Source organism: Staphylococcus sp. HMSC34G04 (genome assembly GCF_001838765.1).
In the GTDB taxonomy this organism is placed as follows: domain Bacteria; phylum Bacillota; class Bacilli; order Staphylococcales; family Staphylococcaceae; genus Staphylococcus; species Staphylococcus epidermidis.
The window spans coordinates 1-40,432 of sequence record NZ_KV838730.1 but is presented as its reverse complement, the minus strand read 5'-3'; the positions used below and the strand labels follow the sequence as shown (position 1 = coordinate 40,432).

Sequence of the window (40,432 nt, the reverse complement as noted above, 5' to 3'; positions counted from 1 at the left end):
ACAATTTTGAAGTATTTTAGTGCATGAGCTGACGTAACAATTTGTGACGTTAGCTACATAAGTATTCGATAAAGAGAGTAGGGAAACACGACGCCCTTTGTAATGTGGTCTAAGTGGGGAATAAACGAAATGCTTCCTTATTCATGGTGTCGTGAAACGCTACCCCATGTGTAGCAGCTTGCGACGTTAGTAAGTGAATACAGCAAACCGCTTCGATACATAGATACATTACCAATTTAGATATGTGTTATTACACGGGTGTAGTCCTAATTTAGGATTGCAGCATTTATCAGCTTGTTGATTTAGCGATATGGTTAAAGGTTTTGTGTTTTGTTGATCCCTTAAATAAATAGACAGATTACTAAATTGGAGTTTTTTAAATGAGCTCTTTAATGTTTAAAAAAAGAATTAAGTGGTATAGTTAACTAGTAATAACCTTTATATATTTAGCCAATGGCATTGGCTCGAGGTAGTTGCTAGTACTCATTCTGACCTTTTAGCATCTATAATTTTAATTATATTCTTGTTAGGAGTGGTAAAGATGAGCGATAGTGAAACTTTAAGACAAATATGCACGCCAATTTTACAAAACAGTATTAGTGATTGTTTTGAGTGCATAGCCTCTGCCTTTAGCTAAGTATATAAGGGATTAAAAATTCACACACTGCCAAGTTAAATATATCTTTTCAAACGTCACTTACGAGTGGCGTTTTTATTTTAAATAAGTGCTATGTGGCATCGGGAATAAGAAAATGAATATAAATTCGATTGTTAAAATCAATAAAATGCTTATTTAATTTATAGCAACATTATGATATATGTAAGAGTGAACAGAATTTTATTACATATTAAAAAGGTGGTTTTCGTGTGAGCATTAAAGAAATATGGAGATATTTAGTAAACAAGAAATGGAAAGCTGACGATGTATGTTATTTAGTATTTTACATATTCTTAGCAAGCATATTTACAACTCCTTTATTAGGTGTTCCTATAGGCTTATTAGTTTATTTGTACTTTAATGAAGAGCTGTTTAAGTAGTGTTCTTATTAAATAAATAACTTCTATATTAAATTCTACACCACTATAAGTGGCATTTTTGTAATTTAAGACGCTGAGAGACGCATTCTAAAGCATTGAGAGAATCGACTAACAATTTTACAGTTGAGATAGTTTATTAAACAAAAGAGGTAAACTATATTGAATATATACGATGCTATTCTATTAGGTATATTGTTTATAATCATATATTCTGTTATTAATACACTTTTATACAATATGAATTATAGAAGAATGAACCGTAATAAAAACTTGAATAGAAAAATGATAATGATTAATTTAATATTACATGGAGTAATTGCATTGTTCATGGTTAGTGTAGCTATATATTTATCTTACTTTAAATAAGGATAAAAAATAGTATATGTATGAAACATAGGCAAAAGCATTAAATAGTTAGCATACGGGCAAGTTAAATAAATCGTTTTTGTTTTGAATACGTTATTTAAAAATTAATAGCAATCTATAAAAAAGAAGTATCTATAAAACTCTAATATGACAACGTATATAAATAGTAGAAAATACATGTAAAAATTACATATCATCGAGTGGGAATAACAAAATAATCATTTTAAAAGCTAGAAATACTAAAACAAAAGTGTTTCTAGCTTTTTTATGTGATATGGGTTTATGATTGCATATTTTAGTTTCGTTTTGAACATTTTAATAAGAGAATCAAGTTTATTAAGAAACCGATTTGATAATGTTTTGTTCAAGCGCATTAAAGAGAATCAATGTATATAATAGAGATTGATCAATCATCGAACTAAATGACTCACTTGTTACAATGTTTTACTATTTAACTTTATTTAATTTAATGAATATTTTCTATTTATCAAAAAATTCTCCTCAAAGGTATATTTTTTTGGTACTATGTATTTTATAGTTGTTTTCTAAAAAATCTGAAAATTTTAAATAAATGGGGGAATGTTTGATATGGATTTACTTATAGGTACTTTATTTTTAATTTTAGTTTTAGTTATTTTTACTCTATTTACATACAAGGCACCCAGTGGGATGAAAGCGATGGGTGCTTTAGCGAATGCGGCAATTGCTTCGTTTTTAGTTGAAGCTTTCAATAAATATGTGGGTGGACAAGTATTTGGTATTAAATTCTTAGAAGAATTAGGAGATGCTGCTGGAGGTTTAGGTGGTGTGGCTGCGGCTGGATTAACCGCATTAGCGATTGGCGTATCCCCAGTTTATGCACTTGTTATTGGGGCAGCTTGTGGAGGTATGGATTTATTACCGGGATTTTTCGCTGGGTATATTGTAGGTTATATGATGAAGTATACAGAAAAATATGTGCCAGACGGTATTGATTTAATTGGTTCAATTGTTATACTTGCACCTATTGCTCGATTAATTGCTACTGGATTGACGCCAGTGGTTAATAACACGTTAATTAAAATTGGGGATATTATACAAAGTAGTACTGACACTAACCCGTTGATTATGGGAATTGTATTGGGAGGTATTATTACAGTAGTAGGTACTGCTCCATTAAGTTCAATGGCTCTCACTGCATTGCTTGGTTTAACGGGTGCGCCTATGGCCATAGGTGCTATGGCCGCATTTAGTTCCGCGTTTATGAATAGTGCATTGTTCCATCGTTTGAAATTGGGAGACCGTAAATCAACCATTTCAGTCGGAATCGAACCGCTTTCTCAAGCTGATATTGTTTCCGCTAATCCTATTCCTATTTATGTCACTAATTTCTTTGGTGGGGCAATTGCCGGTATTATAATTGCTTGGTCAGGTATGATTAATAATGCAACTGGCACTGCTACACCTATTGCAGGTTTTTTAGTGATGTTTGGTTTTAATAGTTTAACGAAAGTGATTATCTATGGTGTGGTTATGGCGATTATAGGAACTATTGCTGGTATTGTAGGGTCTATTGTTTTCAAAAAGTACCCCATTATTACTAAAAAGCAAATGTTAGAACGGGACACAATGACATAACTGAGTATACAATGATGAGCGCTAAGACTAGGCGATTTGAAAATTGATCAAAGTCATAGATGATTTCACGATTATGTGAATACATAAAATGAACAGAATATTTTCTATTCAAAGTTAGAGAAAATATTTTTGTTAATATGTATGCGTGCAACTCTTAAATATTAGAAGAAATGTAGTTGAACAAAATAATATCACACCATTTATTTGACACTTGAGTATGAAAAATATACAGTTAGGCAAATTTAGTATGTTGAAGCATAAACGTTTTATAATAAAAGTGTTAAAAAAGTATTGAGAGGAGATGTAGATTATGAACGATTCAATTCAATTCGTAATACAATTTCTCAACTTTTTAAATAGTGTGCTAGTCAACGGTGAACCTAAAAAATAGAAAAGTAGCCACTCCATTGAGGAGTGGTTTTATTGTATTAATTTGCAATAATCCCGAAAATGATTAGTTTAAATTGATGAAAGTGTGTCTAAATGTGTTAATAAATAAAAAAAGGAGGAAATTATGAAGAATGTAAGCCCGTTTATTTACGTTAAGGACGTAGATAAATCTTTATGTTATTACAAAGATGTATTTAATGCTCAAACAGAAATACTTATGGGTAAAGATGGTCGAACTTATCATGCCCAACTTATTATTGGTGATGAAACGTTCGTTCATTTCTCCGATACGTTTCATAAGCATCCCGTTTCTAAAAATCCTCATCTTATTATTGAATGTGATTCATTAGAAGAGTTGGAGCGTGTCTATAAAAGGTTAATTGATGATGGTGGTCATGCTAAAGTGAAACTCAATAAAACTTTTTTTAATGCCTATCATGCAGAGGTAAAAGACCATCTCAATGGTATCATTTGGGTATTTAATTACTTTTTAGATGAACATATATAATTGTAATATTTTAATCTTAGTTAGTTGGAAATTTATAATGATTCCAACTAGCTTTTTTTATTTAATAACGTTTATTCAATTTTAAAAAAATTGAGTATTGATAAAAGTAGGAACTTTCTATAGAATGTAAAACGTAATAATTACTATTTACAAAAGAGAGGGTTCTTGAAATGGCGAAAATACCTGTAACTGTATTAAGTGGATATTTAGGGTCGGGCAAAACGACATTACTTAATCATATCTTAAAAAATAGAGAAGGGCGTCGCATTGCTGTTATAGTCAATGATATGAGTGAAGTTAATATTGATAAGGATTTAGTAGCACAAGGTGGCGGCTTATCTAGAACAGATGAGAAATTAGTAGAACTTTCTAATGGATGTATATGTTGTACTTTAAGAGACGATTTGTTACGAGAAGTCGAACGCTTAATTCGCAAAGGGGGTATCGACCAAATTGTAATTGAATCAACTGGAATATCTGAGCCTGTGCCGGTAGCTCAAACGTTCTCATACATAGATGAAGAATTAGGTATTGATTTAACCTCTATATGTCGATTAGATACAATGGTGACGGTTGTAGATGCGAATCGCTTTGTTAACGATATTCGTAGTGAAGATTTATTGGCAGACCGTGATGAAAGTGTTGATAATGAAGATGAGCGTACTATTGCTGACTTACTCATTGATCAAGTAGAATTTTGTGATGTGATGATTATCAATAAAATCGATTTGATTAGCGACGAAGCTTTAGAAAAATTAGAAAATGTATTACGTGCATTGCAACCCGAAGCTAAAATGATTAAAACAGTAAATGCTAAAGTGGAATTATCAGATGTACTTAATACGCAATTATTTGATTTTGAGAAGGCAAGTGAATCAGCTGGATGGATCAAAGAATTAACAGCTGGAGGACATGCGACACATACGCCGGAAACAGAAGAGTATGGGATTACATCATTTGCTTATACTAGACGATTACCATTTCATGCAAAAAGATTTCATCAATGGCTAGAACAAATGCCAGAAAATATTGTAAGAACAAAAGGGATTGTATGGCTAGCGCAGTATAATGATGTAGCGTGTTTGTTATCACAGGCTGGTTCATCTTGTAATATTCACCCCGTTACATACTGGGTGGCAACAATGAGTGAGCGCCAGCAGGAAGCTATTTTGGAAGCACGTCAAGATGTAGCAGAAGATTGGGATATCGAATATGGAGATCGTCAAACGCAATTTGTAATTATTGGTACGGATTTAGATCAAGAAAAAATTTCCCGGGAATTAGATGCATGTTTAATTCGTAGTGATGAGATTGATGAAGATTGGCGATTGCTAGATAGTCCGTATCAGTGGACGTATGATCAAAGAATGTAGTTGATTGATTCATCATTTTAAATGAAAATGTAATACGAATGAATATACTGTGCTGTTTCACGTGAAAAATTAAGTGGACAAGTGCCTTTGAATTCAGAGACGCTTGCCCGCTTAAATATTGAAACCTAAAATATTAATATCGACATATTTTCAAAATCAGTTATTAGTTGCAAAAAATTTCTACGGGCGAAGATGTGATATGACTTGTGCCTAACTATTTTGCAGTTGAAAACAACATTTAAACGATTGCAAATGGTGTGGTAAAGATAAGTAAGGCAAAAAAGTTAATAAAAAATAGGATGATGTTTAACGTCTTATTACCTTTAAACATTGCTATGATATTAATAATAATTGAGATAACAAAGATAATTGCTCCTGGGAAATACCAAAAGTTAAAGTCAGTGTTGTTATAGATGTTCGTAAACATGGTTGTAAAACATATAAAAATACTAATGAGCGTGACAATAATTGATAATAAGCTTGAAATTGAACCCTTCTTCATTTTGTCCTTCCTTTCGATGTCGTTATTTACCAAATGAATCAATAGTCATCGTTGTTTTAATAAACGTGATGCCGTGTTTACCATTATAAGTAAAAATATATTCATTACAATAGTTTATTTTGAAAAGTTATCCAATAATGAAGAGAAGTAAATGTTGGGTGGTTAAAGGTGTTTAAGCGAGCTGAAAATAAATAGACATAAAAAACCACCATCGTAAAAGATGGTGGCTATGTAGAATGTAGACTATTTTTTGAATTTTTTAACGATGTCTACGATAGTTTTAACGACTTCGATGATAGTTGATACGATGCTCATGTTCATGACCTCCTTTCAAAAGGGAAATGTATTTAGAGATGGTTGTTGAATATTCAAAAGCTAACTTATAAAATACTTAACTTTTAAATATTATTTTTGAGTAAATTGATCAATTAAGCCTTTAACAATTTCAACAATTTTAGCGATTACATCTGCCATTTAAATGACCTCCCTTACTAATTTGTTATTTATAGTGTAACTGGAATTTGAATTAAATATGTGCATAGTCCCTAAATTAAAATATCAATGTCTTAAGTGAATGATTCATGTTTTTCACTCAACAGTGAGTTATTCCTAAGTGTTATTTTGTCTTTATACTGTTTACATAAGCTTTACAAAAGGATCTTTGAGTAATTAAGCTTTCAATAATCATTACTATATGATTAATTGAATCTTATTTTGAGAAGCGTAACCATTGACACTCTTGCTCATTTAAAATATATTAATAGTATTATTCGAAAAGGTAATAACTAAGTCTTGCTTTAGCAATTTTAGGTTGAGTAACCTTGATTGATAGAGGGGAAAGAGTTCTTACTTTACTACAAAATGATATAGGCAGTTTATTTAAATAAAGTGTACGATTTATTTATACTCCGTAAGATTTATATACATATTGAGGATAAAAGTGCGAAACACTTGAGTTAAATTGAAGCCTACAATAGTTTAAATTCTTTCATTATGATATATGAAAGGTTGGCTATTGTAGGCTTTTTATTATGTTTTAAATATTTTTTGAGATGGAGGATACGCAATGTTAAGTTCAGAGTTTGTTTTGTTTATGTTTTTTATCACACTTGTCATTGCTATACTGAGTGGATTAATATTTTTGAATCATCAAGTGCCCATTCAATATATTAAATTTCATATATATTTACTTGTTTTACCTATCATTGCGGGATTAAGTGGATTAATATTTTTCGGTGAAAGGGTGAATGTTGGACCTTTTGTAGTTGATCATCTTACTTGGTTGATGATGACATTTATTTTGACTTTAGGCTTTATCATTCAAAAGTTTTCTATGCGTTATTTAATTGGTGACATGCATTACCGTAAATATTTTCCGTTTCTTACACTAATTACTTCATTTGCTTCATTGGCATGGTTAAGTGGAGACTTAAGGTTAATGACCATGTTTTGGGGGGCAACATTATTTGTGTTAACACGTCTCATTAAAGTTAACAAATTATGGAAGGTACCTAGGGAAGCGGCAAGAATTTCAGCTCGGTCATTTACATTGGCATGGTTGTCGCTATTGATTGCTGTCATTTTATTGTATATCGCTACAGGAGATTGGTATATTCATTCGAATATGTCAGATGATAATGCAATCAATTATGGAATGCGTCTCTGTATCAATTTACTTATTGTTCTAGCAGTGATTATTCCGGCGGCACAATTTCCATTTCAAGGCTGGCTTATTGAATCTGTAGCTGCGCCTACGCCAGTTTCAGCTATTATGCACGCAGGTATTGTTAATGCTGGTGGCGTGATTCTTACACGCTTTTCTCCGGTATTTAATGACGAAATAGCTATTTCACTGTTGTTAATTATTGCAAGCATTTCAGTATTGTTAGGTTCTGGAATCAGTCTTGTGCATGTTGATTACAAGAGACAACTTGTAGGTTCTACGATAAGTCAAATGGGTTTTATGTTAGTACAATGTGCGCTTGGAGCATATTCTGCGGCGATAGTACATTTAATATTGCATGGCGTGTTTAAAGCGACATTATTTCTACAATCGGGTTCTGTTGTTAAAAGATTTAACATCCCTACGCCTCCATCTGTTAAAAAGTCATATGGATGGCTTGTATTTGGTCGTCTACTAGCTATTCTTATAGCGATAATATTTTGGTTGAATAGTGATAGACATGCCTATGATATATTAAGCGCTCTTATATTAGCTTGGTCGTTAATGGTGTCATGGAATCAATTAGTTGCTTTTAGTCATGGACTCATCGGAAGAATTATCGGAATATGTATGATTATTGTTGTAGCACTTGTTTATATTATTACGCATCATTACTTCTTCACGACATTAAGTACTGTTGATATTCATATTGTTTCACCACCACTCATAAGTATTATTCTATCGATTGCTATTATAGTTTTCGGCAGTATGTTAAGCATATGGGTAGCACGGCGAAGAGAATCAAAGGCATTTGCGAAGTTATACCTGTGGCTTATTAAAGTAGGAGAGGCTAAAACCCAATCTATAGAAAGTCATCCCTCATATTTAAAAAGATTTTAATAAAGGAGGATAGAAATTATGCTTCAATCAGATATCAATGAATTAGTTAATCAGGCTAAACGTGTGATTACCCCTTTATCACCGATTTCAACATTTGCTGCACGTAATCCGTGGGAGGGGCTAGAAGATGCTTCGTTTGATCAAGTGGCACATTGGTTAAAAAGTATAGGGGATATTGACATTTATCCTAATGCGTCTTCCATTCACAGAGCGATTAGTAATAAAGAAATAGATTTAAAAGTATTTGAAGAACGGTTGGATGAAAATCGTGCGCATTATAATAATAGTTCACTATCTGACAGTGATATCAACACATATATTCACAGAGCGAAAAATTTAAAAACGATTGAAGAAGGTTACTTTGATACAAAAGATAACGAGAAACTGGAAAAATGGGTGCAAACTTATTTTAAGGATTATAAGAAAAAAGATGATGTGATAGCGCAAAGTGCTAGTGTTTTCACAAAGGAAGGTACACGACTTATTGATATTTTAGATGCTCATATGATTAAGTGGTCTAAATTATATGTTGATGACTTTCAATCAAGTTGGACCATGCCAAAAAGAGAAAAAGGGTTCTATCATGCTTGGCAACGTTTAGTTAAACATGATCCGCTATTCACAAAAAAACAACGACTTACTTTAGTACATCTGCCAAATCAAGCAACCGAAGCAATAGAGTACGCCTTTCAAGAATTAGGGGTAAAAGAAGAATATCGACAATCATATATTGAGAGTCATTTATTATCTTTACCAGGTTGGGCTGGAATCATGTATCATCGGTCACAGACACATAGTAATGATGATTACTTATTAACAGACTATGTTGCGATTCGTCTCTCAATTGAGATGGCACTTTTAAAGGACCACCATACAACCTTATTAAAAAAATCTATATATCTTCAAAAAAAGTTAGAGCAAATACGTTATTTGCTATTTAACATACAAATGAATGTTGAGCAGTGGTTAAATCTATCATCTAAAAAGCAACAAGCATACATTGAATTGGGGACACGATTCAGCCCGTTTTATTTTAAAAAGTTATGGTTAGATGCATGGGAAGAAACGCATGAACGTCGCTTGGTTGATGAAGTTTATCGTGTTCCAACCGAAGATACTAATCAAGCAAAAGCAAAAGTACAACTTGCGTTTTGTATTGATGTACGATCCGAACCGTTTAGAAGACATTTAGAAAGTGAAGGGCCTTTTGAAACAATAGGAATTGCTGGGTTCTTTGGTCTGCCAATTCAAAAAGAAGTACTTGATGAGCAATTTGCACATCCATCTTTACCAGTGATGGTAGAACCTGCATATCGTATTAAAGAATATGCTGATCAACATGAAATGAAAATTTATAATCAACAACAACATACACTTACATCTATGTTTTATAACTTTAAATTAATGAAAAACAACGTCTTGCCAAGTTTACTTTTACCAGAATTAAGTGGTCCTTTTTTAAGTATTGCGACTATAGCTAACACAATTTTTCCTAAAAAAGCACAACGTATTGTGCATCGATTCTCACAAAAATGGCTACGTAAACCAACAGGTAAGTTAACTATTCAGCGTGAGCAAGATGCGTATTCAAAACTACCTATCGGCTTTACTTTAGATGAACAGATTCAATTTTCCAAAAAAGCATTACAATTAATGGACTTAACAGATGATTTTGCCCCACTTATTGTTCTATGCGGACACGGTAGTGAATCACATAATAATCCCTATCATGCTTCATTAGAATGCGGTGCTTGCGGCGGTGCCTCGAGTGGATTCAATGCGAAATTATTAGCAGTAATGTGTAATCAAGAAAATGTTAGACGTGGATTAGTGATGGAAGGAATCGATATTCCAAGACATACAGTGTTTATAGCTGCTGAACATCAAACGTCAGTTGATGAGTTAGAGTATATTTATGTTCCACCATTAACTACAGAAGCTCAAAATGCCTTTGACGAACTTAAGTGTGTGATGCCAAAAGTATCTTATAAAGCTAATTTAGAACGTTTGGCATCATTGCCAAATATAAAAAAAACTGACCAAAATCCTAAAGCTGAAGCGCATCGTCACGCTAGCGATTGGAGTGAGGTTCGTCCAGAATGGGGCCTAGCACGAAATGCTGAATTCATTATTGGGAAACGTCAAATCACTCAAAATAGTAACCTAGAGGGACGGGCATTTCTTCATAATTATGATTGGACAAAGGATGAAGACGGTGAGATTTTAAATACAATTATTTCTGGGCCGGCACTAGTAGCACAATGGATTAATTTACAATACTACGCCTCAACTGTGGCACCTCATTATTATGGAAGCGGTAGTAAAACAACGCAAACTGTGACAAGTGGTGTAGGTGTCATGCAAGGAAATGCTAGTGATTTAATGTATGGCTTACCATGGCAGTCAGTAATGCTGAATGATAAAGAGGCGTATCACGCACCTATTAGGCTTTTAATTGTTATTCAAGCGCCAGATGCATATATTCAACGTTTGTTAAAACATCATGATCATTTTAGACAAAAGGTTGATCATCAATGGATAAGACTTGCTAGTATTGATGAAAATAATAGTTGGAAAGACTGGTAGAAAATACTCGGTGAGATTAACAATTAAAGATTCATTAGAAGAAATTAAGTTTTTTGATTATTTCAGTTTAATGTTAAACTATAAGTAATCAAGAAATAGGAGTCGCCCAGTTATGAAAAAGACGAAAGGTATTTATGAATCTGAAATTAGTAAAGCCATTACGCAATGGGAAAAAGATTTTTTAGGGAGAGGTTCTTTGTCTGTAAAAACAGACATTCTTCGTGATATGGTGATTGTTAGTTTACAAGGCATTTTGACACCTGCTGAATATCGCGTGTGTAAAACAAATGAAGGGCTTTTAAATATTAAACGTACACGTTCTGAACTTGTAGAGTCTGGTGAAGAGGACTTGAGTCGCATTATTAAAGATTTGACTGGACTTAATGTGAAAAGTTTTCATAGTGATTTAAGTACTATAACCGGTGAACGCGTAATGATTTTTAAGTTGGAAGATCGTTTTGATAAAGCATTACATGAGTAATAAATTATTTAACGGTACTATCTTTAATAGATAGTGCTGTTTTATTTTAAATGCAAAAAGTCATTAAAGAAGATGAATAGACGATAACCTATACCCATTAAATTTGGAATCATAATCATAGTAGCGATGAGTTTATCTGATTTAAAGCCAATGATACATAAAATAATTGGAATTATGTAAAGAATAAACAACCATACTAACAACGTATCAAAGTCTGGATGTAATGGAATAAAAAAACGAATTAAGGTAATAAGGAGCGCAATATAAATCAATATTTTTTTAGTAAACAATATGTCGCCTCCTCATTAAAATTATATTTTATGTTAAATCACATTATACATTATTGTATATGTAATGAGTATGATATTTTAAAGACATTTAAAGTATTCAAGTAAATGTTTGTTAAGTAAAATTAATGATAAAACACTGATATAGTGTAAAATGAGAAAGAATGATTATGTTTGAGGTGCGAAGACATATTTCGTATTCAAAAGAAGACAAAATAACTTAACTGAACCATATTAAAGAAATAGGTGTTGATATGAATTTTAAATATATGAATATAGCAAAAGGGATAATCCCAATTTTAATATGCATGATTATTCTTTTAAGCTTTATCGCTACTCATGTGCTAGCGCATAATCAGTGGTTGGGAATGGTTGATCTTAGCGTGCAAGAGTGGTTTAGTAAACAATTTGGGGATCCTAATAGAGTGTTTGGACATGGTTTCATCAACAACATAATGACGTTTTGCGCTACCTTTGGTGATGTTAAGACTATATTAATTGTGGCTATCCTTATTGCAGTGCTACTCATGTTTTACAAGAAGGTTCAACAAGCAATATGGCTAATCATAACGATGACTAGTGGCGCATTGATTAATTATTTAATTAAGCAAACGATTGAAAGGTCAAGGCCTGAGAATCATTTAAGTATTGATACAGGATGGTCTTTTCCTAGTGGGCATTCTAATATTAATACGTTATTCTTTTTAATGATTATGATCATTATTATCCCATTAATCCGACAGCGTGCTTTTAAATTTATAATCACAATTTTAAGTATTGTATTTTGGATTAGCGTTTTAATAAGTAGACTGTATTTTCATGCACACTATTTTTCTGACGTTGTAGGAGGCGTAAGTTTAGCGATTATTTGGGTATCGTTATTTATATTAGTGTCACCTTTATTAAATTTTTGGGGGAAAAGTAAGTGAAAGTAGCTTGAAAAATTTTAAAATATCAATTTTTAGACGGTCTTGAGAGTGCAGGGCGTCTATTTTATATCAACATCTACATAAATAGGAGTGAATGTAAAAATGAAAGTTAAATCACCACAATCAATCTACTTAAAAGGACATCGTCAACAAGCTGTATTGTTATTACATTCTTTTACGGGAACTGTACGTGATGTAAAACATTTAGCACAACAGTTAAATGAAGAGGGGTTTACTTGTTACGTTCCTAGTTATCCAGGGCACGGTTTGCCGCTTAAGGAATTTACTAAACACAATATTAATGATTGGTGGGAACAAGTTACTTCAGCATATCAATTTTTAAGAAATGAAGGATATAGCAGAATTAATGTGACAGGCGTATCATTAGGTGGATTATTTACTTTAAGGTTGGCTGAACATTTTAATTTAGAACGTATAGCTGTGATGTCAGCCCCACATAAAAAGCGTGAAAGCGAGATTGCTTGGCGTCTTGAAAGGTATGGGCATCGAATGAATGAAATTTTGAGTTTGAGCGAAGAGGAGCGTCGTCACCAAATGGAAACCATCTTGTCCTATGATAAAGAAATTGAAGTATTTCAAGGTGTAATTGATGAAATTATGGCTTGTCTTGCAAATATTACAGTACCAGTGAATATTATGTATGGCGATGAAGATGACCCATTATATGCTCAAAGTGCGCAATACATTTATGATAATGTAAATAGTCAAGATAAAGAACTTCTCAAATTTGAAAAAAGTGGTCATCTTATGACATACGGTGATTATGCATACAAAGTAGAACAATCTATTATCCAATTTTTCAGTAAATAAAGGAGTGTAGGAATATGAAACGTACATTTTTATTAACTTATACAACTGTATCAGGAAAAACATATACGGAATTTAAAACATTTGAAAATGGTCCTGATTACGATACATGTGTATCGCGAATCATAGATGAATTTGATGAATTGGCATACTTATATATTAAAAAAGATGTTGTACATTATATTAATGTTGATCACATTGAAAGTCTAGACATTGAAGAAGTGACAGAGGGACAACACATTACTTATGATTTTGAATAAAAATACAGCAACAATCCATAAATATCAAAAAATGTGTATTTCATTATTCTGACAATATATAGGTACATTGCACATAAAATAAACTCATGATAGAGTAGGACTTAAGCATTTTAACACTTTAGCGCTTTAAAGGGAGTTGGTAATTTGAGTGGTCATTCACAATGGAAAACGTCTACCGGTTTTATATTAGCTAGCGCAGGTTCTGCAATAGGGTTGGGTGCAATGTGGAAGTTCCCATATATGGCAGGTATATATGGCGGTGGCGCTTTTCTTTTAATGTTTTTAATTTTTACTATATTTGTAGGACTACCACTGTTAATTATGGAATTTACGGTAGGTAAAATGGGGCGTACATATACAACGCAAATATATAAGAAATTAACGGGAAAGAAATGGCTTAATATTATCGGGTGGAATGGTAATTTAGCCGTATTTATATTATTTGGTTTTTATAGTGTTATTGGTGGTTGGATTATTATATATATAGGTTATGTCATAGCACAAATCGCGATTTTTAAATCAAGTACGCTGACAAATATTCAATTTGAAACAATTATTAGTAATCCATGGTTGACTGTTTTAGGTCAAGGCATATTTATTTTGATAACAATGGTAATTGTTATGTTAGGTGTTGAAAAAGGTTTAGAAAAAGCTTCTAAAATAATGATGCCTCTATTATTTATCTTTTTAATTATTGTTGTAGCACAATCTTTAACTTTAGAAGGTGCTTTAGAAGGTGTACGTTATATACTGCAACCTCGAGTTGAAGATATGTCTATTCAAGGGGTACTATTTGCGTTAGGGCAATCGTTTTTTACGCTGTCTCTAGGTACAACCGGAATGATTACTTATGCAAGTTATGCACCTAAAAATATGATGATAAAGTCTTCAGCACTTTCAATTGTCGTAATGAATATTTTAATTTCTGTCTTGGCTGGATTAGCTATATTTCCTGCGCTTAAAACATTTGGTTACCAACCCCAAGAAGGCCCTGGCTTATTATTTAAGGTCTTACCACTAGTGTTTAGCGAAATGACTTTTGGTACATTCTTTTACTTTATATTTTTACTATTATTCTTATTTGCGGCATTAACGTCTTCTATATCATTATTAGAGTTAAATGTATCTAATTTTACTAAAAATGATAATAGTAAAAGACAAAAAGTGGCAATCATAGGTAGTATACTTGTATTTATCATTAGTATCCCAGCAACATTATCTTTTAGTAGTCTAAGTCATTTGCGTTTTGGCGCTGGTACTATATTTGATAATATGGATTTTATTGTATCTAATATTCTTATGCCATTAGGGGCATTAGGAACAACATTGGTGGTTGGCCAATTACTAGATAAAAAATTATTAAAAGAAAGCTTTGGGAAAGACAAATTCAACCTATTTTTACCGTGGTATTATTTAATTAAGTTCGTCATGCCCATTGTCATTATTTTAGTATTTATAGTTCAATTATTTTAAATCATTGAGACGTTATTGATAAAACTAAAACAAACGGTCAATTCCATTTTTTAGTGGAGTTGACCGTTTTACTATATAAAGAATGCTATGTAGTTGATTCGAAATATCTAACACCATTAAACGAGCGAATGTTTAACTATAATCTTAAATTGTTTTCTTAAGATCAAGTTAATGAATGTTAAATAGAAGTGTCTATATCTTCTAAAGTAACATCTTGTTTTTGTAATTCATTCATTAACTTTTGCGACATAGTTGAATTAGTAATAATTACATTTTTGAACTCACAATTCTTGAATTTTACATCTTTAAATGTTGTTCCTTCAATTTCTACATTTTTAAAAGAAACGTTTTTAAAAATAATATCAGTCCATTTTACGCTACGAATGAGATTGCTATCGAACATTACATTTTGGAATAAAGTGTTATTAAATACGGATTGATCAAATGGTGTATTCACAAATGTTGAATCTTTAAATTGGTTTTTATAAAAATGAACATCTTCGAAAATACAATTATTAAACCCACACGTTGTAAATTTACAATTACAAATTGCTTCTATATTCTTAAAAATACCTTCATTAAAATTACAGTTTTTAAAGCGACTTTTATTAACCTCTAATTCATCATACATAGAATTTCTAAAACTAGATGATGTGTAACGAAGATTCTTATAATTTTCATTGGTAAATACAGATAAAGATAAATCTTGTTTCGTCATAATTAAAGCAGCTCCTTATCATTTCTAGTGTATGTAATTCGATAACGTTTATCGATGTGCTAGCTTATTTACCCCTATCATAACACTTTCGTTAAGTATTCTCATATGAACGTAATCAATTATAAAAATAAAAATACTTATTTTAAATAATGTTTAAATTACAAATTGATTGTACGTTTTTCAGAAATTGCAAAAACAATGTCCATAAGTTATAATTCATATCTGATAAGTAAGGATTAGCGCTAACATAAATAAAGAAAGTGGGTTAAGTTCAGTGATACTCATTGTTGTCATCTGAACCAAAAATAATGATTGCATACGATTTGATAGGACAAACTCCATTAGTTTTATTAGAAAGCTTTAGTGACGAGAATGTTAAAATATACGCCAAACTTGAGCAATTTAATCCTGGAGGTAGCATCAAAGACCGTCTGGGGAAGTACTTAATTGAAAAAGCAATAGACGAAGGACGACTTAAAGAAGGGGATACAATAGTCGAAGCGACTGCTGGTAATACAGGTATTGGACTTGCTATTGCCTCTAATCGGCACAAAGTAAAATGTATCATCTTTGCTCCAGAAGGATTTGCAGAAGAAAAAATTTCAATTATGAAAGCATTGGGTGCAGATGTTAGACGTACTCCCAAAGTTGAGGGAATGACTGGCGCACAGCAAGAGGCGTTGGCATACGCAACACGATATGGATATTTATATATGAATCAATTCGAAACTAAAGATAATCCTGGGGCATATACACAAACACTTGCCAAACAACTCACAGATGAACTTTCACATATTGATTATTTTGTGGCAGGTGTTGGTTCCGGTGGTACCTTTACAGGAGTTGCACAACACTTAAAAACTTATGATGTAAAAAATTATATTGTAGAACCAGAAGGCTCTGTCTTAAATGGTGGTGTCAGTCATCCTCATGCAACTGAAGGGATTGGTTCTGAAAAGTGGCCATCATTTTTAGAAAAAGAATTAGTAGATGGTATTTTTACTGTTGCTGATAACGATGCTTTTAATAATGTTAAGCTTGTTGCGAATAAAGAAGGATTGTTAGTTGGTAGTTCTTCGGGAGCGGCATTACAAGGAGCATTGGAATTAAAAAAAAGCATTCAAACTGGTGTGATTGTTACCATCTTTCCAGATGGGAGCGATCGATACATGTCCAAACAAATATTCAACTATAAGGAGAGTTTTAATAATGAATAAAAAAACGCAAATGATACATGGGGGACATACGACAGACAACTATACTGGAGCAGTGACAACACCTATTTATCAAACAAGTACTTATTTACAAGATGATATTGGGGATTTAAGACAAGGGTACGAATATTCACGTACTGCAAATCCTACACGTGCGTCTCTTGAAAGTGTTATTGCTAATTTAGAACATGGTAAGCATGGTTTTGCTTTTGGTTCAGGAATGGCAGCAATTAGTGCAGTTATCATGTTATTAGATAAAGGAGATCACTTAGTTCTTAATTCTGATGTTTATGGTGGCACATATCGTGCATTAACTAAAGTATTTACTCGCTTTGGTATAGACGTAGATTTTGTTGATACAACTAAAATTGAAAACATTGAACAATATATTAAACCTGAAACTAAAATGTTATATGTAGAAACACCTTCAAATCCATTATTACGTGTGACTGATATTAAAGCATCAGCAAAAATTGCGAAAAAATATGATTTGATATCCGTAGTCGATAATACATTTATGACACCTTACTACCAAAATCCTTTAGACTTTGGTATTGATATCGTATTGCATTCGGCTACTAAATATATTGGAGGTCATAGTGATGTTGTAGCTGGTCTTGTTGCTACTGCTGATGATGCCTTAGCAGAACGTCTAGGCTTTATTTCAAATTCTACAGGTGGTGTACTTGGACCTCAAGATAGCTATTTATTAATCAGAGGTATTAAAACGCTAGGTCTAAGAATGGAACAAATAAACCGAAACGTTGAAGGTATCGTTCAAATGTTACAAAAGCATCCTAAAGTTCAACAAGTATTCCATCCTAGTATTAAGGAACATATGAACTATACTATACATCAAAATCAAGCAAGTGGTCATACAGGGGTAGTATCTTTTGAAGTTAAGGATACAGAAGCGGCTAAACAAGTGATTCACGCAACAAACTATTTTACACTGGCAGAGAGTTTAGGGGCAGTAGAAAGTCTAATTTCTGTACCGGCACTTATGACGCATGCATCCATTCCATCAGATGTAAGAGCCAAGGAAGGTATTACGGATGGTCTCATTCGTTTATCTATTGGTATTGAAGACACAGAAGACTTAGTTAATGATTTAGAACAAGCCCTAAATACTTTGAGGTAATATCGCTTAGTTAGAGATTAAGATGATGAAATAAAACGTTTTGCATCTTAATCTCTTGTTTTATATTTACTATTGAGTTGTGTAATTTCCACAATTTTTTATATAAGTAACCAATTTTAGAACATAATTTTTCGGAATATTAATTAATTTTGGAAAAATCAAAAAAGCGTGTTGACGGTACGACATCAATTCAATATAATGCAAATATTCAGATAATTTTAATCGGAAATCGGAGGGAGAGATTAGGTGATTGAATTCAAAAATGTTAACAAAGTTTTTCACAAAAAAAGAGAAACTATTCAAGCTTTGAAAAATGTATCATTTAAGATCGACCAACATGATATTTTTGGTGTGATTGGCTATAGTGGTGCTGGTAAGAGTACATTAGTTCGGTTAGTCAATCAACTTGAGACAGTATCAGATGGTCAAGTTATTGTTGATGGTCATGAGATTGATACATATAAAGAAAAAGATTTGCGTCATATTAAAAAAGATATCGGTATGATCTTTCAACATTTCAATTTGCTTAATTCTAAATCAGTCTATAAAAATGTTGCAATGCCACTTATTTTAAGTAAGACAAATAAGAAAGAAATTAAGGAAAAAGTTGACGAAATGTTAGAATTTGTAGGGCTTGCTGATAAAAAAGATCAATTTCCAGATGAACTATCAGGTGGACAAAAACAACGTGTTGCCATTGCAAGAGCATTAGTAACGCATCCTAAAATATTATTATGTGATGAAGCGACAAGTGCTCTGGATCCAGCTACTACAAGCTCAATTTTAAATTTATTAAGTAATGTGAATCGAACATTTGGTGTGACGATTATGATGATTACACATGAAATGAGCGTAATTCAAAAAATTTGTCATCGTGTAGCTGTCATGGAAAATGGCGAAGTGATAGAAATGGGAACAGTTAAAGATGTCTTTAGTCATCCACAAACGAATACTGCAAAAAATTTCGTTTCGACGGTGATTAACACTGAGCCTTCAAAAGAGTTACGAGCCTCTTTTAACACGAGAAAGGATTCAAATTTCACAGATTATAAACTGTTTTTAGACTCCGAACAAATTCAATTGCCAATATTGAATGAGCTTATCAACGAGCATCATCTTAACGTTAACGTATTATTTTCTTCTATGTCAGAAATACAAGATGAAACCGTTTGTTATTTGTGGTTGAGATTTGAGCATGATGAGTCTTTTAATGATTTTAAACTTACTGATTACCTTTCAAAACGACATATTCGGTATGAGGAGGTTATATAAATATGTTTGGTTCAAGTTTAGATTCATCTCAATTATTACAAGCTCTATACGAAACATTGTATATGGTGACAGTATCGCTTGTAATCGGTGCTTTGATTGGTATACCTCTTGGCATCTTGTTGGTGGTAACTAGAAAAAACGGTATATGGTCGAATACGATATTGCATCAAGTATTAAATCCTATCATTAATATTTTAAGATCAATTCCGTTCATAATTTTATTAATAGCCATAGTGCCTTTTACTAAATTGCTAGTTGGAACATCTATCGGTACAACAGCAGCCATAGTACCACTCACGGTTTATGTAGCACCTTATATCGCACGCTTAGTAGAAAATTCATTACTGGAAGTCGATGACGGGATTATTGAGGCAGCTAAAGCAATGGGTGCATCACCTCTTCAAATTATACGTTATTTTTTATTGCCGGAAGCACTTGGTTCATTAATTCTAGCTATAACTACAGCTATTATTGGTCTCATCGGTAGTACAGCAATGGCTGGTGCTGTTGGTGGTGGCGGTATAGGTGATTTGGCTTTAGTGTATGGTTATCAACGGTTCGATACCATTGTTATTGTGATTACAGTCATTGTACTTATTATTATTGTTCAAATTATACAAACGTTAGGTAACTTTATCGCTAGGGTTATCCGTAGAAATTAAAATACTAGTAAGGGTTTTATAAATATTTAGGGGGAATTCATTTATGAAAAAGATTTTAAGTTTTTTAATTGTTGCAATTTTAGTTTTAGCAGCATGTGGTGGTAACAATGGTAAAAAGGTAACCATAGGTGTTGCATCCAACGACACGAAGGCTTGGGAAAAAGTTAAAGAATTAGCTAAAAAAGATGATATTGATTTAGAAATCAAGCACTTTTCAGATTACAATGTCCCGAACAAAGCGCTTAGTGACGGGGATATCGATTTAAATGCCTTCCAACACTTTGCTTTTTTAGATCAATATAAAAAAGCTCATAAAGATACCAATATTGAAGCACTTAGCACTACTGTATTAGCTCCATTAGGTATTTATTCAGATAAAGTTAAGAACATTAAAGATGTTAAAAAAGGTGCGCAAGTTGCTATTCCGAATGATGTATCTAACCAAGCTCGAGCACTTAAGTTATTAGAATCTGCAGGTTTAATTAAGCTTAAGAAGAACTTTGGATTAAACGGAACAACAAAAGATATTGAAAGTAATCCTAAAGATTTAAAAATTAAAGCTGTTGATGCACAACAAACAGCGCGTGCACTTTCTGATGTGGATATATCAGTTATCAATAACGGTGTTGCAACAAAAGCAGGAAAAGATGCTAAAAAGGATCCTATTTATTTGGAAAAAGCAAGTTCAGATGCAGTAAAACCATATATTAATGTTGTAGCTGTCAACTCTAAAGACAAAGATAATAAAACCTACAAAAAAATTATAGAACTTTATCATTCAAAAGAAGCTCAAAAAGCATTAAAAGAAGACACTAAAGACGGTGAAAAACCAGTAGATCTTTCTAAAAAGGAAATCGAAGAAATCGAAAATGAGTTGGCAAAAAAATAATATAAAGTTTTAGCGCAACATTCATAATATAGAAATTTTCAGTCTAGAATTCCAGTTATATGTGTTGGTTGCAAAACAATTTTATAGTCAATGACAAAGTTGAAGATATATTTCTATATCTTTCATGGCATTTCACCTTTTTGAAGTGGGATAAAGAATCCATAGCGAATTCTACTCCTACTTCTTTTTTTATTCGAAATGTTGAATTTAGATTCTAGAAATAAGCGTCTGTCTATTTAATATTAATTTGAAAATAGAAAAAATTACATTCGAAATTGTAAATATAAGGAGCAAAACCATATTAATAATATTTGTAATAAAAAAGACATTGTAATTGACTGCAAAATGTATTAAATTGGACAAATGCAAATATGTTTGAGCGTAGCCCTATTTTTTATTTAAAATAATATTTGTAATCAGAATGTCATCTAAAGCAAACATGCTATACATAATTAAAGAGTATAATATCTTTGTATTGTTAAAACGTGAATAAGCAAAACTAAAGTAGAGGAGGATTTCAAGTGCAAAAAAAATATATTACTGCCATTATAGGAACAACTGCCCTTAGCGCATTGGCATCAACTCATGCACAAGCTGCAACAACGCATACAGTAAAAAGTGGAGAATCTGTATGGTCAATTTCCCACAAATATGGGATTAGTATTGCTAAATTAAAATCACTTAATGGATTGACTTCCAATTTAATATTCCCTAATCAAGTATTGAAAGTATCAGGCTCATCTTCAAGAGCAACGTCAACAAATAGTGGCACAGTTTACACAGTTAAAGCTGGAGATTCATTATCTTCTATTGCTGCAAAATACGGTACAACGTATCAAAAAATCATGCAACTTAATGGGTTAAATAACTATCTTATTTTCCCCGGACAAAAGTTGAAAGTTTCTGGTAAAGCGACGAGTTCCAGTCGTACAAAAGCTAGTGGGTCTAGTGGTCGTACTGCAACATATACTGTTAAATATGGAGATTCACTATCTGCAATTGCTAGTAAATATGGGACAACGTATCAAAAAATTATGCAATTAAATGGACTAACTAATTTCTTTATCTATCCTGGACAGAAGTTAAAAGTGCCTGGTGGTAGTTCTAGTAGCTCATCTTCTAATAATACTAGATCAAATGGTGGCTATTATTCACCAACTTTTAACCATCAAAACTTGTATACTTGGGGACAATGTACATGGCACGTATTTAATAGACGTGCTGAAATAGGAAAAGGTATCAGTACATACTGGTGGAATGCAAATAATTGGGACAATGCATCAGCTGCTGATGGATATACTATTGATTATCGCCCTACAGTAGGCTCAATTGCACAAACTGACGCTGGTTACTATGGTCACGTAGCGTTTGTAGAGCGTGTGAATAGCGATGGAAGTATTTTAGTTTCAGAAATGAACTGGAGTGCAGCTCCTGGAAATATGACATATAGAACAATTCCAGCTTATCAAGTGAGAAATTACAAATTTATTCATTAAGAAAATTGTTTAACAATATATAACTATCAAATTAAGCCCATTGATGATTGGATTAAGGATCATCGATGGGCTTATTAATAGTTTTATAAAGATGCTACCAAATCTTTATAATATCGGAAAAAGTGACTATTTTAACAAGTCTAAGCTTTGCATAAGTTGTTTGTAATTATTCACTGCGGCGTTATATTTTAAAGTGTCTTTATTTTTCACTTCTTGTAGTGGGTACTCAATGATGTTAATCATATGTTTTGATAAACTATCAATATCATTTTTTTCAATGAGATAGCCATTTATTCCGTTTTGAATAATTTCACTTGGACCGTAACGAACGTTATAAGATAGGACTGGACACCCCATTTCTATACTTTCCATAAGTGTTAAGCCAAATCCCTCATATTGACTTGTAAGTAGAGAGGCTTTAGAATTTTTAAATTCTTGTAAAGGTTGATTGGTATATTTAAATATTTTAACTTTATCCGATAATTTTAATTCTGAAATCAAAGTATGCATCAATGGAATTTGATTATCTTCATCTCTACCAAATAAATGTAATTCTGTTTGGTAACCACTTTGCAAAAACTTGTGATAAGCTCTAATAATATGATCAATCTGTTTCTCTGCGCTAAAACGTCCTATATATATAAAGCGATTTTGATTGTTTGAGGAATCTTGTTCTACCTCTGTATCTAATTCGATAAAATGTGGTACTAGTTGAAATTGGTCGTCACTTATAGGGAGATGTTGCTGTATATCGTGCTTTTGTTGGTGAGTGAGAACAATATACTTATAAACATTTTTCGATTGATTTAAAGCAAATCGATATGATTTTTTTATTTGGTCCCCTGATAAATGCGAGCTATGTAAAACAAGAATGTTTTTTGTTTGGTGCGTTTGCTTAAGTAATGGCTTATCTAAAAATCGAGCATCATTAAAGACGATATCTTGATCTTTGAATCTATTCTGAAAATAAAACTGAGCTAACAATTTATCGTTTTTAAAGGTCTTATAAAGTTTTTTATTTCTATATATTTCTACGCCATTAATTTTGCTGTTTGGTTTAGTTTTAAAATATCTCTTGCAGTACATAGAGCCCTCAGTATCAAATAATTCGTCACTATGTTTTAAAGAAGAGTCATCATAATAATATTCTTTTCTATGAAGTTGGCCGTATAAATTATATTGATGGCGCTCATATTTCAATCCTGATGTGGGAGAAATGAAGTCCTCATATTCAAGAACATTAGACTGTCCATAATACTTTCGAGATCTCACATGACATTCATTATTATAATAATGAATAAGATCACTCTTTTTTCCTCGCCTATCAATAAGTCCTTTAATCTTTCTAGGTGTTTTAATGTATTTTGGATTCCTAGTAATCAATGTTTTTGGGACTTTAAAAAGTTTGAAATTTGATAACCATTCATACATATTTTCGAATTGTATATTTTCTGCAACTTTGTTTTCTTGTCTGTATTTTTTATAAATACTAGGATAATTACCATGATAATTAGTGGTGAGAATTTTACTTGGAATTTTAAATTCTTCATCTAACAGTTTAATTCGTCTGAGTAAAGCTTGAGTCCTACCACCATGGGATAATGGGAGGGTGGTTGTTACTGTGTATATCATAATTAATTCTCCTTTATTTCAAACTTAAATTATTAGAAAAGTTGTATAAATTGTTAATTACTCATGATAAACATTTTTATGAAAATTACAAGAATTTTAATAACTATTCAGTATTTGTACTATATAACCGTGTTGATGATTAGTATTAAATGCAATGCTTTGTCACACTATTTTATAATTGTTTAATTTGTTTAAAATAAAAAAGAGGTGAGGAAGAATTTTTAAACTCTTCATCTCCTCACCCCTTACTTTAAGATGACTAGTTTAAAAATGATTAAAACGATATTTTAAAACTAGTCATCTCATACGAATATATTTTAATGTTTGGCAACTTATTTTTTCTCAAAAAATTTAATTATCAGTTTTAATTTGTTTAGTGATAGTCATATTCATCTCTAACTTTTTTAAAACTTGTAAATAAGCGTACCCCGTTGATTGCAAATGATCCAAGTGCACTTAACTTACGAAGTTTAGATGCGGATTTAATAGAAATGTAAAAATCAATGATTGTTCCTAGTGCGCTTAGACCTAATGATAAATAGACAAGTTGTTTATTCTTAGCATTATAGCGAATCCCGTTATAACCATCTACAATGAATCCTGCTACGTTGAATAATCTTGATAAACGTGAAGTGTTTGCTTGTTTAGCCATAAATAATGATTCCCTCCGTATACCATACTTATTTTGAAGAATAAAATATTCGAATGTATGGTTAAATGTCATATTTTCAATTAAAAGTAGTTTAGTTAAATCATGTAGTAACTTATTTATGATAACATAATACTAAATATAAGTATGAAATTGAAGATATTTATTATGAATAGGGATGAATTGATGAATGATTAAATGTGTTTGCTTAGTTGAAGAAAAGAATCATCAGTTACTACTTGTACAAGTTCGACATAGAGATAAGTATTATTTCCCGGGTGGTAAAATTGATGAGGGTGAGAGTCTTGTGGAAGCTTTACAAAGAGAATTGAAGGAAGAATTGCGCTTAGAATTAGCTAAAGATGAACTAGAATTTATTGGAACTATTGTCGGAGAAGCCTATCCACAACCTAATATGTTGACTGAACTTAATGGATTCAAAGTTAATCGAGCTATAGATTGGTCAAAAGTTGAAACCGATCATGAAATTACTGACATGAAATGGTTCGATATCAATGACAGTGAAAACATAGCGCCTGCAGTAAATACTTGGATTAAGGAATTTATCAATCATTAATAGATAGGAGTTAAATATTAACATCATATTGCGCAACTTAATTTCTATTGATGTGAAGTTTTGATAATATCAAGTTTATGAAAGATCGTTAATTAAGTATTTAAACCGTACTCATCATAGAATCCATTAGACTAACCTAGTTGTGCAGGTACATAGATGACTGAATCTTTCTGAGTGGAAAGATTAATGGCTAGACAGTATATGAAAACACCTGTTTGCTATATTATTTTGATAATGCATTATAGAAAGTTAATGTTGAGGATAAGTTGTCGGCGAAAAATGAGTAAGTTGTTACACAGATGATATATATTTTTTCATGGGTTAAAGAATTTACGTACACTATCAAATATTAAAAATAAGAACATGACGAATATTTATTAAAAATGCAATTACTTTAAATTAGATCTATACATTAAGAATAATATTAAACATCCCATCGCCATATAATAATTAAGTTAAACTGTTTGATCATAAACGCTCGCTATAATTATTTAAAGGCGGTGGGAATATTTTATTTATTTTGTTGATTCGTAAGAGTCTTCTTTTGACTGACATGTTTAATCATAAATGCTGTAATCCATGCAGTAATGGGAATGCTAATTGCAACGGCGATGCCACCAAGTAAAATAGCTATAAATTCCTGTGTGAATATTTTCGAATTAATGATGTGTCCAAATGAATAATGTAATTTAAAGAACCAGAAGAATAAAGTTAATTGTCCTCCGAAAAATGCTAAATAAATGGTATTGGCAGAAGTTGCTAATATCTCTCTACCCACGCGCATACCAGACTGAAATAATTGATGCTGATTTAAATTAGGGTTAGTCTCATATAGTTCATACATAGGGGAACTAATTGTTATTGCTAAATCAATGACTGCTGCTATCACTGCAAGAACAATTGTAAATACCATAAACTGTACCATATTAATACCAATATTCATTGAATACACATATGTTTCATCCTGCTGTTCGGTTGCAAAACCTTGTAAGTGCCCCATCTCAACTGAAAAGTATATCATGAGTATTAATATGAGTATTGTTGCTAAAGTACCTAGAAAAGCTGCTTGTGTTTTGACGTTATAACTATTTAATACAAATAAATTAATTGCGGCTATGATAAAGCAAAATATAAATGTGACAAGATAGATTGGTACACCATATATAATTAAAAGAATACTTATTACAAGAATGATAAAGTTTAAAAACAAAGTAAAAAAAGAAATGAGTCCTTTCTTACCTCCGAAAATAACCATTATCAACAATAATAAGAAACCTAAAATAGTAATTGCACTCATTGATTAACACCTCGCAGTTTAAGCCATAGTTCCATTAAAGCAATTGTTATAGGAATAGTTAAAACGATGCCTATCCCACCAGTTAATGCTCGAGCAATTTCTAATGACCAATTCATCGAAATAGTATAAGTAATAGTGTTAGCATTTTTTAAATAAATTAGAAACATAGGTAAGCTACCAGATAGATATGAAAAGAGTAGTATGTTAGTCATTGTTCCCATTATATCCTGACCGATATGTCTTCCGGCAAGAGCCCAACGTTTCATTGATATTTGAGGGCTACGTTGTAAAATTTCATACATCCCACTTGCTATAGTAATAGAAACGTCCATCACTGCTCCAAGTGTACCTATTAGTACGGAAGCTAGAAAGACATCTTTAGGAGGGAGAGTAAGGAAAGTGATTGTTTCGTATTTTATTCCATTTCCCCCAGTAAATTTGATGATGACTTCGGTAATTCCAACACATAAGAACGTACCAATCAGCGTACTTACAATAGTAATTAAGGTTCGGGTATGCCAACCTGTTACAAGTAGCAAAGTGAAAGAAGTGGAAATGATAATGGCACAAGTCATCAATAAGAATAAACTTATAGTCCCATATTGATTATGTATTAAAATAGCTCCCATAACGGTAATAGTATTAACGATAAGTGATAATATAGATTGAAGTCCTACTTTTTTTCCTACGACTAAAACAGTAAGTAAAAATAAGCCGGTTATTATGACAACAATAGTATCTCGTTTTTTCTCTATAATCGTTGCGTCTTTAGGATTTTTAGAAATATGTAAAACAACTTTGTCATTTTTGGAAAATGATTCTGAATCAGCTTGAGATTTCACATATTGGTGGGGAATCGTCGTTGTTTGCCCCTTGAATTCACCATTTAGAATCTTGAATGTTAGCTTCTCTTTGTATTTAATATCTTTATTTTTGTGCTCGTCTGTTACCTTTTGTGATTGGATATCAGTAATTTGAGTGATTTGTCCTATAGGCATATTATAAAATCTATCGTTAAAAAACGTGAATATTAACGTACCTAAAAATAGGCAACTAAAGATTATCATCATCCAAGTAAAAGGTATTTTAAAAAAATTCTTGGATTGCATCTTAAAACCTCAATTCTCAACTTAATAATCATATTGATATAGCGATTATACGACCTTTTATGATTGAACTCAAAAAGTTATCAATGAAATGTTGATGTCGAAGAGTGATAAAGTTTTACAAAGATAAGATGAATAATTAATATATATTAGATTTATTTAATAATGTGTAAATTAAATCCCATGCTACATTAATGTCGTTTTTCTTGTTATCTTTTCGCATAACTACACATAGCGTTCGTTTTAATTCTGTATGATTTAAAGGGATTTTAGTCCAATTTACGTGATTATATAGTAAACAATTTTGACTAGAAATAATAAATCCCTTATCATTACTCAAAATATGTTGCGCGAGTTTCATATCTGAAATCATTCGTACTTGTGCTTTAGTCTTTTCAATCAATTTACTTTTTATAGAGTTTGTCATTGGTTCGAGACAGTATAGTGATTGATTTGTAAATTGAGATAGCGGGGGATGTATAGTCATAGCTAGCGGATGTGATTTGGGCACATACATATGATAATTTTCTTCAAATAAAGGCATGACGCGTAAATGTGTTTCCCGTTCTAACACAGGAGTAAATTCAGTGATTGCAATATCCAACTGATTGGAAAGAATTTGATCTAATAATTTATCATGTATTGTAAGTTGCGGAATCATGGTACTGTTACTTTGTTGTTCAAATGTTTGAATTAGGGGAAGAATCATTTGAGAGGCATCACTTTCTTCATATCCAATATAAATTGTCTGTTGATTATGTGATGCGTGTTGTTGAAATGAGTGAATGGTTTTATCCATTAATTCTAGTATTTGAGTTGCCTGTGAGAGTAACTGTCTACCTTCAACAGTTAATATGATATTTCTACCACTTCTTTTAAATAATGTCACCCCCAATTCTTTTTCGAGTTGAGTGATTTGACGACTAATCGCAGACTGTGCAATGTTTAGTTCTAATGCTGCATCTGAAATATGCTCTCGACGTGCAACCTCTACAAAGTATCTAAGTTGTTTTATATCCATAGTTGATTTCCCTCCATTCAATAAAATAAATACTGTCTTATTCTAAACCTAGTATATCAGTATTTTTTGGAATCGTTCTAATAATTAGATGAATTTAATCTAATTTATATATTGAACAGATAAATAAATTACATTATAGTTATTACTATCAAACAAAATTGTCAGAAAATTCTAATAAGGGAGTGTGCATCATGTACAATGAGAAATTAAAAAAGGGACTATACGATTATCGTGAAGAGCATGATGCGTGTGGTATTGGATTTTATGCCAATATGGATAATAAAAGATCTCACGATATTATAGAAAAATCTTTAGAAATGTTAAGACGGTTAGATCATCGTGGTGGAGTAGGTGCCGACGGTATTACTGGTGATGGTGCTGGAATTATGACGGAGATACCATACCAATTGTTCGAACAATTAACAGAATTCAAAGTTCCCGGCGAAGGATATTATGCCGTGGGATTATTTTTTTCTAAAGAGAAAGTTAGAGATTCAATTCACGAAGAGATGTTTAATCAATATTTTGAAAGTGAAGGTTTTAAAGTCATTGGATATAGAGATGTGCCAGTAGATACTCGCGCTATTGCTCAACATGTTGCAGATACTATGCCTTATATTCAACAAGTATTTGTTGACATCACAGGTGTAAATGAAGTTGAAAAACGATTGTTTTTAGCAAGAAAACAAATTGAAAAATATAGTGAAACACAATCCATAGATTTATATTTCACAAGTCTCTCTCATAGAACGATTGTTTATAAAGGTTGGTTACGTTCAGATCAAATTAAAGGCTTATATTTAGACCTACAAAATGAGGCATATCAATCAAAATTAGGACTTGTACACTCCCGCTTTAGTACTAATACATTTCCAAGTTGGAAACGTGCACATCCCAATCGAATGCTTATGCACAATGGTGAAATTAATACCATTAAGGGTAACGTAAACTGGATGCGAGCACGCCAAAATAAACTAGTTGAAACATTATTTGAAGATGAGAAAGATAAGGTGCATTTTATTGTTGATGAAGATGGTAGTGACTCATCAATAGTTGATAATGCGTTAGAGTTCTTATCATTAGCAATGGAGCCTGAAAAAGCAGCGATGTTATTAATTCCAGAGCCATGGTTATACAATGAATCTAACGATAAAAAAGTTCGTTCTTTCTATGAATTTTATAGTTATTTAATGGAGCCATGGGATGGACCAACTATGATTTCCTTTTGCAATGGAGATAAGATAGGTGCATTGACCGATAGAAATGGATTAAGACCTGGGCGTTATACAATAACTAAAGATAATTTTATTGTTTTTTCTTCCGAAGTAGGTGTCATTGATGTTCCGGAAGAAAATGTAGCATTTAAAGGACAACTTAATCCTGGGAAGTTATTACTTGTAGACTTTTTACAAAATAAGGTTGTAGAAAATAATGAGCTAAAAACTAATATTGCTAATGAGTTGCCCTACGAACAATGGCTAAAAGATTATAAAAATCAAAATGATTTAGATAATATTTATTACCAATCTTCCGACTGGGATGATCAAACACTCTTCCGCTTACAGAAACAATTTGCTTACACTAAAGAAGATATCAATAAATATATGACAGATTTAGTCATCAATAAAAAAGATCCCATTGGAGCGATGGGATATGATGCACCTATTGCAGTTCTTAATGATAAGCCTGAGTCGCTATTTAATTATTTTAAACAATTATTTGCACAAGTTACCAATCCACCCATCGATGCTTATCGAGAAAAGATTGTAACGAGTGAACTTTCATATTTAGGTTCAGAAGGGAACCTTTTATGTCCTGATGAATCAGTTTTAGAAAGAATTCAATTAAAAAAACCAGTTTTAAATGAAGCGCAATTATCATCAATCGATCATTCGTATTTTAATGTAACGTATTTATCTACACTTTATACAGATGATTTGGAAAGTAGCTTAACTGAACTAGGGAACCGAGCAATACAGGCTGTACATGAAGGGGCGAAAATTTTGGTGTTAGACGATACGTCGTTAACTCACGAAAATAGTTATGCAATGCCAATTTTATTAGCATTAAGTCACGTGCATCAATTATTAATTCGAGAAGGATTAAGAATGGAGACCAGCCTCATTGCGCAGTCCGGTGAAACACGAGAAGTTCATCATGTTGCATGTTTACTTGGTTATGGTGCAAACGCTGTAGTTCCATATTTAGCGCAACGAACGATTGAACAATTAACGCGTCAAGGTCAACTTTCAGGAAACGTCGCTGAAAATGTTGCTACGTATACCAATGTATTGTCAGAAGGCGTTATTAAAGTGATGGCTAAAATGGGCATTTCTACCGTACAAAGTTATCAAGGAGCACAGATATTTGAAGCGGTAGGTTTATCGAATAGCGTCATAGAAAAATATTTTACAGGTACACAGTCAAAATTATCTGGTATAAGTATTGAACAAATAGACCAAGAGAATAAAGCGAGACAAAGTGATGATTCTGATTATCTTGAATCCGGAAGTGTATTCCAATGGAGACAGCAAGGTCAGCATCATGCATTTAATCCTCGTACGATTTTTTTATTGCAGCATGCATGTAGAGAAAATGATTACGAGTTGTTTAAAAAATTCTCCAAAGCTGTAAATTTAAAACGTACGGATCATATTAGACATTTATTAGAATTTAAGACACGTCAAACTATTGATATTAGTCGTGTTGAACCAGCAAGTGAAATTGTGAAACGTTTTAATACAGGAGCAATGAGTTATGGCTCTATCTCAGCAGAAGCACATGAGACGTTGGCTCAAGCTATGAATCAAATTGGAGGTAAAAGCAATAGTGGAGAAGGTGGTGAAGATTCTTCACGTTACGAAATTCAAAAGGATGGAAGTAATAAGATAAGTGCAATTAAGCAAGTTGCATCAGGTCGTTTTGGGGTGACGAGTGATTACTTGCAACATGCAAAAGAAATTCAAATTAAAGTTGCACAAGGCGCTAAACCAGGGGAAGGTGGACAACTACCAGGTTCAAAAGTATATCCATGGATTGCTGAGACTAGAGGTTCGACACCAGGTATAGGATTAATTTCACCACCACCACACCATGATATTTATTCAATTGAGGACTTAGCACAGCTCATTCATGATTTAAAAAATGCAAATAGAAGAGCTGATATTGCAGTTAAACTTGTATCTAAAACTGGCGTTGGAACTATAGCTTCAGGGGTAGCTAAAGCTTTCGCCGATAAAATTGTTATAAGTGGTTATGATGGAGGTACAGGTGCATCGCCTAAAACAAGTATTCAACATGCAGGTTTGCCATGGGAGATAGGCCTTGCCGAAACACATCAAACACTTAAATTAAATGATTTGCGTAGTCGTGTAAAATTAGAAACGGATGGTAAGTTACTGACAGGTAAAGATGTAGCTTATGCTTGTGCGCTCGGTGCAGAAGAATTTGGTTTCGCAACAGCACCACTTGTTGTTTTGGGGTGTATTATGATGAGAGTTTGTCATAACGATACGTGTCCAGTAGGGGTTGCAACACAAAACAAAGATTTGAGAGCTTTGTTTAGAGGTAAGGCACAGCATGTAGTTAACTTTATGTATTTTATAGCTGAAGAATTACGTGAAATTTTGGCTTCACTTGGTTTAGAAACAGTAGAAGAGTTAGTAGGGAGAACAGATCTTCTTCAACGTTCGACGCAATTGAAACCAAATAGTAAAGCAGCGTCTCTTCAAATAGAACGTTTAATTGAACAATTTGACGGTGTTAATACGAAAGAGATATCACAAAATCATCATCTTGATGAAGGATTCGATTTGAATTATCTGTACCCAGACGCACGCTATAGCATTGAAAACGGGCACTCTTTTACCGGAAATTATGTTGTTAATAATGAACAGCGAGATGTAGGTGTAATTACAGGTAGTGCGATAGCTAAACAATATGGAGAAGAAGGATTGCCTGAAGATACGATACTTGCTTACACTGAAGGTCATGCAGGTCAAAGCTTAGCTGCATATGCACCACGTGGATTAACAATTCATCATACCGGTGACGCTAATGATTATGTAGGTAAAGGATTGTCCGGTGGAACTGTCATCGTAAATGCTCCAAATAGTCAGCGTGAAAATGAAATTATAGCAGGAAATGTAAACTTTTACGGGGCTTCTAGAGGTAAAGCGTTTATCAATGGTAAAGCTGGTGAGCGTTTCTGTATTAGAAATAGTGGCGCAGATGTTGTGGTAGAAGGTATTGGTGATCATGGACTTGAATATATGACAGGGGGACATGTCATTATCTTAGGAGATGTAGGAAAGAACTTTGGCCAAGGTATGAGCGGGGGCGTAAGTTATATTTTCCCTTCTGACGTGGAGACATTTAAAAAGGTTAATGCGCTTGAAACTTTAGAATTCAGTAGTATATGTTTTGATGAGGAAAAATCCCTTATCAAAGACATGCTCGAAGCACATTTTAAGCATACACGTAGTAATAAAGCACGCCAAATACTCGACCAATTTGACAATATTGAAAAGTTAGCAATTAAAGTTATTCCAAAAGATTACAAATTAATGATGCAAAAAATTGATTTGAAAAAACGTCAAATGGAACGTGAAGATGAAGCAACACTGGCAGCGTTTTATGATGATAGAGAAACAATTGAACAAGAGTTACAGCCAGCAGTCATTTATTAAAGAAGTGAGGGATTATCATGGGCGAATTTAAAGGATTTATGAAATATGATAAACAGTCGCTATCAGAATTGTCTTTGGTAGACCGTCTTTCGAATCATGAAGCGTTTCAACAACGCTTCACTAAAGAAGATGCTTCGATTCAGGGTGCTCGCTGTATGGATTGTGGAACACCTTTTTGTCAAACTGGGCAATCTTATGGAAGAGAAACAATAGGATGCCCTATTGGTAATTATATACCTGAGTGGAACGACTTAGTCTATCATCAAGATTTTAAAGCTGCTTACGAAAGATTGAGAGAGACGAATAATTTTCCTGAATTTACAGGAAGAGTTTGTCCAGCACCATGTGAGCAATCATGTGTTATGAAAATTAATAGAGAATCCGTGGCGATTAAAGGTATTGAACGTACAATTATTGACGAAGCATATGAGAACAAGTGGGTTCATCCCGCATATCCTGAAGAGCGTAAGGACCAACGAGTTGCTATCGTAGGTAGTGGCCCAGCGGGACTTACAGCAGCTGAAGAATTAAACCTTAAAGGCTATAAAGTTACGGTTTATGAAAAGGCGCATGAACCAGGTGGCTTGCTAATGTATGGCATACCAAATATGAAACTAGATAAAGACGTAATACGTCGACGTGTATCACTTATGAAAGATGCTGGGATTTTATTTAAAACAGGCGTTGAAATTGGCGTCGATGTGAGCCGTGAAACACTTGAAGAAAATTATGATGCTATTATTTTATGCACAGGTGCTCAAAATGCGAGAGATTTGCCATTAGAAGGACGAATGGGCTCTGGTATTCATTTTGCAATGGACTATCTTACTGAACAAACCCAGTATCTAAATGGTGAGATTGAAAGTTTGAGCATTACTGCTAAAGATAAGAATGTAATTATTATTGGTGCTGGTGACACTGGTGCAGACTGTGTAGCGACTGCATTACGTGAAAACTGTAAATCTATTGTCCAATTTAATAAATATACGAAGCAACCTGAAGAGATTACTTTTGAAAGTAATACTTCCTGGCCATTAGCAATGCCTGTTTTCAAAATGGATTATGCGCATAAGGAATATGAAGCTAAATTTGGTCAAGAACCAAGAGCCTATGGTGTACAAACAATGCGCTATGATGTTGACGAGTTAGGAAATGTTAAAGGCTTATATACACAAATATTAAAAGAAACGCCTGATGGCATGGTTATGGAAGATGGACCAGAACGATTTTGGCCGGCTGATTTAGTCTTATTATCTATAGGGTTTGTTGGCACTGAAACCACTGTTCCGCATGCGTTTGATATACACACCGAGCGTAATAAAATTGTAGCTAATGATACAAATTATCAAACCAGTCATGCTAAAATATTTGCTGCAGGAGATGCAAGACGAGGTCAGAGCTTGGTTGTTTGGGCAATAAAAGAAGGTCGTGAAGTAGCACAGTCTGTTGATCAATACTTAAGTAAAAAAGTTCTAGTGTAAACTCAAGAATAATTATATTGACTTTTAATTAAAGTCATTATATTATTGTTATTGTGTTAATTGGAGGAATACCCAAGTCCGGCTGAAGGGATCGGTCTTGAAAACCGACAGGGCCTTAACGGGCCGCGGGGGTTCGAATCCCTCTTCCTCCGCCATTAGAATTTAAATTCCAAGACTAATAGATACCAAAGGCAAGTGCTTATGTTAATAAGTATTTGCCTTTTTATGTTGTATTTGTGATTTTTATATATGAATAAATTTTCAATGTAACTCATTGTGCAGAAAATTTAAATGCTTTTGGAAATAAAGAATTAATGATCGTAGGAGAAACGTCTTCAAAGACAATTAATCATTGAAAAGGATTCGAAATTAGATATAAGTTATTCAAGTAAGTCTATTACTTTTGAAACTTTTTTATCTTTTGACTACGAAATTTTTGGTAATTATTTTACACCTTTTACAGCTACTGTCAGAAGTACTGTTTTTTTAAAGATACCACATATTTTTAATATATTATTTCAAAATATTTAGCCACAGAATTTAAGTTCGCAGAATTTTTAAGACGACGATAATTACATTTTAATGAGTTTCAAAAATCGTCGTGTTTTTTTAAAGCGAAGAAGATTAAATTTTTACGCTTGCAAAGAGAGGCAGAATTATAGTAATATAGTTCTTACCGTGCTAGGTGGGGAGGTAGCGGTTCCCTGTACTCGAAATCCGCTTTATGCGAGACTTAATTCCTTTGTTGAGGGCGTATTTTTGTGAAGTCTGCCCGAAGCACGTAGTGTTTGAAGATTTCGGTCCTATGCAATATGAACCCATGAACCATGTCAGGTCCTGACGGAAGCAGCATTAAGTGGATCCTCATATGTGCCGTAGGGTAGCCGAGATTTAGCTGTCGACTTCGGTAACGTTTATGATATGCGTTCGATACAAAGGTGCATGGTTTTTTACTTTAGATTTAAGCAAATTTTTATATAGATAATAAAGGTCTAGGTTATGAAACTTAGATATATAGTCCGATGTGAAGTTATTTAAATTTCATTCAGGGCTATTTTTTTATTTACAATTAAACTTAATATAATAGCTATTGATTTCAATCTTAAAGTTGGAGTAGTTATTATGAAGCGTTATAGTTATTTATCTAAATATTAATTTCAATGTTTGATGTTAAGTGTGATGTTTTACTTCAAGTCATTTTTATTAAATGGATTAATAACGAATAATTTGTTAAAGTTATATCGTTGTAAAATAAAAACCTAGTTAATTAAAAAAATTACGTCGAAATATAGAATGGCTTATTATAATGGAGGATACATGCATATTTATTTAAGTACTTTAACAGAGGTCGATTATGAAACGTCACTAAATAGTATAGAAAATAATTATAATCTAAATCCAGAATCCAGTTGGCAAGATCGAGCGCGCGTTAAAAATCTAAGAAAACTTGAAAGCTACAATTATGAATTAGAAGTTATAGCTAAGAATGAATTGAATGAAGTTATAGGTCACGTTGTGTTAGCAGAGGTTAAGTTGTCGTCTAAAAACAAAAAAGCGATAGCGTTAGCCATTGGTGCACTGTCAGTAGATAAATCTATTCGAAACCAAGGATTAGGTCAAGCGCTGTTAAAAGCTGTAGAAGAACGTGCTAAAGAACAAGGATATTGTGCTATTTTTGTAAATAATCATCCTCAGTACTTTGAGAAATCTGATTATGAAGCAACTCATTTATATAATATACATATAGAAGAAAAACGAAATGATCAAACATTATTAGTAAAATTTCTAAAACCGGTTCAAAATGAATGGTCTGGAATGACAGTGTATTATCCGGAAGTACTGGATTGATTTTTAATTGAAAAGAAAATATAAGAGCGTGATATAATAATGAGTAATTGTTAATGGAGGTGCTACGGTGGATTACCAAGCTTTGTATCGTATGTATAGACCGCAAAGTTTTGATGATGTGGTTGGACAAACGCATGTAACTAAAACACTGCGTAATGCAATTTCAAAAGGTAAACAATCTCATGCATATATTTTTAGTGGTCCGAGAGGTACGGGTAAAACGAGTATTGCAAAGGTTTTTGCCAAAGCTATTAATTGTCTTAATAGTGACAATGGTGAACCTTGTAATGAATGTGCGATTTGTAAAGGAATCACACAAGGTACGAATAACGATGTAATTGAAATTGATGCTGCAAGTAATAACGGTGTAGATGAAATAAGGAATATTAGAGATAAAGTTAAGTACGCACCTAGTGAATCTAAGTATAAAGTATATATTATTGACGAGGTTCATATGTTAACTACTGGTGCTTTCAATGCTTTGCTTAAAACATTAGAAGAACCACCAGCGCATGCTATATTTATCTTGGCAACAACAGAACCACATAAAATTCCACCCACTATTATTTCGAGAGCGCAACGATTTGACTTTAAAGCAATTAGCAGTGACCAAATTATAGATAGACTTAAGTATGTAGCTAATTCCCAATCTTTGGATTACGACGACGCAGCATTAGAATTTATTGCTAAAGCATCAGAAGGTGGTATGCGAGATGCATTAAGCATTATGGACCAGGCAATAGCGTTCGGAGACGAACGACTTACTTTACAAGATGCTTTAAATGTTACAGGTAGTGTTGATGAAGCGGCGTTAAATGAGTTGTTTAATGACATTGTAAAAAGTGATGTTAAAGCTGCATTTAATAGATATCATCATTTTATTTCAGAAGGTAAAGAAGTCAACAGACTCATTAATGATATGATTTACTTTGTTAGAGATACAATAATGAATAAAACGTCTAACGAATCCGTTCATTTTGAATCACTTATTCATTTCGACTTAGATATGTTATACAAGATGATAGATATCATAAATGATACACTAGTATCCATTAGGTTCAGTGTAAATCAAAGTGTTCATTTTGAAGTGTTACTAGTTAAACTTGCAGAAATGATTAAGACACAGCCTCAAACTGTACAAAATGTAGCAACAGCATCGGTAGCTAATGAACCAGATAATGAAATGTTATTACAACGCTTAGAACAACTTGAAAATGAGCTTAAAACCTTAAAAGAACAAGGAATCAAAGCTAATAAAGTTAATAAACAACCTAAGAAGCCAACACGCACGATTCAACGATCTAAAAATGCGTTTTCTATGCAACAGATAGCGAAAGTATTAGACAAAGCAAACAAAGATGATATCAAATTATTGAAGAACCATTGGCAAGAAGTGATTGATCATGCGAAAAGTAATGATAAAAAGTCTTTAGTTAGTTTACTACTGAATTCAGAACCGGTAGCAGCTAGTGAAGATCATGTGTTAGTTAAATTTGATGAAGAAATTCATTGTGAAATAGTAAATAAAGATGATGAAAAGAGAAATAATATTGAAAGTGTAGTTTGTAATATAGTTAATAAAACTGTCAAAGTAGTAGGAGTGCCGGCTGACCAATGGCTGAGAGTGAGAGCAGAGTACTTACAAAATCGTAACACCAATGAAACACATCAAAGCGAAAAACAAAGCACACAACAGTCTCAACAAATAGATATTGCTCAAAAAGCTAAAGACTTATTTGGTGAGGAAACTGTACATTTAGTTGATGAAGACTGATACATGACAAGCGATATATTGGTATGTATAATGTAATAAAAGCTAAATTTTTATAGAAATTGTTTACTATTAAGGAGGAAATGAAATTATGCGCGGTGGCGGAAATATGCAACAAATGATGAAACAAATGCAAAAAATGCAAAAGAAAATGGCTCAAGAACAAGAAAAATTAAAAGAAGAACGTGTTGCTGGAACAGCAGGCGGAGGTATGGTGACTGTTACTGTAACAGGTCATAAAGAAGTTGTAGATGTAGAAATTAAAGAAGAAGCTGTTGATCCAGAAGATGTTGAGATGCTTCAAGATTTAGTATTGGCGGCTACAAATGAAGCGATGAATAAAGCAGATGAGTTAACACAACAACGTTTAGGTAAGCATACTCAAGGCTTAAACATCCCTGGAATGTGATGAAATATGCATTATCCAGAACCTATATCAAAGCTTATCGATAGTTTTATGAAACTGCCAGGCATTGGACCAAAGACGGCTCAACGTCTGGCTTTTCATACTTTAGATATGAAAGAAGACGATGTTGTTAAGTTTGCTAAAGCACTAGTTGATGTTAAAAGAGAACTTACCTATTGTAGTGTTTGTGGACATATTACAGAAAATGATCCTTGTTATATATGTGAAGATAAACAGCGAGATCGTTCTGTCATATGTGTAGTTGAGGATGACAAGGATGTCATAGCAATGGAAAAAATGCGTGAATATAAAGGTTTATATCACGTGCTTCATGGTTCGATTTCACCAATGGATGGTATTGGGCCTGAAGACATCAATATACCTGCATTAGTTGAACGCCTCAAAAACGATGAGGTGAAAGAACTTATATTAGCTATGAATCCTAACCTAGAAGGTGAGTCTACTGCAATGTATATATCTAGGCTGGTTAAGCCAATTGGGATTAAAGTCACAAGACTGGCACAAGGTTTATCTGTAGGCGGCGATTTAGAATATGCTGATGAAGTGACTTTATCTAAAGCAATTGCAGGTAGAACGGAAATGTAATAATATTTACCACTTAAAAGTCTGGGATATAAGTCAATATTCTAGGCTTTCTTTATATTTAAATAGAAGAAGATTAAATACACTTATATATAAAGCTCTTTAACATAGAGAATTTCACTGAGAAATTCACCAGACAGAGCAAGTTGGGGTTCGGGGCCCCAACACAAAGAATTTCACTGAGAAATTCACCAGGCAGAGCAAGTTGGGGTTTCGTTAATGGATTGAAATAACGAATATGATAAGATTTTTGTTTAGCTTTTTAGAATTTAGACTTATTGAGTTTATGGAGAGACTTTTATAATTACATTTATTATTAATGAGGATAAGAATCAACCCTTCATTCCTCAAGGAAGATGTAAGGTGTTTGGAATAAAAAAATAATGATTATAGAAAAATAGTAAAAATATTTTAAAATGAACAACAAAAATAAAGTTTGTGAATAGGGTTTATATAGGCATTTTAGTTTCATTTTAACCATCATTTTTCTGTATAACACGTTTGTAATTGAATTCTACAAGAAGAAAGTTCGGTTTTTCCTTTGGAGTGATTTTGATTATCTTTTAATAGTGTAATTTTTACTGTTGTTAAAACGGGGATAAGTCTGTATAGTATTTATTTGTTGAGCGAAACAACTTAACTAATCATTAAATAAACGACTAAAATTAATTTCAAAAAGTTGTTGACTTAAACAACTATGAAGAGTATAATTAATTCTTGTCGGTAAGAAAATGAACATTGAAAACTGAATGACAATATG

General features: G+C 32.7%; 35 protein-coding genes, 1 tRNA gene, 1 other RNA gene and 1 pseudogene. 27 read left to right on the top strand and 11 right to left on the bottom strand.

Annotated elements, in window-relative coordinates:
* The first annotated feature begins 867 nt into the window (after positions 1–867).
* The gene (locus HMPREF3241_RS12760; RefSeq protein WP_002447712.1) at positions 868–1,038 is read left to right on the top strand and encodes a VraH family peptide resistance protein; all 171 of its coding nucleotides are present in this window, start codon (positions 868–870) and stop codon (positions 1,036–1,038) included.
* A gap of 929 nt (positions 1,039–1,967) precedes the next feature.
* Here the strand turns inward: HMPREF3241_RS12760 and HMPREF3241_RS13155 are convergent.
* On the bottom strand, positions 1,968–2,084 hold the full coding sequence (locus HMPREF3241_RS13155) for a hypothetical protein (RefSeq protein ID WP_371091744.1): 117 nt from the start codon (positions 2,082–2,084) through the stop codon (positions 1,968–1,970).
* Here HMPREF3241_RS13155 and HMPREF3241_RS06055 point away from each other — a divergent pair.
* The 3 genes from HMPREF3241_RS06055 to HMPREF3241_RS06045 all read left to right on the top strand — a co-directional run bounded on the left by HMPREF3241_RS06055 (position 2,038) and on the right by HMPREF3241_RS06045 (position 5,292).
* A complete protein-coding gene (locus HMPREF3241_RS06055) occupies positions 2,038–3,021 on the top strand; it encodes a PTS sugar transporter subunit IIC (protein ID WP_225307998.1) in 984 nt (327 codons plus the stop codon). The two genes, HMPREF3241_RS13155 and HMPREF3241_RS06055, sit on opposite strands and share 47 nt — an antisense overlap.
* A 514-nt stretch (positions 3,022–3,535) precedes the next feature.
* A complete protein-coding gene (locus HMPREF3241_RS06050) occupies positions 3,536–3,919 on the top strand; it encodes a VOC family protein (protein ID WP_002447716.1) in 384 nt (127 codons plus the stop codon).
* 170 nt (positions 3,920–4,089) lie between these two features.
* Entirely contained in the window at positions 4,090–5,292 is a 1,203-nt protein-coding gene (locus tag HMPREF3241_RS06045) for a GTP-binding protein (protein ID WP_070853540.1), read from the top strand.
* Positions 5,293–5,530: 238 nt separating this feature from the next.
* Here HMPREF3241_RS06045 and HMPREF3241_RS06040 read toward each other — a convergent pair whose 3' ends face one another.
* From HMPREF3241_RS06040 to HMPREF3241_RS13350, 3 genes are all read right to left on the bottom strand, one after another.
* The gene (locus HMPREF3241_RS06040) at positions 5,531–5,794 is read right to left on the bottom strand and encodes a hypothetical protein (protein ID WP_002486472.1); all 264 of its coding nucleotides are present in this window, start codon (positions 5,792–5,794) and stop codon (positions 5,531–5,533) included.
* Positions 5,795–6,037: 243 nt separating this feature from the next.
* Positions 6,038–6,109 carry a phenol-soluble modulin PSM-delta gene (locus HMPREF3241_RS12755; RefSeq protein ID WP_087587975.1) on the bottom strand — a complete coding sequence of 24 codons (72 nt, stop codon included), beginning with the start codon at positions 6,107–6,109 and terminating at the stop codon, positions 6,038–6,040.
* Positions 6,110–6,199: 90 nt separating this feature from the next.
* On the bottom strand, positions 6,200–6,268 hold the full coding sequence (locus HMPREF3241_RS13350) for an alpha-1/alpha-2 family phenol-soluble modulin (RefSeq protein WP_096824640.1): 69 nt from the start codon (positions 6,266–6,268) through the stop codon (positions 6,200–6,202).
* Between the two features lie 592 nt (positions 6,269–6,860).
* On the opposite strand from HMPREF3241_RS13350, the gene HMPREF3241_RS06035 reads away from it, so the two are divergent.
* From HMPREF3241_RS06035 to HMPREF3241_RS06025, 3 genes are all read left to right on the top strand, one after another.
* Positions 6,861–8,357, top strand: coding sequence for an NADH dehydrogenase subunit 5 (locus HMPREF3241_RS06035; RefSeq protein ID WP_038812566.1), 1,497 nt, complete (start codon positions 6,861–6,863; stop codon positions 8,355–8,357).
* An 18-nt stretch (positions 8,358–8,375) separates the two neighbouring features.
* A complete protein-coding gene (locus tag HMPREF3241_RS06030) occupies positions 8,376–10,943 on the top strand; it encodes a DUF2309 domain-containing protein (RefSeq protein WP_038812567.1) in 2,568 nt (855 codons plus the stop codon).
* A 112-nt stretch (positions 10,944–11,055) separates the two neighbouring features.
* On the top strand, positions 11,056–11,424 hold the full coding sequence (locus tag HMPREF3241_RS06025) for a Na-translocating system protein MpsC family protein (RefSeq protein WP_001829349.1): 369 nt from the start codon (positions 11,056–11,058) through the stop codon (positions 11,422–11,424).
* A gap of 41 nt (positions 11,425–11,465) precedes the next feature.
* On the opposite strand, the gene HMPREF3241_RS06020 is transcribed toward HMPREF3241_RS06025, so the two are convergent.
* A complete protein-coding gene (locus HMPREF3241_RS06020; protein ID WP_001829374.1) occupies positions 11,466–11,714 on the bottom strand; it encodes a hypothetical protein in 249 nt (82 codons plus the stop codon).
* A 251-nt stretch (positions 11,715–11,965) separates the two neighbouring features.
* Between HMPREF3241_RS06020 and HMPREF3241_RS06015 the strand changes: the two genes are divergently transcribed.
* The 4 genes from HMPREF3241_RS06015 to HMPREF3241_RS06000 all read left to right on the top strand — a co-directional run bounded on the left by HMPREF3241_RS06015 (position 11,966) and on the right by HMPREF3241_RS06000 (position 15,201).
* Entirely contained in the window at positions 11,966–12,640 is a 675-nt protein-coding gene (locus HMPREF3241_RS06015) for a phosphatase PAP2 family protein (RefSeq protein WP_070853539.1), read from the top strand.
* 102 nt (positions 12,641–12,742) lie between these two features.
* Positions 12,743–13,471, top strand: coding sequence for an alpha/beta hydrolase (locus tag HMPREF3241_RS06010; protein ID WP_002447722.1), 729 nt, complete (start codon positions 12,743–12,745; stop codon positions 13,469–13,471).
* Between the two features lie 14 nt (positions 13,472–13,485).
* The gene (locus tag HMPREF3241_RS06005; RefSeq protein ID WP_001829367.1) at positions 13,486–13,728 is read left to right on the top strand and encodes a hypothetical protein; all 243 of its coding nucleotides are present in this window, start codon (positions 13,486–13,488) and stop codon (positions 13,726–13,728) included.
* Positions 13,729–13,872: 144 nt separating this feature from the next.
* On the top strand, positions 13,873–15,201 hold the full coding sequence (locus tag HMPREF3241_RS06000; RefSeq protein WP_038812568.1) for a sodium-dependent transporter: 1,329 nt from the start codon (positions 13,873–13,875) through the stop codon (positions 15,199–15,201).
* Positions 15,202–15,379: 178 nt separating this feature from the next.
* Here HMPREF3241_RS06000 and HMPREF3241_RS05995 read toward each other — a convergent pair whose 3' ends face one another.
* Positions 15,380–15,919 (bottom strand): pentapeptide repeat-containing protein, encoded by a 540-nt coding sequence (locus HMPREF3241_RS05995; RefSeq protein WP_002447724.1) that lies wholly within the window; start codon positions 15,917–15,919, stop codon positions 15,380–15,382.
* 308 nt (positions 15,920–16,227) lie between these two features.
* Between HMPREF3241_RS05995 and HMPREF3241_RS05990 the strand changes: the two genes are divergently transcribed.
* The 6 genes from HMPREF3241_RS05990 to aae all read left to right on the top strand — a co-directional run bounded on the left by HMPREF3241_RS05990 (position 16,228) and on the right by aae (position 22,593).
* Entirely contained in the window at positions 16,228–17,136 is a 909-nt protein-coding gene (locus HMPREF3241_RS05990; RefSeq protein WP_002447725.1) for a PLP-dependent cysteine synthase family protein, read from the top strand.
* Positions 17,129–18,274, top strand: coding sequence for a bifunctional cystathionine gamma-lyase/homocysteine desulfhydrase (locus tag HMPREF3241_RS05985; protein ID WP_002447726.1), 1,146 nt, complete (start codon positions 17,129–17,131; stop codon positions 18,272–18,274). Before HMPREF3241_RS05990 ends, HMPREF3241_RS05985 begins: the two co-directional genes overlap by 8 nt.
* 246 nt (positions 18,275–18,520) lie before the next feature.
* Entirely contained in the window at positions 18,521–19,546 is a 1,026-nt protein-coding gene (locus HMPREF3241_RS05980; protein WP_002486470.1) for a methionine ABC transporter ATP-binding protein, read from the top strand.
* Between the two features lie 2 nt (positions 19,547–19,548).
* Positions 19,549–20,208, top strand: a complete 660-nt coding sequence (locus HMPREF3241_RS05975) for a methionine ABC transporter permease (RefSeq protein WP_001829353.1) — start codon at positions 19,549–19,551, stop codon at positions 20,206–20,208.
* Positions 20,209–20,251: 43 nt separating this feature from the next.
* Positions 20,252–21,097, top strand: a complete 846-nt coding sequence (gmpC, locus tag HMPREF3241_RS05970; protein WP_002447728.1) for a dipeptide ABC transporter glycylmethionine-binding lipoprotein — start codon at positions 20,252–20,254, stop codon at positions 21,095–21,097.
* A 521-nt stretch (positions 21,098–21,618) separates the two neighbouring features.
* Positions 21,619–22,593 (top strand): autolysin/adhesin Aae, encoded by a 975-nt coding sequence (aae, locus tag HMPREF3241_RS05965; RefSeq protein ID WP_002447730.1) that lies wholly within the window; start codon positions 21,619–21,621, stop codon positions 22,591–22,593.
* 126 nt (positions 22,594–22,719) lie between these two features.
* Here the strand turns inward: aae and HMPREF3241_RS05960 are convergent, their stop codons facing one another.
* Together HMPREF3241_RS05960 and HMPREF3241_RS05955 are read right to left on the bottom strand one after the other, a co-directional pair.
* Complete coding sequence (locus HMPREF3241_RS05960) at positions 22,720–24,225, bottom strand: glycosyltransferase (protein ID WP_070853538.1); 1,506 nt, start codon at positions 24,223–24,225, stop codon at positions 22,720–22,722.
* 373 nt (positions 24,226–24,598) lie between these two features.
* Positions 24,599–24,877, bottom strand: coding sequence for a hypothetical protein (locus HMPREF3241_RS05955; RefSeq protein WP_002458582.1), 279 nt, complete (start codon positions 24,875–24,877; stop codon positions 24,599–24,601).
* A gap of 187 nt (positions 24,878–25,064) precedes the next feature.
* On the opposite strand from HMPREF3241_RS05955, the gene HMPREF3241_RS05950 reads away from it, so the two are divergent.
* Entirely contained in the window at positions 25,065–25,451 is a 387-nt protein-coding gene (locus HMPREF3241_RS05950; RefSeq protein ID WP_002458581.1) for an NUDIX domain-containing protein, read from the top strand.
* 511 nt (positions 25,452–25,962) lie between these two features.
* Here HMPREF3241_RS05950 and HMPREF3241_RS05945 read toward each other — a convergent pair.
* From HMPREF3241_RS05945 to gltC, 3 genes are all read right to left on the bottom strand, one after another.
* Entirely contained in the window at positions 25,963–26,748 is a 786-nt protein-coding gene (locus HMPREF3241_RS05945) for a YibE/F family protein (protein WP_002476175.1), read from the bottom strand.
* Positions 26,745–27,857 carry a YibE/F family protein gene (locus HMPREF3241_RS05940; protein ID WP_070853537.1) on the bottom strand — a complete coding sequence of 371 codons (1,113 nt, stop codon included), beginning with the start codon at positions 27,855–27,857 and terminating at the stop codon, positions 26,745–26,747. The genes HMPREF3241_RS05945 and HMPREF3241_RS05940 overlap by 4 nt, the downstream gene beginning before the upstream one ends.
* Positions 27,858–27,993: 136 nt before the next feature.
* Positions 27,994–28,875 carry a glutamate biosynthesis transcriptional regulator GltC gene (gene gltC, locus HMPREF3241_RS05935; protein WP_070853536.1) on the bottom strand — a complete coding sequence of 294 codons (882 nt, stop codon included), beginning with the start codon at positions 28,873–28,875 and terminating at the stop codon, positions 27,994–27,996.
* A gap of 191 nt (positions 28,876–29,066) precedes the next feature.
* Between gltC and gltB the strand changes: the two genes are divergently transcribed.
* The 9 genes and pseudogenes from gltB (at position 29,067) to recR (ending at position 39,675) form a co-directional block, all read left to right on the top strand.
* Positions 29,067–33,563: a glutamate synthase large subunit gene (gene gltB / locus HMPREF3241_RS05930; RefSeq protein WP_070853535.1), complete on the top strand. Its 4,497-nt coding sequence runs from the start codon at positions 29,067–29,069 to the stop codon at positions 33,561–33,563.
* Positions 33,564–33,580: 17 nt separating this feature from the next.
* Positions 33,581–35,044 carry a glutamate synthase subunit beta gene (locus HMPREF3241_RS05925; protein WP_002447738.1) on the top strand — a complete coding sequence of 488 codons (1,464 nt, stop codon included), beginning with the start codon at positions 33,581–33,583 and terminating at the stop codon, positions 35,042–35,044.
* A gap of 62 nt (positions 35,045–35,106) precedes the next feature.
* A tRNA-Ser gene (locus tag HMPREF3241_RS05920) sits at positions 35,107–35,199 on the top strand.
* Positions 35,200–35,395: 196 nt separating this feature from the next.
* A pseudogene (locus HMPREF3241_RS13150) lies at positions 35,396–35,616 on the top strand (trehalose operon repressor); the annotation flags it as partial.
* Between the two features lie 104 nt (positions 35,617–35,720).
* Positions 35,721–35,990: signal recognition particle sRNA large type (ffs, locus tag HMPREF3241_RS05915), an RNA gene on the top strand.
* A 371-nt stretch (positions 35,991–36,361) separates the two neighbouring features.
* Positions 36,362–36,892 carry a GNAT family N-acetyltransferase gene (locus HMPREF3241_RS05910; protein ID WP_070853534.1) on the top strand — a complete coding sequence of 177 codons (531 nt, stop codon included), beginning with the start codon at positions 36,362–36,364 and terminating at the stop codon, positions 36,890–36,892.
* A gap of 67 nt (positions 36,893–36,959) precedes the next feature.
* Entirely contained in the window at positions 36,960–38,666 is a 1,707-nt protein-coding gene (gene dnaX, locus HMPREF3241_RS05905) for a DNA polymerase III subunit gamma/tau (protein ID WP_002447740.1), read from the top strand.
* Positions 38,667–38,754: 88 nt separating this feature from the next.
* Positions 38,755–39,072 (top strand): YbaB/EbfC family nucleoid-associated protein, encoded by a 318-nt coding sequence (locus HMPREF3241_RS05900; RefSeq protein ID WP_002447741.1) that lies wholly within the window; start codon positions 38,755–38,757, stop codon positions 39,070–39,072.
* 6 nt (positions 39,073–39,078) lie between these two features.
* The gene (gene recR / locus HMPREF3241_RS05895; RefSeq protein ID WP_001829377.1) at positions 39,079–39,675 is read left to right on the top strand and encodes a recombination mediator RecR; all 597 of its coding nucleotides are present in this window, start codon (positions 39,079–39,081) and stop codon (positions 39,673–39,675) included.
* Positions 39,676–40,432: the final 757 nt, after the last annotated feature.

Bases quoted from the DNA above. Each gene is read 5' to 3' on its own strand.
- HMPREF3241_RS05985 (WP_002447726.1), top strand. From the start codon at position 17,129: ATGAATAAAAAAACGCAAATGATACATGGGGGACATACGACAGACAAC.
- HMPREF3241_RS06035 (WP_038812566.1), top strand. From the start codon at position 6,861: ATGTTAAGTTCAGAGTTTGTTTTGTTTATGTTTTTTATCACACTTGTC.
- recR (WP_001829377.1), top strand. From the start codon at position 39,079: ATGCATTATCCAGAACCTATATCAAAGCTTATCGATAGTTTTATGAAA.
- HMPREF3241_RS05960 (WP_070853538.1), bottom strand. From the start codon at position 24,225: ATGATATACACAGTAACAACCACCCTCCCATTATCCCATGGTGGTAGG.
- HMPREF3241_RS06010 (WP_002447722.1), top strand. From the start codon at position 12,743: ATGAAAGTTAAATCACCACAATCAATCTACTTAAAAGGACATCGTCAA.
- HMPREF3241_RS05955 (WP_002458582.1), bottom strand. From the start codon at position 24,877: ATGGCTAAACAAGCAAACACTTCACGTTTATCAAGATTATTCAACGTA.
- HMPREF3241_RS06025 (WP_001829349.1), top strand. From the start codon at position 11,056: ATGAAAAAGACGAAAGGTATTTATGAATCTGAAATTAGTAAAGCCATT.
- HMPREF3241_RS05910 (WP_070853534.1), top strand. From the start codon at position 36,362: ATGCATATTTATTTAAGTACTTTAACAGAGGTCGATTATGAAACGTCA.
- HMPREF3241_RS05940 (WP_070853537.1), bottom strand. From the start codon at position 27,857: ATGCAATCCAAGAATTTTTTTAAAATACCTTTTACTTGGATGATGATA.
- HMPREF3241_RS05945 (WP_002476175.1), bottom strand. From the start codon at position 26,748: ATGAGTGCAATTACTATTTTAGGTTTCTTATTATTGTTGATAATGGTT.
- HMPREF3241_RS05900 (WP_002447741.1), top strand. From the start codon at position 38,755: ATGCGCGGTGGCGGAAATATGCAACAAATGATGAAACAAATGCAAAAA.
- gltB (WP_070853535.1), top strand. From the start codon at position 29,067: ATGTACAATGAGAAATTAAAAAAGGGACTATACGATTATCGTGAAGAG.
- gmpC (WP_002447728.1), top strand. From the start codon at position 20,252: ATGAAAAAGATTTTAAGTTTTTTAATTGTTGCAATTTTAGTTTTAGCA.
- gltC (WP_070853536.1), bottom strand. From the start codon at position 28,875: ATGGATATAAAACAACTTAGATACTTTGTAGAGGTTGCACGTCGAGAG.
- HMPREF3241_RS05995 (WP_002447724.1), bottom strand. From the start codon at position 15,919: ATGACGAAACAAGATTTATCTTTATCTGTATTTACCAATGAAAATTAT.
- HMPREF3241_RS05950 (WP_002458581.1), top strand. From the start codon at position 25,065: ATGATTAAATGTGTTTGCTTAGTTGAAGAAAAGAATCATCAGTTACTA.
- HMPREF3241_RS06050 (WP_002447716.1), top strand. From the start codon at position 3,536: ATGAAGAATGTAAGCCCGTTTATTTACGTTAAGGACGTAGATAAATCT.
- HMPREF3241_RS06040 (WP_002486472.1), bottom strand. From the start codon at position 5,794: ATGAAGAAGGGTTCAATTTCAAGCTTATTATCAATTATTGTCACGCTC.
- HMPREF3241_RS05925 (WP_002447738.1), top strand. From the start codon at position 33,581: ATGGGCGAATTTAAAGGATTTATGAAATATGATAAACAGTCGCTATCA.
- HMPREF3241_RS05990 (WP_002447725.1), top strand. From the start codon at position 16,228: ATGATTGCATACGATTTGATAGGACAAACTCCATTAGTTTTATTAGAA.
- HMPREF3241_RS05975 (WP_001829353.1), top strand. From the start codon at position 19,549: ATGTTTGGTTCAAGTTTAGATTCATCTCAATTATTACAAGCTCTATAC.
- HMPREF3241_RS06015 (WP_070853539.1), top strand. From the start codon at position 11,966: ATGAATTTTAAATATATGAATATAGCAAAAGGGATAATCCCAATTTTA.
- HMPREF3241_RS06030 (WP_038812567.1), top strand. From the start codon at position 8,376: ATGCTTCAATCAGATATCAATGAATTAGTTAATCAGGCTAAACGTGTG.
- HMPREF3241_RS06005 (WP_001829367.1), top strand. From the start codon at position 13,486: ATGAAACGTACATTTTTATTAACTTATACAACTGTATCAGGAAAAACA.
- HMPREF3241_RS06045 (WP_070853540.1), top strand. From the start codon at position 4,090: ATGGCGAAAATACCTGTAACTGTATTAAGTGGATATTTAGGGTCGGGC.